The organism is Kitasatospora sp. NPDC023385, assembly GCF_055664045.1.
In genome coordinates this window covers 1-54,455 of the sequence record NZ_JBVOOL010000026.1, presented here as the reverse complement: position 1 = coordinate 54,455, position 54,455 = coordinate 1, and the positions used below count along the sequence as shown (strand labels likewise).

The 54,455-nt window shown below is 72.9% G+C and carries 55 protein-coding genes and 3 pseudogenes (1 of these 58 running past the window's edge); 25 read left to right on the top strand and 33 right to left on the bottom strand.

Going from position 1 to position 54,455, the window contains the following annotated elements:
* Positions 1-357, top strand: partial view of an LCP family protein gene (locus tag AC0B61_RS30125; RefSeq protein ID WP_471744535.1) — the 3' portion only. The gene continues 1,248 nt to the left of window position 1, outside the view; the window shows 357 of its 1,605 coding nt (coding positions 1,249-1,605); its start codon lies off the left edge, out of view; it ends in the stop codon at positions 355-357.
* Here the strand turns inward: AC0B61_RS30125 and AC0B61_RS30120 are convergent, their stop codons facing one another.
* The 5 genes from AC0B61_RS30120 to ssuE all read right to left on the bottom strand — a co-directional run bounded on the left by AC0B61_RS30120 (position 358) and on the right by ssuE (position 6,097).
* Entirely contained in the window at positions 358-963 is a 606-nt protein-coding gene (locus AC0B61_RS30120) for an acyltransferase (protein WP_471744533.1), read from the bottom strand. It lies immediately after the preceding gene.
* A gap of 114 nt (positions 964-1,077) precedes the next feature.
* Positions 1,078-2,118 (bottom strand): glycosyltransferase family 2 protein, encoded by a 1,041-nt coding sequence (locus AC0B61_RS30115; RefSeq protein ID WP_471744531.1) that lies wholly within the window; start codon positions 2,116-2,118, stop codon positions 1,078-1,080.
* 160 nt (positions 2,119-2,278) lie between these two features.
* Complete coding sequence (locus tag AC0B61_RS30110; RefSeq protein ID WP_471744529.1) at positions 2,279-4,300, bottom strand: hypothetical protein; 2,022 nt, start codon at positions 4,298-4,300, stop codon at positions 2,279-2,281.
* Positions 4,301-4,485: 185 nt separating this feature from the next.
* The gene (locus AC0B61_RS30105; RefSeq protein WP_471744527.1) at positions 4,486-5,271 is read right to left on the bottom strand and encodes an ABC transporter ATP-binding protein; all 786 of its coding nucleotides are present in this window, start codon (positions 5,269-5,271) and stop codon (positions 4,486-4,488) included.
* A 271-nt stretch (positions 5,272-5,542) separates the two neighbouring features.
* Positions 5,543-6,097: an NADPH-dependent FMN reductase gene (gene ssuE, locus AC0B61_RS30100; protein WP_471744525.1), complete on the bottom strand. Its 555-nt coding sequence runs from the start codon at positions 6,095-6,097 to the stop codon at positions 5,543-5,545.
* A gap of 380 nt (positions 6,098-6,477) precedes the next feature.
* Here ssuE and AC0B61_RS30095 point away from each other — a divergent pair, with 380 nt between their 5' ends.
* Positions 6,478-7,818, top strand: coding sequence for an LCP family protein (locus tag AC0B61_RS30095; protein ID WP_471744523.1), 1,341 nt, complete (start codon positions 6,478-6,480; stop codon positions 7,816-7,818).
* Between the two features lie 53 nt (positions 7,819-7,871).
* Here the strand turns inward: AC0B61_RS30095 and AC0B61_RS30090 are convergent, their stop codons facing one another.
* Complete coding sequence (locus AC0B61_RS30090; RefSeq protein ID WP_471744521.1) at positions 7,872-8,444, bottom strand: hypothetical protein; 573 nt, start codon at positions 8,442-8,444, stop codon at positions 7,872-7,874.
* Positions 8,445-8,726: 282 nt separating this feature from the next.
* Complete coding sequence (locus tag AC0B61_RS30085; protein WP_471744520.1) at positions 8,727-9,221, bottom strand: peptidylprolyl isomerase; 495 nt, start codon at positions 9,219-9,221, stop codon at positions 8,727-8,729.
* 224 nt (positions 9,222-9,445) lie between these two features.
* Between AC0B61_RS30085 and AC0B61_RS30080 the strand changes: the two genes are divergently transcribed.
* Positions 9,446-9,823, top strand: a complete 378-nt coding sequence (locus AC0B61_RS30080; RefSeq protein WP_471744584.1) for a MerR family transcriptional regulator — start codon at positions 9,446-9,448, stop codon at positions 9,821-9,823.
* A 56-nt stretch (positions 9,824-9,879) separates the two neighbouring features.
* Here AC0B61_RS30080 and AC0B61_RS30075 read toward each other — a convergent pair whose 3' ends face one another.
* Positions 9,880-10,533 carry a class I SAM-dependent DNA methyltransferase gene (locus tag AC0B61_RS30075; protein ID WP_471744518.1) on the bottom strand — a complete coding sequence of 218 codons (654 nt, stop codon included), beginning with the start codon at positions 10,531-10,533 and terminating at the stop codon, positions 9,880-9,882.
* An 83-nt stretch (positions 10,534-10,616) separates the two neighbouring features.
* Between AC0B61_RS30075 and AC0B61_RS30070 the strand changes: the two genes are divergently transcribed.
* A complete protein-coding gene (locus AC0B61_RS30070) occupies positions 10,617-11,216 on the top strand; it encodes an NAD(P)H-dependent oxidoreductase (protein WP_471744516.1) in 600 nt (199 codons plus the stop codon).
* A gap of 58 nt (positions 11,217-11,274) precedes the next feature.
* Here the strand turns inward: AC0B61_RS30070 and AC0B61_RS30065 are convergent, their stop codons facing one another.
* Together AC0B61_RS30065 and AC0B61_RS30060 are read right to left on the bottom strand one after the other, a co-directional pair.
* Complete coding sequence (locus AC0B61_RS30065; protein WP_471744514.1) at positions 11,275-11,742, bottom strand: GNAT family N-acetyltransferase; 468 nt, start codon at positions 11,740-11,742, stop codon at positions 11,275-11,277.
* 139 nt (positions 11,743-11,881) lie between these two features.
* Positions 11,882-12,748, bottom strand: a complete 867-nt coding sequence (locus tag AC0B61_RS30060; RefSeq protein ID WP_471744512.1) for an oxidoreductase — start codon at positions 12,746-12,748, stop codon at positions 11,882-11,884.
* Between the two features lie 409 nt (positions 12,749-13,157).
* On the opposite strand from AC0B61_RS30060, the gene AC0B61_RS30055 reads away from it, so the two are divergent.
* The 3 genes from AC0B61_RS30055 (at position 13,158) to AC0B61_RS30045 (ending at position 15,528) form a co-directional block, all read left to right on the top strand.
* The gene (locus AC0B61_RS30055; protein ID WP_471744510.1) at positions 13,158-14,495 is read left to right on the top strand and encodes a UDP-glucose dehydrogenase family protein; all 1,338 of its coding nucleotides are present in this window, start codon (positions 13,158-13,160) and stop codon (positions 14,493-14,495) included.
* Between the two features lie 141 nt (positions 14,496-14,636).
* Positions 14,637-15,071, top strand: a complete 435-nt coding sequence (locus AC0B61_RS30050; RefSeq protein ID WP_471744508.1) for a hypothetical protein — start codon at positions 14,637-14,639, stop codon at positions 15,069-15,071.
* Positions 15,072-15,114: 43 nt separating this feature from the next.
* Complete coding sequence (locus AC0B61_RS30045; protein WP_471744506.1) at positions 15,115-15,528, top strand: CoA-binding protein; 414 nt, start codon at positions 15,115-15,117, stop codon at positions 15,526-15,528.
* A gap of 29 nt (positions 15,529-15,557) precedes the next feature.
* Here AC0B61_RS30045 and AC0B61_RS30040 read toward each other — a convergent pair whose 3' ends face one another.
* The 3 genes from AC0B61_RS30040 to AC0B61_RS30030 are packed head-to-tail and all read right to left on the bottom strand — an operon-like array spanning position 15,558 to position 18,526.
* The gene (locus AC0B61_RS30040; protein ID WP_471744504.1) at positions 15,558-16,772 is read right to left on the bottom strand and encodes a dipeptidase; all 1,215 of its coding nucleotides are present in this window, start codon (positions 16,770-16,772) and stop codon (positions 15,558-15,560) included.
* A 33-nt stretch (positions 16,773-16,805) separates the two neighbouring features.
* Positions 16,806-17,336 (bottom strand): 5-(carboxyamino)imidazole ribonucleotide mutase, encoded by a 531-nt coding sequence (gene purE, locus AC0B61_RS30035; RefSeq protein WP_471744502.1) that lies wholly within the window; start codon positions 17,334-17,336, stop codon positions 16,806-16,808.
* Positions 17,333-18,526 carry a 5-(carboxyamino)imidazole ribonucleotide synthase gene (locus tag AC0B61_RS30030; protein ID WP_471744500.1) on the bottom strand — a complete coding sequence of 398 codons (1,194 nt, stop codon included), beginning with the start codon at positions 18,524-18,526 and terminating at the stop codon, positions 17,333-17,335. The genes purE and AC0B61_RS30030 overlap by 4 nt, the downstream gene beginning before the upstream one ends.
* Positions 18,527-18,784: 258 nt before the next feature.
* Here AC0B61_RS30030 and AC0B61_RS30025 point away from each other — a divergent pair, with 258 nt between their 5' ends.
* Positions 18,785-19,330, top strand: a complete 546-nt coding sequence (locus AC0B61_RS30025; protein ID WP_471744498.1) for a GtrA family protein — start codon at positions 18,785-18,787, stop codon at positions 19,328-19,330.
* A 191-nt stretch (positions 19,331-19,521) separates the two neighbouring features.
* Positions 19,522-19,815: pseudogene (locus AC0B61_RS30020) on the top strand (ester cyclase); the annotation flags it as partial.
* Positions 19,816-19,893: 78 nt separating this feature from the next.
* On the opposite strand, the gene AC0B61_RS30015 reads toward AC0B61_RS30020, so the two are convergent.
* On the bottom strand, positions 19,894-21,141 hold the full coding sequence (locus tag AC0B61_RS30015; RefSeq protein WP_471744496.1) for an ATP-binding protein: 1,248 nt from the start codon (positions 21,139-21,141) through the stop codon (positions 19,894-19,896).
* Between the two features lie 62 nt (positions 21,142-21,203).
* Entirely contained in the window at positions 21,204-21,878 is a 675-nt protein-coding gene (locus AC0B61_RS30010) for a response regulator transcription factor (protein WP_030058577.1), read from the bottom strand.
* Positions 21,879-22,207: 329 nt separating this feature from the next.
* Here AC0B61_RS30010 and AC0B61_RS30005 point away from each other — a divergent pair, with 329 nt between their 5' ends.
* Together AC0B61_RS30005 and AC0B61_RS30000 are read left to right on the top strand one after the other, a co-directional pair.
* Positions 22,208-23,716 (top strand): peptide MFS transporter, encoded by a 1,509-nt coding sequence (locus AC0B61_RS30005; protein ID WP_471744494.1) that lies wholly within the window; start codon positions 22,208-22,210, stop codon positions 23,714-23,716.
* A gap of 114 nt (positions 23,717-23,830) precedes the next feature.
* Entirely contained in the window at positions 23,831-25,912 is a 2,082-nt protein-coding gene (locus AC0B61_RS30000; protein WP_471744492.1) for a prolyl oligopeptidase family serine peptidase, read from the top strand.
* Positions 25,913-26,133: 221 nt separating this feature from the next.
* Here AC0B61_RS30000 and AC0B61_RS29995 read toward each other — a convergent pair whose 3' ends face one another.
* Together AC0B61_RS29995 and AC0B61_RS29990 are read right to left on the bottom strand one after the other, a co-directional pair.
* The gene (locus AC0B61_RS29995; RefSeq protein WP_471744490.1) at positions 26,134-26,790 is read right to left on the bottom strand and encodes a class I SAM-dependent methyltransferase; all 657 of its coding nucleotides are present in this window, start codon (positions 26,788-26,790) and stop codon (positions 26,134-26,136) included.
* On the bottom strand, positions 26,787-27,290 hold the full coding sequence (locus tag AC0B61_RS29990) for a hypothetical protein (protein WP_471744488.1): 504 nt from the start codon (positions 27,288-27,290) through the stop codon (positions 26,787-26,789). The genes AC0B61_RS29995 and AC0B61_RS29990 overlap by 4 nt, the downstream gene beginning before the upstream one ends.
* 142 nt (positions 27,291-27,432) lie before the next feature.
* Between AC0B61_RS29990 and AC0B61_RS29985 the strand changes: the two genes are divergently transcribed.
* On the top strand, positions 27,433-28,647 hold the full coding sequence (locus AC0B61_RS29985; RefSeq protein WP_471744486.1) for a sensor histidine kinase: 1,215 nt from the start codon (positions 27,433-27,435) through the stop codon (positions 28,645-28,647).
* Entirely contained in the window at positions 28,644-29,351 is a 708-nt protein-coding gene (locus tag AC0B61_RS29980) for a response regulator (RefSeq protein ID WP_471744484.1), read from the top strand. The genes AC0B61_RS29985 and AC0B61_RS29980 overlap by 4 nt, the downstream gene beginning before the upstream one ends.
* A gap of 106 nt (positions 29,352-29,457) precedes the next feature.
* Here AC0B61_RS29980 and AC0B61_RS29975 read toward each other — a convergent pair whose 3' ends face one another.
* From AC0B61_RS29975 to AC0B61_RS29965, 3 genes are all read right to left on the bottom strand, one after another.
* Positions 29,458-30,669 (bottom strand): alpha/beta hydrolase family protein, encoded by a 1,212-nt coding sequence (locus AC0B61_RS29975; RefSeq protein WP_471744482.1) that lies wholly within the window; start codon positions 30,667-30,669, stop codon positions 29,458-29,460.
* Between the two features lie 427 nt (positions 30,670-31,096).
* A complete protein-coding gene (locus AC0B61_RS29970) occupies positions 31,097-31,348 on the bottom strand; it encodes a hypothetical protein (protein ID WP_471744480.1) in 252 nt (83 codons plus the stop codon).
* Entirely contained in the window at positions 31,345-31,707 is a 363-nt protein-coding gene (locus AC0B61_RS29965; RefSeq protein WP_471744478.1) for an ATP-binding protein, read from the bottom strand. The genes AC0B61_RS29970 and AC0B61_RS29965 overlap by 4 nt, the downstream gene beginning before the upstream one ends.
* A gap of 285 nt (positions 31,708-31,992) precedes the next feature.
* Between AC0B61_RS29965 and AC0B61_RS29960 the strand changes: the two genes are divergently transcribed.
* Entirely contained in the window at positions 31,993-32,853 is an 861-nt protein-coding gene (locus AC0B61_RS29960) for a helix-turn-helix domain-containing protein (RefSeq protein ID WP_471744476.1), read from the top strand.
* Positions 32,846-33,046, top strand: a complete 201-nt coding sequence (locus AC0B61_RS29955) for a DUF397 domain-containing protein (RefSeq protein WP_471744474.1) — start codon at positions 32,846-32,848, stop codon at positions 33,044-33,046. Before AC0B61_RS29960 ends, AC0B61_RS29955 begins: the two co-directional genes overlap by 8 nt.
* 175 nt (positions 33,047-33,221) lie before the next feature.
* Here the strand turns inward: AC0B61_RS29955 and AC0B61_RS29950 are convergent, their stop codons facing one another.
* A complete protein-coding gene (locus tag AC0B61_RS29950; RefSeq protein WP_471744582.1) occupies positions 33,222-34,550 on the bottom strand; it encodes a helix-turn-helix domain-containing protein in 1,329 nt (442 codons plus the stop codon).
* 146 nt (positions 34,551-34,696) lie between these two features.
* Between AC0B61_RS29950 and AC0B61_RS29945 the strand changes: the two genes are divergently transcribed.
* Positions 34,697-34,885 (top strand): hypothetical protein, encoded by a 189-nt coding sequence (locus AC0B61_RS29945; RefSeq protein WP_471744472.1) that lies wholly within the window; start codon positions 34,697-34,699, stop codon positions 34,883-34,885.
* Positions 34,849-35,103 carry a hypothetical protein gene (locus tag AC0B61_RS29940; protein WP_471744470.1) on the top strand — a complete coding sequence of 85 codons (255 nt, stop codon included), beginning with the start codon at positions 34,849-34,851 and terminating at the stop codon, positions 35,101-35,103. Before AC0B61_RS29945 ends, AC0B61_RS29940 begins: the two co-directional genes overlap by 37 nt.
* Positions 35,104-35,206: 103 nt before the next feature.
* Here the strand turns inward: AC0B61_RS29940 and hutI are convergent, their stop codons facing one another.
* The 6 genes from hutI to AC0B61_RS29910 form a co-directional block, all read right to left on the bottom strand.
* The gene (hutI, locus tag AC0B61_RS29935; RefSeq protein WP_471744468.1) at positions 35,207-36,382 is read right to left on the bottom strand and encodes an imidazolonepropionase; all 1,176 of its coding nucleotides are present in this window, start codon (positions 36,380-36,382) and stop codon (positions 35,207-35,209) included.
* 47 nt (positions 36,383-36,429) lie between these two features.
* Positions 36,430-37,788, bottom strand: coding sequence for a formimidoylglutamate deiminase (locus AC0B61_RS29930; RefSeq protein WP_471744466.1), 1,359 nt, complete (start codon positions 37,786-37,788; stop codon positions 36,430-36,432).
* Between the two features lie 59 nt (positions 37,789-37,847).
* On the bottom strand, positions 37,848-39,029 hold the full coding sequence (locus tag AC0B61_RS29925; protein WP_471744580.1) for an allantoate amidohydrolase: 1,182 nt from the start codon (positions 39,027-39,029) through the stop codon (positions 37,848-37,850).
* A 17-nt stretch (positions 39,030-39,046) separates the two neighbouring features.
* The gene (gene hutU / locus AC0B61_RS29920; RefSeq protein WP_471744579.1) at positions 39,047-40,702 is read right to left on the bottom strand and encodes a urocanate hydratase; all 1,656 of its coding nucleotides are present in this window, start codon (positions 40,700-40,702) and stop codon (positions 39,047-39,049) included.
* Positions 40,703-40,912: 210 nt separating this feature from the next.
* A complete protein-coding gene (locus AC0B61_RS29915; RefSeq protein WP_471744464.1) occupies positions 40,913-41,251 on the bottom strand; it encodes a hypothetical protein in 339 nt (112 codons plus the stop codon).
* A 59-nt stretch (positions 41,252-41,310) separates the two neighbouring features.
* Positions 41,311-42,180 carry a MurR/RpiR family transcriptional regulator gene (locus AC0B61_RS29910; RefSeq protein WP_471744462.1) on the bottom strand — a complete coding sequence of 290 codons (870 nt, stop codon included), beginning with the start codon at positions 42,178-42,180 and terminating at the stop codon, positions 41,311-41,313.
* 259 nt (positions 42,181-42,439) lie between these two features.
* Here AC0B61_RS29910 and AC0B61_RS29905 point away from each other — a divergent pair, with 259 nt between their 5' ends.
* Positions 42,440-42,862: a hypothetical protein gene (locus AC0B61_RS29905; protein ID WP_471744460.1), complete on the top strand. Its 423-nt coding sequence runs from the start codon at positions 42,440-42,442 to the stop codon at positions 42,860-42,862.
* A 67-nt stretch (positions 42,863-42,929) separates the two neighbouring features.
* Here the strand turns inward: AC0B61_RS29905 and hutH are convergent, their stop codons facing one another.
* Together hutH and AC0B61_RS29895 are read right to left on the bottom strand one after the other, a co-directional pair.
* The gene (gene hutH, locus AC0B61_RS29900) at positions 42,930-44,507 is read right to left on the bottom strand and encodes a histidine ammonia-lyase (protein WP_471744458.1); all 1,578 of its coding nucleotides are present in this window, start codon (positions 44,505-44,507) and stop codon (positions 42,930-42,932) included.
* A gap of 163 nt (positions 44,508-44,670) precedes the next feature.
* Positions 44,671-45,054, bottom strand: a pseudogene (locus AC0B61_RS29895) (nucleotide disphospho-sugar-binding domain-containing protein); the annotation flags it as partial.
* Positions 45,055-45,062: 8 nt separating this feature from the next.
* Between AC0B61_RS29895 and AC0B61_RS29890 the strand changes: the two are divergent.
* The gene (locus AC0B61_RS29890; protein WP_471744577.1) at positions 45,063-45,386 is read left to right on the top strand and encodes a TetR-like C-terminal domain-containing protein; all 324 of its coding nucleotides are present in this window, start codon (positions 45,063-45,065) and stop codon (positions 45,384-45,386) included.
* Here the strand turns inward: AC0B61_RS29890 and AC0B61_RS29885 are convergent.
* The 4 genes and pseudogenes from AC0B61_RS29885 to AC0B61_RS29870 form a co-directional block, all read right to left on the bottom strand.
* The gene (locus AC0B61_RS29885) at positions 45,358-45,750 is read right to left on the bottom strand and encodes a hypothetical protein (protein WP_471744456.1); all 393 of its coding nucleotides are present in this window, start codon (positions 45,748-45,750) and stop codon (positions 45,358-45,360) included. The genes AC0B61_RS29890 and AC0B61_RS29885 overlap by 29 nt on opposite strands.
* 783 nt (positions 45,751-46,533) lie before the next feature.
* A pseudogene (locus AC0B61_RS29880) lies at positions 46,534-47,664 on the bottom strand (GGDEF domain-containing protein); the annotation flags it as partial.
* 365 nt (positions 47,665-48,029) lie between these two features.
* On the bottom strand, positions 48,030-49,154 hold the full coding sequence (locus tag AC0B61_RS29875) for an adenylate/guanylate cyclase domain-containing protein (protein ID WP_471744454.1): 1,125 nt from the start codon (positions 49,152-49,154) through the stop codon (positions 48,030-48,032).
* A 173-nt stretch (positions 49,155-49,327) separates the two neighbouring features.
* Complete coding sequence (locus AC0B61_RS29870) at positions 49,328-50,221, bottom strand: biotin--[acetyl-CoA-carboxylase] ligase (RefSeq protein ID WP_471744452.1); 894 nt, start codon at positions 50,219-50,221, stop codon at positions 49,328-49,330.
* A 236-nt stretch (positions 50,222-50,457) separates the two neighbouring features.
* Here AC0B61_RS29870 and AC0B61_RS29865 point away from each other — a divergent pair, with 236 nt between their 5' ends.
* The 6 genes from AC0B61_RS29865 to AC0B61_RS29840 all read left to right on the top strand — a co-directional run.
* Entirely contained in the window at positions 50,458-52,047 is a 1,590-nt protein-coding gene (locus tag AC0B61_RS29865; RefSeq protein ID WP_471744450.1) for an acyl-CoA carboxylase subunit beta, read from the top strand.
* A gap of 30 nt (positions 52,048-52,077) precedes the next feature.
* Positions 52,078-52,299: an acyl-CoA carboxylase subunit epsilon gene (locus AC0B61_RS29860; RefSeq protein ID WP_471744448.1), complete on the top strand. Its 222-nt coding sequence runs from the start codon at positions 52,078-52,080 to the stop codon at positions 52,297-52,299.
* A gap of 158 nt (positions 52,300-52,457) precedes the next feature.
* Positions 52,458-52,598 carry a morphogenic membrane protein MmpB gene (mmpB, locus tag AC0B61_RS29855; RefSeq protein WP_471744447.1) on the top strand — a complete coding sequence of 47 codons (141 nt, stop codon included), beginning with the start codon at positions 52,458-52,460 and terminating at the stop codon, positions 52,596-52,598.
* A 61-nt stretch (positions 52,599-52,659) separates the two neighbouring features.
* Positions 52,660-53,262: a nucleoside triphosphate pyrophosphatase gene (locus AC0B61_RS29850; protein ID WP_471744445.1), complete on the top strand. Its 603-nt coding sequence runs from the start codon at positions 52,660-52,662 to the stop codon at positions 53,260-53,262.
* Between the two features lie 83 nt (positions 53,263-53,345).
* Complete coding sequence (locus AC0B61_RS29845; RefSeq protein ID WP_471744444.1) at positions 53,346-54,080, top strand: hypothetical protein; 735 nt, start codon at positions 53,346-53,348, stop codon at positions 54,078-54,080.
* A gap of 235 nt (positions 54,081-54,315) precedes the next feature.
* A partial coding sequence (locus tag AC0B61_RS29840; RefSeq protein ID WP_380420974.1) for a biotin carboxylase N-terminal domain-containing protein occupies positions 54,316-54,455 on the top strand: 140 nt, incomplete at its 3' end.

Below are 54,455 nucleotides of genomic sequence, written 5' to 3'. Positions count from 1 at the left end.
CAGGTGACGGTGCGCAACGGCAGCGGCAAGCGCGGGCAGTCCGGGCCGACCGTGGACCGGCTCAAGGCGAAGGGCTTCGCCCTGGCCGCGGTCGGCAGCGACGCACCGGTCGCGGCGGCCACCACGGTGTCCTACCCGGCCGGGCAGGAGGCCGCGGCCGGCGCGCTGGCCGCCGCGCTCGCGCTGCCGGGCGACGCCGTCCGGCCGGGCGCGAGGACGGACCCGAAGGGCGGGCTGCTGCTGGTGCTCGGCAAGGACGTCCTGGCCGCGCCCACCACCCCGGCGGCGGCGCCGACCGAGGCGCCCGAGGACCTCCAGCGGGTGCAGGCGGACGACACCGACGTCTGCGCCAAGTAGCTAGCCCAGTACGAGGGTTCCGTCCGTCTCGCGGTACCGCTCGCCGGTCCGGGGGCACCGCCAGTGGCCGCCCCCGGCGGCCTGCAGCGGCTCGCCGGCGCGGCCGACCCAGCCGATCCGGCGGGCCGGGACACCGGCGACCAGGGCGAAGTCCGGGACGTCCCGGTGCACCACGGCGCCGGCCGCGACCAGGGCCCAGCGGCCGACCGTCACCCCGGCGACCAGCACCGCGCGGCCGCCGATCGAGCAGCCATGACGTAGCGTCACACCTTCGGCGTGCCAGTCGAGTCGGCCCTTCGGGCGGCCGTCCGGGGTGACCGCGCGCGGGTAGCGGTCGTTGGTGAGGACGGCGGCCGGGCCGACGAACACCCCGTCCTCGACCACGGCCGGCTCGTACACCAGCGCGTGGTTCTGCAGCTTGACCCCGTCCCCGATCCGCACGCCCGGGCCGACGTAGGCGCCGCGGCCGATCACGCAGTCCGCGCCGACCACCGCGTCCTCGCGGACCTGGGCGAGGTGCCACACCGTCGTCCCGGCGCCGATCACGGCCCGCTCGTCGACGTCCGCACTCGGCTCGATCCGGGCCACACCCTCGACTGTCCCCATGCGCGCCGACGATAGCGGGCGGCGCAGGCGGGCGGGAGCGGGCGAACGGACGACAGCGGGCGGGCGACGGCGGGCGGACGCGTCGGGCCGGCTCCGGGAGCACGGCCCCGCGCGTCAGCCCGTCTTCGAGAGCACGTCCTTCGGGGACGGGCCGATGCTGCCGATCACCCTGCGCGCCAGCGAGCGCGGCGAGGTGAGGAAGCCGAAGCCCCAGCTGAGGTGCATGGTCGCGAACGCCACCGGCAGCATCGCCCGCGCCTTGAACGACAGACCGCGGCCCTCGGCCACGGCGCCGCCGACGATGCCCAGCAGGTAGGCGGCGGGCACGGCGAGGAAGGCCGGGTGGACGGCGGCGCCGAGCACCAGCCCGAGGGTGACCGCCACCAGGGCGGTCGGCGGGGCGAGGTAGCGCAGGTTGACCGAGCCCCGGTGGTAGCGGGTGACCACCCGGCGCCAGCGGCCGTAGTCCTTGTACTGCTTGGCCAGCGCCCGCACCGAGGGCCGGGGCCGGTACGTCACCTTGAGCTGGGGGGTGAACCAGACCAGGCCGCCGTCCTGGCGGATCCGGTAGTTGAGCTCCCAGTCCTGGGCGCGGATGAACTCCTCGTTGTAGCCGCCGAGCTTCTCCAGCACCTCCCGCCGGAACACCCCGAGGTAGACGGTGTCCGCCGGTCCGGCCATGCCGCCGGTGTGGAAGGCCGCGTTGCCGACGCCGATCCTGGAGGTCATCGCGGCGGCGACCGCGTGCTCCCAGTCGGTCTCGCCCTCGGCGTGCATGATGCCGCCGACGTTGGCCGCCTCCATCTCGCCGAGCAGCCGGACCGCGGTCACGATGTAGCCGGGGGTCAGCAGGCCGTGGCCGTCCACGCGCACCACTATCGGGTGGCGGGAGCCCCGGATCGCGGCGTTCAGCCCGGCGGGCGTCCGGCCGGTGGGGTTGCCCACCGTCCGCACCCGCGGGTCCTCGGTCGCCAGCTCGGCCGCGATCTCATCGGTGCGGTCGGTCGACGGGCCGAGGGCGATCACCACCTCCATCGGGCCGGGGTACTCCTGGTCCAGGATGCGGCGGACCGCCGTGCGCAGGTGACGTTCCTCATTGAGCACCGGCATGATCACGGAAACAGCCGGCAGCTCCTCAGCAGCCTTGGTGTTCATCGGGGCCAACCGTACCGGTGCGGACGCGCCTCCGTCTCGTCCCGGTTCGGCCGCCGGAGCGCACCTCGCGGCCCTCCGGTGGCTCTGTGATCAAGAACACCGCCCCGCCCTGGTGGGGCGGGCCCGGCTCGGGTGGATCCGGTGTGGGTCCGGGGCGGATTCAGAGTGCGTAGTGGGCCACCGTGAACACCGCGTAGCCGAGCAGGGCGAGCCGGTTCACCAGGTGCTGCGGGCCGCCCAGCCGGTCCGGCAGGGCACGCGCCGGGCGCAGGTCGGGGCGGTGGGCGGCGGTGGCGACGGTCCGGGCCAGCGCCACCGGGTCGTACCGGTCGCCGAAGCGGCCGGCCAGCCAGACCGCCGGGCGGCTCGCGAAGGAGAACTCCCGGCCGCCGCGCAGCCGGATGGTGAGCAGGTTCCGGTGCACCGCCGCAGCGCTGATCTCCGCCCACCGGTAGCTGCGCAGGCGCAGCGCCGTGGCGACCCGCAGGCCGTCCCGGTCGGCCACCAGCTGCCAGGACAGCGTCTGGGCGCAGGCGAGGATCGCCATCGTGCCGATCCAGAGCGGGCGCAGCAGCCCCTCCCACCAGCCGTCGTCGCCGAGCAGCACGACGGCGCCGGCGACCAGCAGCGCCGCCGCCGGCCCGGCCGCCGCCCGCAGCGGCAGCGGCATCTCCCAGCGGCCGGCGGGCACCGGCTCGGTGTCCGGCCCCGCCTCGGGGGCGGCGGCCAGCGTCTCGGCGGTCAGCGCGGCGACGGCGAGCTCGCGCTCGCGGTAGAGCTCGGCGCGCCGGCCGAGCCGCGGGGCCCGGGCCGCGGGGGCGACCACGGCCGCCACCCAGTACGGATCGCCGTCCAACAGGCCGGGGCGGACGAGGAGTTGGCCGTCCGGGCCGTCGGGGCCGCGGTACAGCACGGCGGGCACGCTGCGGCCGGCGTGCACCAGCCAGGCGGCGGCCTCCGCGGGGGTCGCACGGTCCAGGAGCTCCTCGTCCGCCCCCTCGTCGTCCATGTCGTCCATGTCGTCCACGGCGTCCTCGTCGCACCGGAGCACCGGGTCGGGGTAGTCGACGCGCTCGTCGTCGGTCTCCAGGTGCTCGGGCACCCAGGCCGGCCCGTCCCCGTCGGGGGCGCCGTGGCGGGCCCAGCGGTAGCGCTCGCGCTCGACCAGGCGCCAGAGCCCGGGCCCGTCCGGCGGGCCGTCCAGCGGCTGGACCAGCAGGTCGCCGCGGGCGTCGGCGCGGACCCGGACGGCGAGCGCGGGGGCGTGGCCCTCGAAGGCGGGCCGGGTGCGGCGGACGCCCGCCGCGGCGGCCGAGCCCAGCAGGATCAGGCCGGGCAGGGCGAGCAGGCCGCCGAAGGTCAGCTGGCCGGAGACGTCGTACTCGTCGCCCAGGGCGCGCACGGAGTCGCCGTCGACCAGCAGCGGGACGCGCTCGCCGGGCTGCGGCCGCCGCTGCCACCAGAGGTCCAGGGCGGCGGTGCGCTCGGGGCCGCCGCCGGGCGGCTGGAAGCGGACGGTCAGCGCGCCGCCGCGGTCGGTCGCGCCGGCGGTGCCGGTCACCCGGGTGGCCCGCTCGGCGGCGGACGCGGTCTGGGCCTGCGCCCAGAGCCCGTACAGCGGGAAGGCCGCGGCGACGGTGAGCAGCAGGGCGCCGAGGGCGCGGCGCAGCACGGGCGGGCCGTCGCGAAGGACGGGCGCGGGCGCTCCGGCGGCCGTCCACGGGAAGGGGGCGGGCGGGGCCATCAGCTCGTCCAGTTGCTGGCGGGCCCGGCGGCGGCCGGCCTCGGCGCCCAGCAGCACGGCGGTGAGCAGCAGGTGGAGCAGGACGGCCGACCAGCGGGCGAGCGGGGTGACCAGCCCGTCCGGGAGGTACCAGAGCAGGGCCAGGACCACGGGCGGGACCAGCGCCCGGACCCGCACCCGGGCGGCCAGCAGGACCACCTCGGCCAGCGCCGCCCAGCCGGCCAGCGACGAACCCCAGGTGTCGTGGCAGATGCCCTGCGCGTTGCACCGGCCGGCGGCGGGCTCCACGGCGGTCGCCAGGACCGCGAACGCCACCGGGGCGAGGGCGAGCCAGCGGCTGTCCAGCCGCCAGGCCGTACGGGCGGCGCGCCAGCGGGCGGCGGCCGCGGTGGTGAGGGGCGCGGCGCTGGGCAGGGGCGGGGCGTCCGAGGGGAACATCGGACGATCATCCCAGCCCTCCGTGGGCTGGACGGGGGGCAGGGGAGCCCCGGTCCCGCACGGGGCGCGCGACGCCGTAGGGGGCCGGGTGCGCACAGCACCCCGGCCCCCCTTGCCCCCCGCTCCCCCGATCACCGGCCCGACGCCCCCCGGCGCCGGGTCGGTCCGCGCGGTCGTTCCGTCGCTCAGCTGGTCCGCTTGCCGTCGAAACGGCGCATGCGTTCGAGGACCGAGTCGGCGGTCGGGGCGTGCATCTCGTCGACGATCACGCCGTCGGCGAGGAAGAGCACGCGGTCCGCGTAGCCGGCGGCGACCGGGTCGTGGGTCACCATCACCACCGTCTGGCCCAGTTCGTCCACCGAGCGGCGCAGGAACGTGAGCACCTCGGCGCCGGCCCGGGAGTCCAGGTTCCCGGTGGGCTCGTCACCGAAGATGATCTCGGGGCGGGCGGCCAGCGCCCGGGCCACCGCGACGCGCTGCTGCTGGCCGCCGGAGAGCTGGGCCGGGCGGTGCTTGAGCCGGTCGGCCAGGCCGACGGTCTCCACCACCTGGTCCAGCCAGGCCTGGTCGGGCGTGCGGCCCGCGATGTCCATCGGCAGCGTGATGTTCTCCAGCGCGGTCAGGGTCGGCAGCAGGTTGAACGCCTGGAAGACGAAGCCGATCCGGTCCCGGCGCAGTCTGGTCAGCTGCTTGTCCCTGAGGCCGGTGATCTCGGTGTCGCCGATCCGGATCCGCCCGGCGCTGACCGTGTCGAGCCCGGCCAGGCAGTGCATCAGGGTCGACTTGCCGGAGCCCGAGGGGCCCATGATCGCGGTGAACCGGCCGCGCTGGATGTCGACGTCGACCGCGTCGAGCGCGGTGACCCTGGTCTCGCCCGAGCCGTACGCCTTGGTGACCTGACGGGCCGAAGCCGCGACGGCGGAGGCTCCGCCGGGAAGCTGGGGTTCGTACACGGCTGCGGCCGTCGTCACTGGAGTCTCCTAAGGAAGATGCCCACCCGTCGGCCCCCGGCCTCGCGGGGCCCATCCCGGTGGGCCTGGCCACCGGACCCGACGGAACCGGGGCCGCTTCCTGACGGGTGGGGATGCGTGAACCACGTTAGGAGTGGACGGCGGACGGCTCGTCATCCGCCGGAATGAAGCCGCTCAACCAGGGTTCTACGGGGTGCGACGCGTCTTCCCCTAGGGGTCGGCCGCGGCCCGCCTCGGGGATGTCCGCGCACGGGCCGCGACGCCGATGCCCTCAGCCGGTCAGTGCCGGTGCGGACAGCCGTTCCAGCGCGGTGGCGAAGCCCTCCACGACCGGGGACAGCAGGGTTTCGGTGCCGCTCTCCAGCACGGTCGTGCCGTCCTCCCGGGCGGTCACGTGACGGTCGAGCACGAACCAGCCCTGGGTGATGTGGCCGGCGCCCATCGAGCTGAGCACCGGGCGCAGCGCGTAGTCCACCGCGAGGACGTGCGCGGGCGAGCCGCCGGTGGCCAGCGGCAGGACGACCTTGTCCGCGAGCGCGTACTGCGGGAGCACGTCCAGCAGGGCCTTGAGCAGGCCCGAGTAGGCGGCCTTGTAGACGGGGGTGCCGATGACGACGCCGTCGGCCTGGGCGAACAGCTCGGTGACGGCGACGATCCCCGGGTGGTCGAAGTCGCCCGACAGCAGTGCGTGCGCGGGCAGGCTGCGGGCCTCGAAGGGGACGACGTGGTGGCCGCGCTCCGCCAGCCGCGCGTCGACGTGGCGCAGCAGGCGGGTGGTGCGGGAGGTCGCGGACGGGGAGCCGGAAACGGACAGGACGACGGCCATGGGTTCACCTCTGGCTGGAAGCGGGGCGGCGCTGCACAGCGCGGGGAGCGCTGCGGTGGGGGTTGCCGGGGCCCGGCAGGGGCGCGACGTCCGGGGACGTGCGGGGATCCGACGGGCGCGCGTCAGCCGCGACAGAGCGAACAGGCCACACCACGCCGCAGGTCGACGTGCCGCCGACGCGTGAGTGCCCAACGCTGATCCATGCCTGGAATGCAAACACGCTGTGTTCGAGCCGGTCAAGAAACGTTTCGGCCGCCGGAACGCGGGATGTCCGGACGTTACGGCGGAACGATCCGGTGCGTGCATCAAAACTGCTACAAGAGGCCTGGTGAAGCCCCCGGGGGGAGTCAGCACGACCGGGGTCGGGCATCCTCGACGGCATGAACACGTGGCAGGAAGGCCGCCCGGGGGGCGGCGGGAACCCGTACGGCGGAGGCGGCGGAGGCGGCGCGGCGGGCGAGCCGCCGCTGCCGGCCTCGCTGAACCCGCGTGGGGCCGGGGCGGCCACGCCGCAGCAGCCGGGACAGCCGGGTCCGTCCCGGCTCGGCGGCGTCCCGCAGCAGGGGGCCGGCGCGCCCGGCGTCCGCCCCGGCGGCCCTGGCGGCCCCAGTGGCCCCAGTGGCCCCGCGGGTCCGGGCGGCCCCGGCGGTCCGGGCGGTTCCGGTGGTCCCGGTGGTTCCGGTGGTCCCGGTGGTCTGGGCGACGCCCGGCCGGCCCGCCCGCAGGCCAGGCGCTGGCCCCGGCGGCGGATCGTCAAGTGGTCGGTCTTCGGGCTGCTGATCGCCGTCATGGTGACCGCCGTCTCCACCTGGTTCTGGGCGGACTCCAAGCTCAACCACGAGAACGTGCTCGCCGACTACCCCGGCCGGCCGGCCGCGGGCAAGGGCACCAACTGGCTGATCGTCGGCTCCGACAGCCGCCAGGGCCTCACCGACTCCGAACAGGACGACCTGCACACCGGGCACGACACCGAGGGCAAGCGCAGCGACTCGATGATGATCCTGCACGTCGGGGACAACGGGAACACCCTGATGAGCATCCCGCGCGACTCCTGGGTGCCGATCCCCGAGCACGCCGGCAGCAACGGCAAGCCGGTCAAGGGCACCACCGCGAAGATCAACTCGGCCTTCGGCGCCGGCGGCGGACGCCTGCTCGTCCAGACCGTCGAGCTCAACACCGGCATCCGCATCGACCACTACGCCGAGATCGGCTTCGCCGGCTTCGTCGGCATCGTCGACTCCATCGGCGGCGTCGAGATGAAGATCGACCAGCCCGTCAAGGACAAGGACTCCGGCCTCGACCTCCAGGCCGGCGACCAGACCCTCACCGGCAAGCAGGCCCTGGCGTTCGTCCGCCAGCGCCACCAGATGGCCGACCAGGACCTCGGCCGGATGCGCAACCAGCAGAAGTTCCTCGGCGCCCTCGCCCACCAGGCCGCCTCCCCGGGCAACCTGCTCGACCCGTTCACCTTCTACCCGCTCGTCGACTCCGCGCTCGGCACCCTGATCGTGGACGACGACTGCGGACTGACCGACCTCGGCTCGCTCTTCCTCGCCATGAAGGACGTCAACGGCGGCAGCGGCAAGTCGCTGACCGTGCCGATCGGCAACCCCGACTACCGGACCAAGACCGGCGAATCCGCGGTGCTGTGGGACGGCAACAAGGCCAAGCAGCTCTTCGACGCCTTCAAGAACGACACCGCGGTGCCCGACATCAAGTGACCGGCAGACGCGACTGATCCGCAGACGCGAGCGTCGGGCCGGTCGGTTTCGGGCTACCCCGCGTCGGCCTGGCCGGCGGACGGCAGCAGGCCCGTACCGCACTCCGGGAAGCGGACCAGCCACTCCCCCTCGCCGTCCCCGGCCTCGGTGGCGCCCGAGTAGCCGTAGTGGATCGGCTGCCGGTCGCCGCCCAGCCAGCGGGCGTGCGCCAGCTGCACCGACAGGGCGGCCGGGCGGTGCGGGGCGGCCTGTTCCAACACGAGTTCGTGCTCGGTCTCGCCGGGCAGGAAGGTCACCACGGTCTCCGTGCCCAGGCGGCGGGAGAAGGCGCGGACGCCGTCCCCCCAGGAGGCGGCGACCGTCACGGCGAGCGTGCCGTCCACACTGCCGGTGTCCGGCCGGACGTACTCCTCGTCGCCCACCCAGCGGGCGTGGTGGCGGACCTCCTCCCCGCCCCACCGCTCGTCCCAGCGCACCCAGTAGCCCGCCACCCGCTTGACGGTCATGCCCTCGCGGACGACGCGGACCGCGAACCGCGCCGGGCCGACCGGCTCGCAGGAGTCCAGGGAGACCACCGTCACCTGCTCGTACGTCACCTCGCCGTCGTCGGCACTCTGCTCGATCATCGGTGAACCACCTTGCCGGAAAGTCGAGTCGGACCGCGGCTTCGGCCGCGTCCGTGGAGAGCCTAGGGCGGGGTCGGCGAGGTGCGGGGTGATTGCGCGCTTCCGGTCCGGACGATCGCCCGCCCGGCTACCCTGCCCCTCCCGCGACCAGTCGCCCGGTACGGGTGCCGTCGGGGGCGGTGCCGATGAGCCGGCCGCCGGAAATGCCACCGCCCCGGAGCAGGAAGTCGGCCGGGCCGACTCTCCACTCCGGGGCGGTACGCGTGCCAGGGGCAGCGGCGACTACTCCACCACGCCGGACTTGGCGATGCTGATCTTGGCCGAGGTGCGGCCGCTCTGCGAGCCGAGCGACTCGACCTTCTTCACCACGTCCATGCCCTCGACGACCTCGCCGAAGACGACGTGCTTGCCGTCCAGCCAGTCGGTGACGACCGTGGTGATGAAGAACTGCGAGCCGTTGGTGTTGCGGCCGGCGTTCGCCATCGAGAGCAGACCCGGGCGGTCGTGCTTGAGCTGGAAGTTCTCGTCCGCGAACTTCTCGCCGTAGATGCTCTTGCCGCCGGTGCCGTTGTGGTTGGTGAAGTCACCACCCTGCAGCATGAAGGACGGGATCACGCGGTGGAAGCCGGAGCCCTCGAAGCCGAAGCCGTTCTGGCCGGTGGCCAGCTCGCGGAAGTTGCGGGCGGTCTTCGGGACGACCTCGTCGTACAGCTTGAAGACGATCCGGCCGGCCGGCTCGTCGTTGATCGTGATGTCGAAGAAAACGTTGGAAGCCATGCAGGGATCATGGCATGAGCGGCAGGGCCCCGCGCGTCGCCCCCGGCCGGGCGCGGCCGCGCGTCGCTGTGTTACCCGACCCGTGCATCGCCATGCCGGAACCGTGGAAACTAGCATCGACGGCGGGTTCGAGGCCCGGGCCGCGACGCCGGTCCCGGACCGGGTGGACGGGTGAACGCGTGAACGGGGTAGACGGGGTGGACGGGGTGGACGGGGTGGACCGCATGCGGATCGGCGAACTGGCCCGGCGGACGGGCGTGAGCGAGCGCTCGCTGCGCTACTACGAGCAGCAGGGACTGCTGGTCGCCCGCCGCACCGAGGGCGGCCACCGGGAGTACCCGGAAGCGGCGGTCGACCGCGTCGTGCACATCCAGGAGCTGTTCGCGGCCGGACTGCACAGCCGCACCATCTACAAGATCCTCCCCTGCATGCGGGACTCCGACGGCAGCCCCAGCGAGGTCGCGACCCCCCTGCTGGTCGAGGAACTCACCGCCGAGCGCGAGCGGATCGACCGGATGATCGACGACCTGCTGCGCTCGCGCGAGGTGCTGGACGAGGTGATCGCGACCGCCTCCGGGGAGCCGTCGTCCGAGGCCGCGTAGGGGTACGGGCGCCGGGCCCGGACCGCCGGGGTGCCAGCCTTCCAGCCATCCGGGGCTCAGGCCTTCGGCTTGCGGGCCAGCACGTACGCCTGCGGGGTCTTCTCCTCGCCGTCCGGCTCACGGACCGTACGGCTGGTCACCGGCAGGCCGGCCGCGCGGGCCAACTCCTCGACGCGCTCCGGCCGCAGCCGGCGGAAGTCCAGCGCGACCTGGTGGCCGAACGCCTCCTCCAGGCGCAGGGGCTCGTCGCCGACCTGGAAGGCGAGCAGCAGGTAGCCGCCCGGGGCGAGCACCCGCGCGAACTCGGCGAACACCTCCGGAAGGCGCTCCGCCGGGGTGTGGATGATCGAGTACCAGGCCACCACGCCGGTCAACCCGCCGTCCTGGAACGGGAGGTCGAAGAGCGAGCCGACGCTGAACGGCACCTCCGGGCAGGCCGCCCGAGCCAGCTCGATCATCCGCGGCGAGAGGTCGATCCCGCACACGTCCAGCCCGAGCCGGTGCAGGTGTCCGGTCACCCGGCCGGGGCCGCAGCCGAGTTCGGCCGTTCTGGCGTCCGCGCGCTCGGCCCGGACCAGGTCGGCGAAGAGCGCCAGGATCGCCCGGTCCGTCGGCATGGTGTCCATCGCGTCCCGGAAGCGGTCGCTGTACTCGGTGGCGATGGTGTCGTAGAACGCCCTGGTGGTGGTGAGGAATTCCGGCTCGGTCATGGTCCGGCACCCTACCCGGGCCCCGGCCCGGCCTCCCCGGGTCGTAGCATCGCCAACGCCAACCAGCCGAAGGGGAACGGACCATGAGCGGCACGATCGGGGTCTACCTGGCGCATCCGCGACCGGGCAGCTTCAACCACGCGCTGTACGAAGCCGTGGTGGACGAACTGCGGGGGCGCGGCTGCGAGGTACGGGCGCACGACCTCTACGCGGAGGGCTTCAGTCCGCTGCTGACCGCCGGGGAAACCGGCACGGTGGCCGCGGCAGGCCAGTCCGCCGACCCCCAACTCGCCCTGCACCGCGCCGAGGTGGCCACCCTGGACGGGCTCGTGCTGATCCACCCCAACTGGTGGGGCATGCCGCCCGCCGTCCTGGCCGGCTGGGTGCAGCGGGTGCTGGTCCCCGGCGTCGCGTACAAGCTGGGTACGGCCGACGGCGAACCGGCCGGGCTGCTCCGGGCCGGGCGGGCCCTGGTGCTGAACACCTCGGACACCCCCGAGGCCCGGGAGCGCGAGGAGTTCCAGGACCCGCTGGAGCGGATCTGGGCGGCCTGCGTGCTGCCGTACGTCGGCGTCACCGACGTACGGCGGACGGTGTTCCGCACGGTCACCGACGCCTCCGCCGCCGAGCGCGCCGAGTGGCTGCGCCAGGCGCGGGAGCAGGCGGCGGCGCTGATCGGCTGACCGCCCGGGCTCCGGCCTCCGGGACGCCAGGGCTCCAGGGCTCCACGGATTGCCGGGTCTACAGCTCCAGCTCCGCCACGGTCTGGTCGCCGCTCAGCTCGCCGGTCGGGCGGAAGCCCAGGCGTGCGTAGAACTCCGCCGGGCCGTCCGGGCCGGGGACGTAGGTGACCGTGGCGCGGGTGCCGCCCCGGCGGCGGATCTCCGCGCAGACCTGCTCGACGGCGAAGCGGCCGTAGCCCCCGCCCTGGCGCCCGGCGTCGATCAGCAGGCGCCAGAGGCCGGAGCGGGGCCGGTCGTCGGGCCGCTCCGGGCGGAAGCGGATGTCGAAGAAGGCCATCACGAAGCCGACCGGCCGCTCGCCGTCCAGAATCAGTCGGGGCCAGGCCGTCTCCCCGTGCGCGTAGGCCTCGGCCAGCGACTTCACCACCGGCGCGACCAGGCCCTCCTGGTCGGGACGCACCCGCAGGGCGAGGGCGGCGTCGAGGTTCTCGGGGGTGATGGCGGCCAGGCTGAGCTCGGAGGACATGGCGGGCAGCCTACGGAGCGCCGCTGCCCGCCGTCGTCCGGTTTTCCCGGGCCGGGGCCACCCTCAGGCCCGGGGCCGTCCTGAGACCAGGGGACGGCCCCAGGCCCAGGACGCTCTCAGGCCCCGGGGCGGCCTGCCGTCAGGCCCCGGCCGGGAAGTCGGTGCCGCGGCCGACCGCCGCCCAGGTCTCCGCCTCCTGCCGCGCACCGTCGAGGGTGGCCAGGACGGCGTCCACGGCGTCGCTGCCGAGCGCGAGCCGCAGCGGGGTCCGCTCGGCGTCCAGGGCGGCGAGGATCGCCGCTGCTGCCCTCGCCGGGTCGCCGGGCTGCTTGCCGTCGCTGTCCGGCAGGCCGGTGCGGACCGGGCCGACCACCGGCTCGTACGCGTCGATCGGGGTGGCGTGGGCGAGCGCGCCGCCGCCCGCGAAGCCGGTCCGGAACGCGCCCGGTTCGACGATCAGCACCTTGATCCCGAACCCGGCGACCTCCTGGGCCAGCGCCTCGGACAGCCCCTCCAGCGCGAACTTGGTGGCCGAGTAGGCGCCCACGCCGGGGAAGGTGAACCGGCCGCCCATGCTGCTCATCTGCACCACCGCACCCGAGCCCTGCGCCCGCATGTGCGGCAGCACGGCCCGGACGAGGGCGGCCGGACCGAAGAAGTGCAGGTCCATCAGGTCCCGCAACTCGCCGTCGGTGTACTCCTCGACGGCGCCGACCAGGCCGCGGCCGGCGTTGTTCACCAGGACGTCGATCCGCCCGTGCCGCTGCACGGTCTCGGCGACCACGGCGGCCGCCCGCTCCTGGTCGGTCACGTCCAGCCCGACCGGGAACAGCCGCCCGGGGTGCGCGGCGGCCGACTCCGCCAGCGTCTCGGGGCGCCGGGCGGCCGCGACGACGGTGTCGCCGGCGGCCAGGGCGGCCTCGGCGATCGCCTGGCCGAAGCCGGAGTTGGCGCCGGTGATCAGCCAGACCTTGCCGGCGGGGTGCTGCTCGGGTGTGCTGCCCATGATCCGTGATCTCCCGTGATCGTCTTGCTGCGCGGGGAAGTTGACGATCATTTATGTCATCGGACGGGCGGATCCGTCCAGGATGTTTCGGTGCCGGACGACGAACGGCCCCCGGCGCGGGGGTCGCGGCCGGGGGCCGGGTGCGGTCCAACGTCTTCATCGCCGTCGCGAAACCCGTATCCTCCGCACCGATCATCCGGTCGGACCGAACCGGCCGGCCCGAACCGTTCCGATCGATCCGGTCCGTTTGATGCCGGACCCGCGGTTAACTACCGTTCAGTAGAAATCCTGGGTCGCCCACCTGCGAGTGCCCAGCGGGCCGGGCGCGCGGGTGATCCCTGCACGCCGGCGCGGGGCGGATAGCATCGGGGACGTCCGTACCGGTCGAGTCCGCATCCAGGGAGCACCCGTGACCCTCCGCATCTCCGTGATCGGCACCGGTTACCTCGGCGCCACACATGCCGCGGCGATGGCCGAATTCGGCTTCGAGGTGCTGGGCCTGGACATCGACCCCGACAAGATCGCCATGCTCACCGCCGGCCGCGTCCCGATGTACGAGCCGGGGCTGTCCGAGCTGCTGCTCAAGCACGTGGCCGGGCACGAGGGCTCCACCGGGCGGCTGCGCTTCACCACCTCCGTCCAGGAGGCCGCCGAGTTCGGCGACGTGCACTTCGTCTGTGTCAACACTCCGCAGCGCAAGGGCGAGTTCGCCGCCGACATGTCGTACGTCGACACCGCGATCGACGACCTCGCGCCGTACCTGACCCGGCCTGTCCTGGTGGTCGGCAAGTCCACCGTCCCGGTCGGCTCGGCGGGGCGGCTGGCCGAGCGGCTGGCCGCGCTGGCGCCGGTCGGCGCGGGCGCCGAGCTCGCCTGGAACCCGGAGTTCCTGCGCGAGGGCTTCGCCGTCCAGGACACCCTGCGGCCGGACCGGATCGTGGTCGGCACGCAGAGCGAGCGGTCCGAGCGGCTGTTGCGCGAGGTGTACGCCGAGCCGATCGCGGCCGGGGTGCCGTTCATGGTCACCGACTACGCGACCGCCGAACTGGTCAAGGCGGCCGCCAACTCCTTCCTCGCCACGAAGATCTCGTTCATCAACGCGATGGCCGAGGTCTGCGAGGCGGCCGGCGCGGACGTCACCCAGCTCAGCAAGGCGCTGGCCTACGACGAGCGGATCGGCGGCAGGTTCCTCAACTCCGGGCTCGGCTTCGGCGGCGGCTGCCTGCCCAAGGACATCCGCGCGTTCATGGCCCGGGCCGGCGAACTCGGCGCCGACCAGGCACTGACCTTCCTGCGCGAGGTCGACTCGATCAACATGCGCCGCCGCTCCCGGATGGTGGAGCTGGCCCGCGAGCAGTGCGACGGCGGCTTCCTGGGCCGCCGGGTCGCCGTCCTGGGCGCCGCGTTCAAGCCCAACTCGGACGACATCCGGGACTCCCCCGCCCTCAACGTCGCCGCGCAGATCCAGCTGCAGGGCGCCCAGGTGACCGTCTACGACCCGAAGGCCGTGGACAACGCCCGCAAGATGTTCCCCTCGCTCACCTACGCCGGCTCCGCCCTGGAGGCCGCCGAGGGCGCCCACGTCGTCCTCCACCTCACCGAGTGGGCCGAGTTCCGCGAGCTGGACCCGGCCGAACTCGGCGCCGTGGTCGCCGAACGCCGCCTCCTCGACGGCCGCAACGTCCTGGACGCCGACGCCTGGCGCGCCGCCGGCTGGACCTACCGGGCCCTCGGCCGCCCCAGCTGACCTCCCCCCTCTTCACGCACCGCCCCCAGGACTCCCCTGGGGGCGTACGGTTTTCCGGGGCGGGGCGACAGTATTTGAACACGTTCAGACCCCGTGCGAGGATCGGGCCTCGCGACGCTCGCGGAGACCGGGGGATTCGTCATGCGCAAACGGTTCACGTGGCTGATCGGCACCGCGGCGGCCGCCGCCGTCCTCTCGCCCCTCGCCTACGCGGGCTGGGCGCTGAGCACCTGGGACGGCAGCCCCTCCGGCGTCGGCTGCTCGGAGGTGATGGCGTTCGCGGGCGGGTCACTGCCAGCGCAGGCCACCGAGCCCGCCTGCCGGGACAACGGCGGCTGGCAGGACCGCGGCTACACGGCCGAGTTCACGATGCCCCGGGCCGAACTTGCCCAGCGCCTGGCCGCCGCCTTCCCCCGGGTACGGCTGGACCGCGATGGGGCCGACGGCCTGGACTTCGGCAACGGACACGAGACGAACGCGGCGCGCCCGGGCGGACAGGCCACGGTCCTCCACCTGAGGGCCACCTACACCGGCGACAGGACGGCCCGGGTCGCCCTCGAAGCCTCCGACGTCTGATCCCGCCCGGAATCCCGGGGCCGTACGCGTCGTTGGTACCGGCATGACGAGCTACGGCGACGACGCGACGGTCCGCGAGATCCTCACCGCCACCGGGGACACCTGGGCGGTGGTCGGCCTGTCCACCAACACCGCCAGGGCCGCCTACGGCGTGGCCCGGGTCCTGCAGCGCTACGGCAAGCGCGTCGTCCCCGTGCACCCGAAGGCCGAGACGGTCCTGGGCGAGCAGGGCTACGCCTCGCTCGCCGAAGTCCCGTTCCCGGTCGATGTGGTGGATGTGTTCGTGAACAGTGCGCTCGCCGGGGAGGTGGCGGACCAGGCGGTGGCGATCGGGGCGAAGGCGGTCTGGTTCCAGCTCGGCGTGGTGGACGAGGCCGCGTACCAGCGGACCCGGGAGGCCGGGCTGGCCATGGTGATGAACAGGTGCCCGGCCATCGAGATCCCGCTGCTGGCGTAGGGCCCCCGGAGTTCCCGCCGTTCAGAGGCTCACGAGTTGCCGCCGTCCAGCTGGGCGATGGTGGCGATGGACGGGCGGCGGCCGGCGCGCAGCGTGGCGGCCGCCGATTCGGCGTCGCGCAGGACGCGGACGGCGTTGTGCCAGGTGAGCTTGGCCAGGTCGGTCTCGGACCAGTGGCGCCGCAGGAGTTCGGCGACCAGGTTGGGGTAGCCGGCCACCGAGTCGAGGCCGTCGGGCAGGAAGGCGGTGCCGTCGAAGTCGCCGCCGATGCCGATGTGGTCGACGCCGGCGACTTCGCGCATGTGGTCGAGGTGGTCGGCGACGGTGGCCGGGGTGGCGATCGGGCGCGGGTGGGCGGCTTCGAAGGCGCGCTGGCGTTCCATGGCCGGCGGGGTGGTGTCGAGCGGGTGGAAGCCGTGGGCGCGCATGTTCTCGTCGGCGGCCAGCGTCCAGTCGATGGCGGCAGGCAGGATGAACTTGGGGACGAAGGTGGCCATCGCCACGCCGCCGTTGGCGGGCAGTTGGGCGAGCACGTCGTCCGGGATGTTGCGCGGGTGGTCGCAGACGGCGCGGGCGGAGGAGTGCGAGAAGATGACCGGCGCCTCGGTGACCCGCAGGGCGTCCCGCATGGTGTCGGCGGAGACGTGCGAGAGGTCGACCAGCATGCCGAGCCGGTTCATCTCGCGGACGACCTCCTCGCCGAACCGGGTCAGCCCGCCGGCGGCCGGTTCGTCGGTCGCGGAGTCGGCCCACGGCACGTTGTCGTTGTGGGTGAGCGTCAGGTACCGCACGCCGAGTTCGTACAGGGCCCGCAGGGTGGCCAGCGAGCAGTCGATGGAGTGGCCGCCCTCGGCGCCCATCAGGGAGGCGATCCGGCCCTCCGCGCGGGCGGCCTCGATGTCCGCGGCGGTACGGGCCAGGCGGAGCCGGTCGGGGTAGCGCTCGACCAGGGCGTGGACGAAGTCGATCTGTTCCAGGGTGGCGCTGACCGCGTGGTCGCCGGCCAGGGAGGAGGGGACGTAGACCGACCAGAACTGCGCACCGACCCCGCCTTCCGCGAGCCGGGCGAGGTCGGTGTGCAGGCGGTCGCTCTGGTCGGCGGCGAGGTCGAGCGCGCCGAGGTCGTACCCGGCCTGCTCGCGCATCGCCCAGGGCAGGTCGTTGTGCCCGTCCACCACGGGGGTGGTACGCAGCAGGGCGCGGGCGCGGTCCAGCGGGGTGGGGGAGTCCGTCCGAGAAGTCATACGGGCTGTTCTACCCCACCCCCACCAACGGGGTTACTTGCCGAAGCCGAAGGAGGAGGAACCGGCCACCTTGGCCCGGAGCTTCTTGCCCTTCTCGGTGGCCTGGTTGTTCAGTTCGGCCTGGAAGTCGGCCATCTTCTCGGTGAGTTCGGGGTCGAACGCGGCGAGGATCCGGACGGCGAGCAGGCCGGCGTTGCGCGCGCCGGCCACCGAGACGGTCGCGACCGGTACGCCGGCCGGCATCTGGACGATCGACAGCAGGCTGTCCATGCCGTCGAGGTAGCGCAGCGGCACTGGCACGCCGATCACCGGCAGCGGGGTGACCGAGGCGAGCATGCCGGGCAGGTGGGCGGCGCCGCCGGCGCCCGCGATGATCGCCTTCAGTCCGCGCCGGTGGGCGTTCTCGCCGTACGCGACCATCTCGCGCGGCATCCGGTGGGCGGAGACGACGTCCACCTCGTACGGGATCTCGAACTCGTCGAGGGCCTGGGCGGCGGCCTCCATCACGGGCCAGTCGGAGTCCGACCCCATGACGATGCCGACGACGGGAGCAGCGGAGCTCATTCGGTGATCGTTCCTCGCAGGTAGGCGGCCGCGTGGCGGGCGCGCTCGCGGACGTCTTCGAGGTCGTCCCCGAAGACGTTGACGTGGCCGACCTTGCGGCCGGGCTTCACGTCCTTCCCGTACATGTGGATCCGCAGCCCGGGGTCGCGGGCCATGCAGTGCAGGAAGGCGTGGTACATGTCCGGGTAGTCGCCGCCGAGGACGTTGACCATGACGGTCCACCTGGCGCGCGGCCGGGGGTCGCCGAGCGGGAGGTCGAGGACGGCCCGCAGGTGGTTCTCGAACTGGGAGGTGACCGCGCCGTCCTGGGTCCAGTGGCCGGAGTTGTGCGGGCGCATGGCGAGTTCGTTGACCAGGATGCGGCCGTCGCGGGTCTGGAACAGCTCGACGGCGAGGTGGCCGGTGATGCCGAGGTCGCCGGCGATCCGCAGGGCGAGCTGCTGGGCTTCGTCGGAGAGGGCCGGGTCGAGGTCGGGCGCGGGGGCGGTGACCTCGGCGCAGACGCCGTTCTCCTGGACGCTCTCCACCACCGGGTAGGCGACGGCCTGGCCGCTGGGCGAGCGGACGACGTTGGCGGCGAGTTCGCGGACGAAGTCGACCTTCTCCTCGGCCAGCACGGGGACGCCCGCGAGGAACGGGGCCTGTGCCTCCTCCTCGTCGTGGACGACCCAGACGCCCTTGCCGTCGTAGCCGCCGCGGACGGTCTTGAGGACGACGGGATAGCCGCCCGCCCGTCGCCCACCCCCGCCCTCGGCCGACAGGGCTTCGCCCTGGCCCCCCTCGAGCTCATACGCGAAGGCGGTCACGTCGGCCGGGTCGGCGACGATCCGGTGCCGGGGGCAGGGCACGCCGATGGAGTCCAGCTTGGCCCGCATCACGCCCTTGTCCTGGGCGTTGACGAGCGCGTCGGGGCCGGGGCGGACGGCGATGCCGTCGGCCTCCAGGGCGCGCAGGTGCTCGGTGGGGACGTGCTCGTGGTCGAAGGTGACGACGTCGCAGCCCGCGGCGAAGCGGCGCAGGGTGTCGAGGTCGCGGTAGTCGCCGAGGACGACGTCGGAGACCACCTGTGCGGCGGAGTCCTGGGGCGTGTCGGCGAGGAGTTTGAACCTGACCCCGAGCGGGATTCCCGCCTGGTGTGCCATGCGGGCCAGCTGCCCGCCACCGATCATGCCCACCACTGGAAAATTCACATTGCCCGGGGAAGTCACCTGGCCAGGATATCCGGGCCGGTGGGGGCGGTGGAGCCGCCGGTGGCCGCTCGGGATCGGACGCGCGTAGACATTAACCCAGGATTCAAGCGGCTCGGCCGTTCGATGGAAGCGGGTAGCCTGGACGGCCAGGTCCTGGTCTACGCGGTCTGATCATGTGCGTGCACGCAGGGCTCAAGGGGCGGCCGCACCGCCGCGCCCAGCCCTTTCGTCCCGTAGGCACAATGGAGGCAGTCCGGTATGGCGACGACCGCAGCGTCGAAGTCCCGAGTCGCGCAGAAACTGCGCGGACTCACGGGTGAAGTCGTGAAGTTCGGCATCGTCGGCCTGAGCGGCGTGGTGGTCAACTTCGCCGTCTTCTGGGTCTGCATCAACGGCCTGCACCTGGCCTCGCTGCGCTCCAACATCGCCGCGACGCTGATCGCCATCGCGACCAACTACCTGGGCTACCGCTACTGGCTGTACCGGGACCGCGACGCCGCCTCCCGCAAGCGGGAGATCACGCTCTTCCTGGTCTACAGCGGCATCGGCATGCTGATCGAGACCGGCGTGCTCGGCTTCTCGGTGTACGTGCTGAAGCTGGACTCGCACTACGAGCAGCTGGGCGCCAAGGTGATCGGCCTCGCCGTGGCCACCGTGTTCCGCTTCGTCTCGTACCGCACCTGGGTGTTCAAGTCCGCACCGGAGCCGGTCGAGCTGCCCGCGCAGCAGGCGGCGGGCACCGGCGACCGCCAGGAGCCGGGCGCCCAGGCCGGCCTGGTGCCGGTCGCCGAGCGGGTCCGCTAGGCCAGGACCGGACAGGCCGGCCCCCACGCACCGGACGGCCCCCTACCGAACGGCCCCGGCGCGTCGGACGGCGCGGTTTCCCGGGCTTGCCGCGTCCGCCGCCACCGGAGGACAGTGGTTACCGAGGGCGGGTTACCGAGGGCGGGCACGGCTGCGAACGATCACTGCCGAGGGGGTCCAGGAGGCTCGCCATGGCGTTCGTCCAGATCATCGACTGCAGGACCGACCGGCTCGACGACCTCAACCGGCTGATGGACGCCTGGGTCGAGGCGACCCGGGGCAGGCGTACGGCCTCCCACGCCCTGGTCGGCACCGACCGTTCCGATCCCAGGCACGTGGTGGAGGTCGTGGAGTTCCCCTCCTACGAGGAGGCGATGCGCAACTCCGAACTGCCCGAGACCGACCGGATCTTCCGCGAGATGGTGGCGCTCTGCGACGCGCCGCCGACCTTCACCGACCTCGACGTGATCCGCGACATGCAGCTCGTCTAGCGGCCGGAGCCGGAGCCGGGGCCAGGGCCAGGGCCGGGGCCGGGGCGGTCGGTTTCCGAGGGTCCTCGGTCCTCAGTCCTCGTGGCTGCGCCCGAGGAAGAGGGCGAACACCGCCGGCTTCAGCGAGAGCAGTTCGAGCCGCCCGCCGTCCGCCTCCGCGAGGTCGCGGGCGACGGCGAGGCCGATGCCGGTGGAGTTGCGGCCGCTGACCGCGCGTTCGAAGACCCGGTTGCCGAGGTCCGTCGGCACGCCGGCGCCCTGGTCCTGCACCTCGACCACCACCGACGTACCGGACGGCCGGATCCGCAGCGTGATCGTCCCGGCGCCGTGCATCAGGGAGTTCTCGATCAGGGTGGCCAGCACCTGGGCGACCGTCCCCGGGGTGCCGACCGCCGTGATCCCGCGCAAGCCCTCCAGGGACAGCACCCGGCCCTTCTCGCGCAGTGTCGGCCCCCACTCCTCCACCTGCTGCTTGATCACCTCGTCGAGGTCGAAGGCGACGGCGGTGGGGCTGCGCGGGTCGCGCTGGGTGGTGAGCAGCCGCTGGACGACGTCGGTGAGCCGCTCGACCTGCTGGAGGGCGATGGTGGCCTCCTCCTTGACCGTCTCCGGGTCCTCGGCGAGGGCGGTGATCTCCTCCAGCCGCATGGAGAGCGCGGTGAGCGGGGTGCGCAGCTGGTGCGAGGCGTCGGCGGCGAGCCGGCGCTCGGCGGTGAGCATCCGGGCGATCCGTTCGGCACTGGTGTCCAGCACCTCGGCGACCCGGTCGAGTTCGGGCACCCCGTAGCGGCGGTCGCGCGGGCGGGGGTCTCCGGAGCCGAGCCGTTCGGCGGTCTCGGCGAGGTCGGTGAGCGGCCGGGCGAGCCGTTTGGCCTGCCAGACGGCGAGGGCGACGGCGGCCTGGACGGCGAGCAGGGCGACGACGCCGAGCAGCAGCAGGTTGTTGGCGATCTCGTGGTCGACGTCCGCGCGGGACTGTTCGACGGTGACGGTCTCGCCGCTGTTGCCGCGTTCGACGGCCTTCAGCAGGTGGTTGCCGGCCGGGCGCTCGCCGGCCGAGACGACCTGCTGGCCGGGGACCTGCACCTCGACGTAGCTGCCCTCGGTGACCTGGCTCTCGAAGGCCCGCGCCTCGGTGACCGACTCGCCGGCCGCGATCCGGCTCTCGACCAGGGCGAGCACCCGGACGGCGGCCGCGTCCACCCGGTCCTGGGCCGAGTTGACGATGGTGCGCTTCTCGACCAGGGCGAGCGGCACGCAGAACACCACGACCACCACCAGGACGACGCCCAGCAGCGAGTTGATCATCCGGCGTTTCACGCTGCCGCTCCCCGAGGTGTTCCGCTTAGCCGGCCGTGGCCGGTCCCGATCTCCGTGCGGGGCTAATTCTTCTCGAACCGGAATCCCACCCCGCGCACGGTGGCGATGTAGCGCGGGTTGGCCGCGTCGTCGCCGAGCTTCTTGCGGAGCCAGGAGATGTGCATGTCCAGGGTCTTGGTGGAGGTCCACCAGGTGGTGTCCCAGACCTGCCGCATGATCTCCTCGCGGGTGACCACCCGGCCGGCGTCGCGGACGAGGACGCGCAGCAGCTCGAACTCCTTGGCGGAGAGGGTGAGCTCCTCGTCGCCGAGCCAGGCGCGGTGGGACTCGATGTCGATCTTCACGCCGTGCGCGCCGGTGGTGAGCTGGTCGACGTTGCCGCGCCGGAGCAGGGCCCGGACGCGGGCGAGCAGTTCGGCGAGGCGGAAGGGCTTGGTGACGTAGTCGTCGGCGCCGGCGTCGAGGCCGACCACCGTGTCCACCTCGTCGGCGCGGGCGGTGAGCACCAGGACGGGGCAGCTCTTGCCGTCGGCGCGCAGGCGGCGGCAGACCTCCAGGCCGTCCATCTCGGGCAGTCCGAGGTCGAGGACGACGAGGTCGACCTCCTCGGTGAGGCCGGCGGCCAGTGCGGTCGGACCGTCCTCGCGGACGAGCACCTCATAGCCCTCGCGTCGCAGGGCCCGGGCGAGGGGTTCGGAGATCGCCGGATCGTCCTCGGCAAGCAGCACACAGGTCATGTGGTGATGGTAGTCCGCCGGGATAAGCCCGTACGCCCTGTGAGGTAGTTCACAGACTGTGATCGTTATACAGGCATCCGGCTGGACTCAACACGGCGTTGCAGGCCGCCCGTTCAGCGAAGAATCCCCCCGTGGATCTTGAATACGAAGGAAGACCGAGCGATCTGCCATGGATTAATCGATAAGATCTGTTGATCTCTTTGCCATTCCCATACCTGATTCGTGGCTTTTGTCATCTGATAGATCCAAATACCGCCACGTAGAGTGGTTTCGTCCACGTCCGCCGCCACCCCCCTAGGCGAACGCTGTCAGGCAAGGAACCACTACTCATGGCGTCTACGACCCTGGACGCCGACGTCACGTCGGCCTCTCCCAGCGGCAAGACCTTCCTCGGCCACCCCCGAGGACTCGCCACTCTCTTCATGAGCGAGATGTGGGAGCGCTTCAGCTACTACGGCATGCGTGCCCTGCTGGTGCTCTACATGACCGCCTCCGTCACCGACGGCGGCCTCGGCATGAAGATGGCCGTCGCCTCCGCCGTGTACAGCGTCTACACGGCCATGGTGTACCTGCTGGCCCTCCCGGGCGGCTGGATCGCCGACCGCTTCCTCGGCGCCCGCAAGACCGTCGCACTCGGTGGCGCGATCATCATGATCGGCCACTTCCTGCTGGCCGTCCCGGTCAGCGCCTCGTTCTTCGTCGGCCTGGTCTTCATCGCGGTCGGCTCGGGTCTGCTCAAGGCCAACATCTCCACGATGGTCGGCCACCTCTACGACGGCCCGAACGACCCCCGCCGCGACGGCGGGTTCACGATCTTCTACATGGGCATCAACCTCGGCGCCTTCGTCGCCCCGCTGGTCGTCGGCACCGTCGGCCAGCAGGTCGACTGGCACCTGGGCTTCGCCCTGGCCGGCATCGGCATGGCCCTCGGCCTGCTCCAGTTCCTGCTGGGCACCCGCCACCTGAGCCCGAAGAGCAGCGTCGTCACCTCGCCGATCAGCCCGGCCGAGAAGCGCGCGATCTTCACCAAGGCCGGCATCTGGCTGGCGGTCGCCGCCGCGTTCTACGCGATCGTCGGCTTCACCGGCCACTTCACCATCAACTGGGCGATCTGGCCGCTGTCCATCGCCGGCCTGGCGATCCCGGTCTTCGTCTTCGCCAAGGTGAAGCGCGACAAGGACCTCGACACCGCCGAGCAGTCCAGGATGAGCGGCTACATCTGGTTCTTCGTCGCCGCCGCCGTGTTCTGGATGATCTACGACCAGTCCGGCTCGACGCTGAACGTCTTCGCCAACGACCACACGGCCTCGACGCTGCTCGGGTTCGACTTCCCGTCGAGCTGGTTCCAGTCGCTCAACCCGCTGTACATCATGGCGCTGGCCCCGGTCTTCGCCTGGATCTGGGTCGCGCTGGCCCGCCGGTCGAAGAACCCCAGCACCACCATGAAGTTCGCCTTCGGTCTGCTGATGATCGGCGCGTCCTTCTTCGTCATGATGCTGGCGATGGCCGCCGCCTCCGGCGGCGCCAAGGTCACCCCGCTGTGGCTGGCCGTGGTCTACCTCGTCCAGACGGTCGGCGAGCTCACCCTCTCCCCCGTCGGCCTGTCCGTCACCACCAAGCTGGCGCCCGCCAAGTACGCCAGCCAGATGATGGGCGTCTGGTTCCTCGCCGTCACCGCGGGTGACTGCGTCGCCGCGATCTTCCAGCTGGTGCTGGGCGACAACGTGGTCGGAGGCACCGCGTACTTCGCGGTCCAGGGCGCCATGGCGATCCTCGCCGGCATCGCGCTGGCGATGTACCGCAAGAAGGTCGTCAAGCTCATGGGCGACGTGCACTGACGCACCGACCCCCCGACGCGCTCACGCGCTGACGATCGGCTCACTGCTCCGGGGCCGCCGTGGATTCCTGAGATCCACGGCGGCCCCGGCCGTTTTCTGCCTACGGTGCCGGGCATGACCGACTCCCTGCCACGCCGGCTCGCCCGCACCCGACGGTTCACCCTCGGCGCCCCCGGCCGGCCACAGCCGTCCGCCGACGGCACCACCGTCCTGTTCCTGCGCAGCCGGGGCGGCACCGACCCGGTGGACTGCCTCTGGGCGCTGGACACCGCCACCGGCGACGAGCGGCTGATCGCCGACCCGGCCGCCCTGGGCGCCGCCACCGGTATCACCGCGTTCAGCACCGACGCCGACGGGCACCGCGCGGCCTTCGCGCTGGACGGCACGCTGTGGCTCGCCGACACCGCCGCGGGCACCGTCCGCGCCGTCCCGACCACCGGTGCGCCGGAGGACCCCCGACTCGACCCGACCGGCCGCCGGATCGCCTACGTCACGGCCGGCGGCCTGCGGGTGGTCTCCGTCGACGGCACCGACGACCGGGCGCTCGCCGAACCCGAGGCCGCGGACGTCACCTACGGGCTCGCCGAGTACGTCGCCGCCGAGGAGATGTACCGCACCCGCGGCCACTGGTGGTCCCCCGACGGCAGCGCGCTGCTCGTCGCCCGGGTCGACCAGCGTCCGGTCACGACGGTGTTCCTCGCCGACCCCGCCGACCCCCACCGACCGCCGCGCGCGATCCGCTACCCGCTGGCCGGCACCGCCAACGCCGACGTCTCGCTGTGGCTGCTCGGCCTGGACGGCCTGGACGGCTTGGACGGCCTGGACGGCGGCCGTACCGAGGTCCGCTGGGACCGTGCCGCCTTCGAGTACCTCACCGCCGCCGGGTGGGACGGCCACGGCCCGTACGCCGCCGTGCAGAGCCGCGACCAGCGCACCGTCCGCACCCTGGCGATCGAGCCGGACGGCACCACCCGCGCGCTCGACGAGCAGCGCGACGAGCACTGGGTCGAACTCGTCCCCGGCCTGCCGGTCCGCACCGCCGGGGGCGCGCTGGTCGGCTCCGCCGACCTCGGCGACACCCGACACCTGACCGTCGACGGCAAGCCCGTCACCCCGGCCGGACTGCACCTGCGCGAGGTGCACGGCACGGACGGCGAACAGGTGCTGTTCACCGCCTCCGACGAGCCCACCGAGACCCACCTCTGGACGTACGCACCGGACGTCGGCCTACGGAAGCTGAGCAGCGGCCCGGGCCTGCACACCGGCATGCGGCGCGGCGGCACGCTGGTGCTCACCAGCCGCTGCGAGGGCTTCCCGTCCGGCCGCACCACGGTCCTGCGCGAGGGCCGCCCGGCGCTCCCGCTCGCCTCGTACGCGCTGCCGCCGGCCCTCGACGCGCGTCCGGAGCTGCTCCGGCTCGGCCCGCGCGATCTGCGCGCCAACCTCTTCCTGCCCACCGGTCACCGCCCGGCGGACGGCCCGCTGCCCGTCCTGCTCGACCCGTACGCCGGGCCCGCCATGCAGAAGGCCACCACCGGTGGCGTCTGGCACGAGCAGGTGTCCCAGTGGTTCGCCGACCAGGGCTTCGCGGTGCTGGTGGTGGACGGCCGCGGCACCCCCGGGCGCGCGCCCCGCTGGGAGAAGAGCGTGTACGGCGACAAGGCGGGGCCCGCGCTGGAGGACCAGATCGAGGGCCTGCACGAGACCGCCCGGCAGCGGCCCGGACTGCTCGACCTCGCCCGGGTGGGCATCCGCGGCTGGTCGTACGGCGGCTACCTCGCCGCCCTCGCGGTGCTGCGCCGCCCGGACGTCTTCCACGCCGCCTCGGCCGGGGCCGCCCCCACCGACCACCGGCTCTACAACACCCACTGGCAGGAACGCTTCCTCGGCCACCCCGACGACCACCCCGAGCACTACGACGACGGCTCGCTCATCGCGGAGGCGGCGAAGCTGAGCCGACCACTGCTGCTCATCCAGGGCCTGGCCGACGACAACGTCTTCCCCGTCCACACCCTGCGACTCTCCAACGCCCTACTCGCCGCCGGCCGCCCGCACGAGGTACTGCCACTGCGGGCCACCGGGCACCGACCGACCGACGAGGCGGTGGTGGAGCACCTGCTGTGGCACGAACTCGGCTTCCTGCGGCGCTCGTTGGGCGGGAGTGATCAGCGCACTGCCCATCTGGTCGGCACATAGAAAACACTTGAACGCGCAGGAAGTCGGCCGGCCCGACTTCCTGCGCCAAGTAGCGGAACCGGTCTGCCTTTCGACGTAACCGCTGCCCGCCGGGAGACCGGCTCACCCACCCACGCCGGACCCACGCCGACGGTCAGCACGGAGCTCAACTGACTGACCATCGGCTATTGCCTGCGGCTTCGGGTCCGAAGCGCATTCGGGAGGACCGGTGCAGGCAGCCGTCAGCGGCCCCCTGACCCGCCCGGTCGGCATGGCACCAGCTGGGCGTAGTAGGAGAACGGCGGGCCGATCAGCCGGGTCACGTGGAGCCCTACCGCATTGGCATGGCGAGCCAGGGTGGCGCGCCGCACCTGGTGGCGGTCGAAGAACTCGCCCACCACGATCCTCCCAGTCGGCTTGACCACCCGCTTCAGCTCCGTCAGCGTCACCTCCGGCTGCGGGATCTCGCCCAGGGCCGTCACCAGGTAGGCGGCGTCGAACACGGAGTCCTCGAACGGCAGGTGGTGGGCGTCCGCCTGGGTCGGCGCGATGTTGGTGAGGCCGCGCTGTGCGGCCCGGGTCATCACGTGGTCGAGCATCTCCTGCTGGATATCGACGATGTCCAGTCGACCGTCAGGGCCCAGTTGCGGGGCGGTCCGCAGAGCCTGCAGGCCCGTACCCGGTCCGACCTCCAGGACCCGCTCGCCATGGCGCAACTCCAGCATCGAATCGAGCCGCCCCTGGCTGAGCAGCGGCAAGGGCAGATCGAGCAGCCGGCGCTGCGCGTACGGATAGGGGGCGGAGTCCAGCATCCACCAGGACAAGGCCGCGGTGCCGGCCGCCGCCGCGGTCAACCCCCAACGCGCTCCGGGCCGACCGAGCGCAGGACGAAGATTCATGATCGAGGGTCCTCTGTCTTCCAGTGATCGACGGTTGGTGTCGGAACGCGGAGCGGTCGCCAGGCGAGGACCGCACAGACCACCGCAAGCGGCAGTTCGCCGAAGCACGCCATGGCCAGCGCCACGGCGAAATCGCGGCCAGACCCCGCTGTCATCAGGTCGAGCCAGGAGTCGACCAGCAACAGCGTCGACGTGGCCGCGGCAGACAGGACCCGTCGGAGATCGCCACGAGCCGCCAGGACCCCGGTGGCGATGAAGCCGAGCGCCTCCATGACGTCCAACCCGGCCCAGGCGGCCGACCAGTGCGCAGCAGTCGCCATGGACGGCAGGGCGGTGCAGAGCACGAACGCCCAGGCGAGTACGGCGACTCCGCAGCCGATGAGCGCCAACTCGGGCCACCGGCAAGGAAAACGGCGCCGATGCTGCGCGGGCTGCCGGTCCGGGCCGTCATCGTGTTTCCTCTTCGCCTCGCGAACGTCGGTCATCGGCGCATTCGTCATGTTCTCGAACCTACGAACAGGGCGTGATCCGTCGCGTCGGCCGGCGGATGTCACGGTTCCCCAGGCCCTCGGCCCGGGGGTGTACCCCGCGTACATCCCCGGGGCGACGCGCGGAGCCGACGCCGCTGAATACGATCTCCGCATGGAAGAGCTTCTCCGGCGTCTCTCGACCTCGAAGCGCGTGACCTGGCTGACGTCACCGGCCGTGGTGCCGGCCACCACCTGCTTCTACGCGGTGATGCTCGGCTGGTCGATCGCTCAGGTTCCGCACCACGTCGGCCTGTTCCGGTTTCCCGACCTCGGGCCCTTCCAGATCCAGCTGATGGGTCTGTGCGTCGTGCTCGCCCTTCCGGTTCTGCTGGTGCGCCGTCTGCCGGCGGCGGTCTTCGTGGTGATCCTGGGCGAATCGGTCCTCGGCGACTTCTTCGGCGTGCGGCCCTGGATCGTGTTCGTCCTGCTCGTCGCCTTGGGTGGGTACCTCGCCGTCCGGCGGCCGAAGGCTGCCGTCGCCGTCGGCTCCGTCGCGGGCGTCGCGGCCGTGTTCGTCTACGACATCCACGCCCCCGGGCAGTCCGTCGGCGACGCGGCCCAGTGGGCCGGGGGGCTCGCGTTCTGGTTCGCGGTCGCGTGGGTCTTCGCGGGGGCGTATCGCAAACGCCGTGAATACCTCGAAGCCCTGCACGAGCAGAGGGCGGCCCGCGCCGTCGTGACCGAGCGGCTGCGGATCGCCCGCGAACTGCACGACAGTGTCGCGCACAGCATCGGGATCATCACGGTGCTGTCGGGAGCGGCGGCGCGGGTCGTGGACACCAAGCCCGAGCAGGCGCGGCAGGCGCTGACCGGCATCGAGACCACCAGCCGGGAGACGCTGCTCGGGCTGCAGCGCATGCTCGGGGCGCTCCGCCGCGCCGAGCCGGACGACGCCATGCCGGCGGCCGCTCCGCTGGCGCCGGCCGGCAGCCTGGCCGATATCCCGCGGCTCGCCGAACGCACGGCCGACGCCGGGGTGCGGGTCCACGTGGCCTGGCAGGGCGAGCGGCGTCCACTGCCGCCTGAGATCGAGCTGTCGGCGTTCCGGATCGTCCAGGAGTCGGTGACCAACGTGGTGCGGCATTCCGGTGCGCGGACGTGCCGGGTCGCGGTGGGTTACGAGCCGGAAGGAGTGACGATCGAGGTGGTGGACGACGGGGACGACGGTCCCGGCGGGCCCGGCCGTCCGAGGCCCTCGGCGGCGGCCGGCGGGAGCGGCTTCGGCCTGCTCGGCATGCGCGAGCGGGTGTCGCTGCTGTCCGGCCAGTTCAGCGCGGGCCGGCGTCCGGAGGGCGGGTTCCGGGTGACGGCGAGGCTCCCGGCATGAGCGTGCGGGTGCTGCTGGTCGACGACCAGCCGCTGATGCTGGTCGGACTCGGGATCCTGATCGGCAGCACCGACGGCCTGGAGGTGGTCGGCGAGGCCGGCGACGGCCGCGAGGCGGTGCGCCTGGTGCGTGAACTGCGGCCGGACGTCGTGGTGATGGACATCCGGATGCCGGGCATGGACGGGATCGAGGCGACCCGGCAGGCGACCGCCGAACCGGACCCGCCCAAGGTGCTGGTGCTGACGACCTTCGACGACGACGAGTACGTCTACGGCGCTCTGCGCGCCGGCGCCAGCGGCTTCCTGCTCAAGAGCATGGCCCTGGACGCCATCCTGGACGCGATCCGCGTGGTGGCGGCCGGCGAGGCGTTGCTCGCGCCGAGCGTGACCCGACGGCTGATCGCGGACTTCGCCGGAACGTCCGGCCCCGCGGCCGCCGGAACGTCCACCCCCGCGGCCCCCGCACCGGACGCCGAGCCCGCCGCGGACTCGAGTCCCATCGCGGGGATCACCGACCGGGAGCGCGAGGTACTGGCACTGGTCGGACAGGGACTGTCGAACGCTGAGATAGCGGAGCGGCTGGTGATCAGCGCGGCGACCGCGAAGACCCATGTCGCGCGTCTGTTCGCCAAGCTCGAGGCCCGGGACCGCGTCCACCTGGCGATCATCGCCTTCGACACCGGACTCGTGCCGCGTAGACGGTAGGGCAGGCCGGCCCACGACGAACACGACGCCAAGCCCTACCGCCGGACCTACGACGGCAGCCCACTCGAAGCCGCTTGAACCCCCGAAGGGTCAACGCGGCGCTGCACTAGTGCTGGAAGAGTACTTCCGGATTGTTCGGCGAGGGGCCGTCCAGCAGCGGACTGTGGATCCCCTTCAGCGTCTGGTTGAAGAACGCCGTCACGTACTCACGGGTGATCACGATTCCACGTTCGGGGTCGAGGGGCGGCGTCGGGAACCCGGCCTCCTCCTCGAGCAGGTCCACGTCGGTGAAGCTGGGGTGGTTGGCGCCGGTGACCGCCAGCCACTTCTTGTAGCCGCCGAGGGCGGCCCAGGACGGCCCCCAGTTGTCGCCACCACCGCCGGCCGAGTGGTAGGCGTCCGCACCCAGCATGAGGAACGGCCGGTTGATCCGGCCGGGCATCGGGGCCGGGAAGAAGGTGCCGTCCATGTTCACGCCGGCCCGTACTCGCGGGTCGGCGATCATCGTGGTGGCGGCCGCCGCTCCGCCGATGGAGTGCCCGGCCATGCCGATCTCGTGCTTGTCGATGAGGTGTGCCAGGCGCCACGCGGCATTGCCATGCGTCAACTGGTCGATCACGAAGGACACGTCCAGCGCGCGGCCGGCGGTGACCGTGTCCATGTCGAGGTTCGGGTCATCGCAGATCGCGCACGGCGGCGTCTGGCCGTTCGCCAGCGTCTCGCCGCTGTCCTCGTGGGTGTGGCCGACGAGCGCGACGACGTAGCCGTGACTGGCCAGGTCGGTCGCGAGCGAGGTGAGCACCATGCGCGGGTCGCCGAACCCGGGTGAGAGGACCACCAGCGGATACTTGCCGCGTTGCGGCCGCGCGCGGTCGAAGGCGTGAGTGGTGATGCTGGAAAGGTTCTGCGGGGTGATGCCGGAGCTCGCCGGTATCTTCCCGCGCTCGATGTGTCCGGCTGCCTCGGCGAGGGTCATGTAAGGGGCCGGCGTCCCGGTCCCGGGAACGGCCGGGTAGACCATCGTGACGGTCAGTTGGCGGGGGCCGGAGGACGGCACCCACGGGTCGGGACGGCTCGCGTCGGTGAGGTGGATGACGTCCTCGCCGGCGGCGTAGGGGCCGGTCGGCGCGGGGAGCGTGCCTTGGAAGGACGGCGCGGGCGCGGTGGCCGTGGTCGTGGCCGGTGCGGCGGCGAACGCGTGCGTGGCCACCGGTGTGGCCGACGGTGTGGCCGTGGCGGCGAACCCGGCGCCGGTTCCGGTGACGAGGGCGGCGAGCGCCAGCGCCGCGACGGCGCTGATACGGCGATTGCATTTCATGGGATCGACGCTAGGTTCCGCGGCTCCGTATCGAATCGGCCCGTGGATGTAAGCATTCTGGTGTCGTTCGTAGGCCCCGGGAGGTACCGGAGTAATCCGCCGGGAGTATGCCACGCGGTGCGGGGTTCCCCTCGCCGGCATCGTCGAGCGCCACCTTCGTCTTGGCAACCCGCTCAAAGCCGCATGAACCCCGAAGGATCAAGGCGGCACTGCTAGTTGACCTCGCCCGACGGAATCAGCCCAGACCGCCTACCGCGCGATGTCGGTCAGTCCGCCGGCCTCGTACGGCCGCCCGCGCGGCCCTCGCCCTGGGCGGGTGAGGGCCTTCGCGTGTTCCAGTGCCGCTGGTCGCGATCCTTCGGGCGGGGCGCGTGGAGGGGCATCTTGAGGGTCGGGATGGCGCCGAGGGCCACAGGGGCGAAGAACCTCACCGGTGCCACGCCTCGTCCCGCTCCAGGTCGCGGAGCAGGTGGAAGAGGTTGAGCAGAGTGCTGACCGGCGCGTTCCCGAAGTCGACCAGGATGCGGCCGTCGAGGGTGGTCTCGCCGGCCGAGGCGGAGCCCCAGAGCAGCCCGTACGGCATGCCGATCCGGTGCAATTCACCGAGGAGGGAGGTGATGTGGGGCGCGGTGTAGTCGGACATCCGGGGGTCGTCCGGCGCGACGGGGTCGCGGGTCACGCGAGGGAGTCCAGCTCGTACCAGGTGGTCTTGCCGCGCTTCTGGGGGTCGACGCCCCAGCGGTGGGTGAGGCCCTCCACCAGCTGGAGGCCCCGCCCGGTCTCGGCAAGGCCGGCGGACGTTCGCGGCTGGGGAAGCGCGTCGCTCTCGTCGGAGACGGTGACCCGGAGCGTGCGGTCGAGGACGGAGAACCAGACGATCGGTGCGGGGGTGTCGCCGTGCCGCCAGGCGTTGACGATGAGCTCGCAGAGGGCGAGTTCGGCGTTGAAGATGGTGTCGGCGTCCCAGCCGCTGCGGGTCATGGCGTCCCGCAGGGCCAGCTTGGAGAGGGTGAGCGAGGGGGTGTTACGGATGCACACGGGAACCTCCGTGAGGCTGTGGTGTGGGATGAGGTGATGACGGTCGTCACCGTGAACCAGGCCGGGGCCAGCGGCTGCTCTTCGGCACGCGGGCAGCAGGCGCCTACTGCCCTGGACGCACGAGTTACTGACGATCCGTCGGATCGAGCTGATACGACGGTAGCGCATCCGCTCTTTAATTAAAGCCGAACGAGAGAAGGTTCCTCCGCACGAGGGAACGAGCCCGGATAGCTCCTTCGGTGGCTGGCGCGGCACACTGGCCTCTGCACCAGCAGAGAGGACGCCATGGCACTTCGGATCCCCACCCTTCGTCAGCGACGGCTCGGTGCAGAACTGCGAAGGATGAGAGAGCAGGCCGGCTTCGGCGGCAGCCACCTCGCCAGGCTGCTCGGGGTGACTCCCGCCCTGGTGAGTCAGATGGAGGTCGGAAAGTCGGCCGTCAGTGTGGCTCGCCTGCACGAGATCGCGGAAGCCTGCATGTGCGCCAATGCCCCGCTGGTCGAAGCGCTCGCCGACATGGCCAGGGAGCGGGACTCGGCCTGGTGGGATGAGTATCGAACAGCGCTCGCGGCCGCCCCAATCGATGTCGCGGAGATCGAAGGACGCGCGAAGAGCCTCACGAGCTTCACCATCGGCATCATCCCGGGCCTGCTCCAGACGAACACGTATGCAACTGCGGTGGTCGCGACAGGGTTCACATCTCTTCCCGATCGAGAGGTCGATCGCAGAGTGAAGTTCCGACTGCGGAGGCAGCAGATCATCCGGTCCGGTGAAACGCCGTACACGGCGCTCGTTCATGAAGCGGCGTTGCACATCCAGTACGGCGGGCCGGCAGTGCTCAAGGAACAGCTGGATTCCCTCGTCCGGGATTCCGAACTCCCGAACGTCTCACTGCGAGTCGTGCCCTTCACGACAGCCAACTTCCCCGGCCCCAGTGAGAACCTGCTCTACGCGGAGGGACCGGTGCCAGAACTGGACACAGTGCAGTCCGACTCGTCTCATGGATCCCACATCTTCGATTCGCCTGCCCAGCTGGCGGGCTACCGCGCAATCTTGGAGCGCATCAAGGCCGTCGCGCTCCCCGAGAACGAGTCCCGAGATCACATTCGCTCGATCATGAAGGAAATGAACGGCAGATATGAATAGCACCGACTGGCAGAAGTCCAGCTTCAGTGAGGCGAACAACAACTGCGTTGAGGTGCGCGCTCTTGATGGGCTGGTCGAAGTGCGCGAGTCCGATGAGGGTGAGGTCATCGTCCGAACCACCCGCCTCAACCTCGCAGACTTCCTCCAGGGCGCCAAGGCCGGCGAGTTCGACCACCTCACCACCACTCCCTGAGCTAATCGTTCCGGCGGCCTCTTGCTCCCCGCAAGAGGCCGCCGCTGGGTAGCCCCTGGTGCTGCCAGGGACTCGCATACCCCCATGCAGGAGTCTCGGCCGGCGTTCCGCCCGCCGGGTCCTGCACATCCCCGAGCGCCACAGCAGTGTCTTCCTCGCAAGGGTCCGCCGCCCCCTATGAGACACCCGTGCGTGCGGCAAGCTCCCGCACGCCGACCACGGTGACCGGCGCGTACAGCAGATCCGCTGTGAGTGCCCGCAGAGCCGGCCGACGCACCTCCTCCGGGGCGACCTGCTCGGTGAACCGCAGCGCGGCGAACGTCTTGCGGTGGTCGCCGAGGTGATGCCACATGCGCGCGCAGTCTGTGCCATACCGGGCCCGGCGCTCGGCGGTCGGCAGCTGTCCCGGCGCGATCCGCGCCGCGTACGGCACCCCCTCATCGGGGGTTCCCAGCGCCGTGTGTACGCCAATCCAGTAGAGGTCCAACTGCGCGCTGGTGGCGTCGACGGTGAACAGCGGGGTGCTCGGCCGAAACCTGGCGCTGGTCACCCGGCCGACCGCCTCCGCCGCGCCCGACATGAGGTCGAGGGCGTCGCCTCGGTGCTGCCGGCAGGCAGCCGTGTAGGCGGACGTCATCAGCAGAGTCGCCGCCACAGCCCAGGACACGTCGCTTCGGTCCTGGGAGAGCGAGTCAGCGGTGCGACGCAGGAGATCGACGGCGGCGGCCGGGCGTCCTGAACGCCGCATCGTGATCGCCAGAACCCGAGCTGCCTCCCCGTGCACCACCGGATCGCCGCTGGCCTGAGCCGCAGCCAGAGCCCGGTCTGCTGCCGGCCACGCGACGTCGGAGTGAGCCTTCAACGCGAGCTCCGTCGCCAGCACCCAGGCCCGGGCCACACACCCATGGGCCTCCTCGCGGGACCGGCCGGACAGTGCCTCGCGGGTCGCCTGCGCCGAGCCCAACAAGCCGGGCAGGAAGTCGCCGAGGTGTCGGTAGCGGGCCGCCGTGAACTGCGCGCGTGCCGAGATCAGCGACGCCTCGAGCTGCTGCAACGACGTGGGTTCAGAGGGTTCGGGCTTATACAGGGCCCCAACGATCCGGGCTGATGCATCCGGGCGCGCGGCAGCGACGGAGGCGGATGGAAGCATTGACGCCCCAGCTGCCGCCATGCCAGCCACGAGCAGCTGCCTGCGGAGCATGGCGTCCTCCTGATCCTGAGTCACATCCGCTGCCAGCGTAGCCGGTCGGCCCAGGCCAATGGCGTCAAGCGGGAGGTCTAAGACCTGGGCGATCTGCATCAGCGCCTGCTCGGTTGGCCGGAGCGTGCCCGCCTCAACCCGGCTGATCGCCGACGCCGAGTAGCCGCACGCGCGGCCCAGCCGGGCCTGAGTCATCCGCCGTGCACACCGAGCGGCCCTGATGAGCGCCCCAAGCTGACGTTGACGTGACACGGTGTCGCCCTTCGACTGCGTGGAGTGGCAACCGTATCGACAGGAGGACATCTCCAGGCAGGGCACGCACGGGGTGTGCGGGGCGCGCACACGGCGTGCGGGAGCCCCCTGACGGCATCCACATCTGGACCGCAGCCGGGTTCCCTGGTGATGCCCGGCCGGCGCATCTCTGCCACTCCATCCCGAGGGGAGACGCCATGAGTACCATCCTGCTCGACGAGCCCGTCACCGAGATCGAGCCCACCACCACCTCGACGCCCAGTACGCTGCTGGAGCGGGTCGACGAGCCGAGCGCCCGCACCTGCCCGGTCTGCGGATCGGGCGCCACCTACCAGACCATGGACGGCCGATGGGGCTGCACCACGTGCGGCTCCACCTGGGCCTGACCCCCGGGGAGGACGCGATGGCGGACTGCACGCAGTGCTCCGCTCCTGCGGTGATCGACGATCTCGACGTGCAGCCGCCACAGCCCTGGTGCCTCGGATGTGCGACCGCCCTCGTGCGGGCCGGCGATCCGGTGGTCAACTACCGCTCACTCGACGGCGGGGACGAGTACCAGCGCATCCTGGCCGGTGGCAGCACCCAGGTCCTGCCCTTCGGCTGACCGGCACGCCGAAGCGGCCCGCTCCCCGTGTGCAGGGAGCGGGCCGCTCTCGCGAAGCCCCCGCGCCCGCCACCCCGGGGGCGCGGGGGGCACAGTCCGGGGCTCAGACCTCCCGAACGCCCGCCCGCCAGACGGCCGCCGTCAGCGGCACGCCCGGGCGGTACGCCAGGTGCACGTGCGAGGGCGCGTCCAGCAGCAGCAGGTCCGCCCGCGCCCCCACTGCGACCGTCCCCACGTCACTGCGCCGCAGTGCGCGGGCGCCGCCCGCCGTCGCGGCCCAGACCGCTTCGTCCGGCGTCATGCCCATCTCCCGCACCGCCACTGCGATGCAGAACGCCATCGAACTCGTAAAGCTCGAGCCCGGGTTGCAGTCCGTCGAGAGCGCCACCACCGCGCCCGCGTCCAGCAGCCGGCGCCCGCTCGGGTACTCCGCCCGCGTCGAGAACTCTGCCCCCGGCAGCAGGGTCGCGACCGTCGCCGAACCCGCCAGCGCCGCCACGTCCTCGTCCGTCAGGTGGGTGCAGTGGTCCGCCGAGGCGGCCCCCAGCTCCACCGCGAGCTGCACGCCCGGCCCGTACGTCAGCTGGTTGGCGTGCACCCGGGGCGTGAGGCCGCGCTCGATCCCCGCCGTCAGGACGGCCCGCGCCTGGTCGCCGTCGAAGGCGCCCTTCTCGCAGAACACATCCACCCAACGGGCATGCGGCGCACAGGCGTCCAGCATCTCGCCGGTGACCAGGTCCACATACCCCGCCGGGTCCTCTGCGTACTCGGGAGCGACCACGTGCGCGCCCAGGTAGGTGGTCTCCGGGGTGTGCCGCGAGGCGATCCGCAGGGCCCGGGCCTCGTCCTCGACCGTCAGCCCGTAGCCGGACTTGCACTCGACGGTGGTGGTGCCCTGACGCAGCGCCTCCCGAACGAACCGGGCCACGTTCGCGTCCAGTTCGGCGTCACTCGCCGCCCTCGTGGCCGCCACCGTCGTACGGATGCCGCCCGCCGTGTACGACTGCCCGGACATCCGGGCGTTGAACTCGGCGGTGCGGTCGCCCGCGAACACCAGGTGGGCGTGCGAGTCGACGAAGCCGGGCAGCAGCGCCCGGCCCTCGGCGTCGAAGCGCTCGTCCGCGGCCGGGGCCTGCGCCGCCGGGCCGACCCAGGCGACGGTGTCACCCTCGACCACCACGGCCGCGTCGGTCAGCAGGCCGAGCGGCCCGACGCCCTGCCCGGGGTCGTTGGTGACCAGGCTGCCGATGCCCGTGATCACAGTGGTCCTGGTGCTCAAGACAACGCCTTCCGAATGGAGTTGGACAAGGGGGCCGAACAGGGGAGTCAGCAGTCCAGCGTGCCGATGGCGGCGCGCAACGCCCCCGGCACGTCGGCCACCAGCTGGTGCACGCCGTCCCGGACGACGTGCCGCCCGCCGACCACCAGGTGCCGTACGTCCGCCGCCGAGGCCGCGAAGACGGCGATCTCGGCGCCGAGCCGAGGCGGCGGGCCCGCCGTACGGACGGTGTCCAGCGCGACCGCCGTGAAGTCGGCGAGCGCCCCGGGCTCGATCCGACCGGCCTCCGGCCAGCCGAGCGAGGCGTGCCCGTCCTCGGTGCCGGCCCGCAGCAACGCGTTCGCCGTCCAGTGGCCGCGGGTGCGGGTGCGCAGCCTCTCGTCCAGCTCCAGCGCCCGGGCCTCCTCGAACGGGTCGATCACCGCGTGGCTGTCGCTGCCCAGGGTGATCGGGCTGCCCGCCGAGGCGAGCCGGCGGGCCGGGCCGATGCCGTCCGCGAGGTCCCGTTCGGTGGTGGGGCACATGCAGACGGTGGTGGAGGAGTCGGTGAGGAGCTTGACGTCCTCGTCGGTGAGGTGGGTGGCGTGCACGGCCGAGGTGCGCGGGCCGAGCGCGCCGTGGTCGGCGAGCAGCCGGGTGGGGGTGACGCCGTGCGCGGCGAGGCAGGCGTCGTTCTCGGCGGTCTGCTCGGACAGGTGGACGTGCAGCGGAGCCTCGCGCGTCGCCGCCCACTGCGCGACGGTGCCCAGCTGCTCGGCCGGGACGGCCCGGACGGAGTGGATGGCGGCGCCGATCCGGGCGTGTTCGCGCGGCTTGAGCGCGTCGGCCCGGACCGCCCACGCCTCGGCGTCGCCGTCGCTGAACCGCAGCTGCGGGTGGGTCGGCTCGGCGCCGAAGCCGGCCGACAGGTAGCAGGTGTCCAGCAGGGTGATCCGGATGCCGGCCCGGGCGGCGGCCTCGATCAGCGCCCCGCCCATCGCGTTCGGGTCGGTGTAGCGGGCGCCGCCGGGCGCGTGGTGCAGGTAGTGGAACTCGCCGACGGCGCTGATCCCGGCCAGCGCCATCTCGGCGTAGACGGCGGTGGCGAGCTCCAGGTAGCTGTCCGGGTCGAGCGCGCCGGCGAACCGGTACATGGTGTCGCGCCAGGTCCAGAAGGTGCCGGAGCCGACCTGCACGTGCCCGCGCAGCGCCCGGTGGAAGGCGTGCGAGTGGGCGTTCGCCTGGCCGGGCAGCACCAGTCCGTCGAGGCGGACGGCGCCGGGCGGGCAGGGCCCGCTGTCCGGCGTCACCGCGGTGATCACGCCGCCGGGGCCGGTGGCGATCAGCACGTCCCGCTCGACCACCGGCCCGTTGGGGTGCGGCAGCCACGCGTACTGCGCCCAGTAGCTCACGGCACTCGCGGTCACTCCTGTAGCGGTGGTCGCTGCGGTCGCCGCAGTCGGTGCGGGCACTGCGGTCGCTGCGGTCACTGGCACGCCAGGTCCTCCAGTACGTCGGCGAGGGCGCTGACCCCGGCCAGGCAGTCGGCCTCCTCGGCGTGTTCGGCCGGGGAGTGCGAGACGCCGCTGGGGTTGCGCACGAACAGCATGGCGGTCGGGATCGCGGACGCCAGGATCCCGGCGTCGTGTCCCGCGCCGGTGGGCAGCACCGGGGCGTCCAGCCGCTTGGCGAGCCGGTCGCGCAGCGGCCCGTCGAACTCCACCACCGGGGTGTACGACTCGCGGGTCAACTCGACCCGGACGCCGTCGCGCTCGCCGCGCTCGGCGGCGGCCCGCTCGATCTCGGCGACCAGCGCGGTGAGCGTGCGCTCGTCGGCGGCCCGGGAGTCCAGCCAGCCGCGCACCAGCGAGGCGATCGCGTTGGTGCCGTTGGGCTCGACCGCGACCTTGCCGAAGGTGGCCAGGGCGCCCGCCAGTCTGGCCTTCTTGCGGGCGGCGAGCACGGTGTTGGCGTAGGTCAGCATCGGGTCGCGGCGGTCCTCGACCCGGGTGGTGCCGGCGTGGTTGGCCTCGCCGTGGAAGTCGAAGCGCCAGCGGCCGTGCGGCCAGATCGCGCCGGCCACGCCGACCGGCTGGTCCTCGGCGAGGTAGCGGCCCTGCTCGACGTGGAGTTCGACGAAGGCGCCGATCCGGGCCAGCCGGTCGTCGTCCGCGCCGATCGCGCCCGGGTCGTAGCCGGCCTTCTCCATCGCGTCGGGCAGCCGGACGCCGTCGGCGTCGCGCAGGTCGTACGCGGCCTCGCGGGAGAGCACTCCGGCGGTCAGCCGGGAGCCGATGCAGGCCACGCCGAACCGGGCGCCCTCCTCGTCGCCGAAGTTGACGATCGCCAGCGGGCGGGTGAACTCGGTGCCGCGGGCGCGGAGTTCGTCCAGTGCGGCGAAGGAGGAGACGACGCCGAGCGGGCCGTCGAAGGCGCCGCCGTCCGGGACGGAGTCCAGGTGCGAGCCGGTGACGACGGCCCCGCCGGCCTGCGGGTCGCCCAGCCAGGCCCACTGGTTGCCGTTGCGGTCCAGCTCGTACGCCAGTCCGCGGCCGCGGGCCTGCTGCTCGAACCAGGCGCGGCACTCGGCGTCGGCGGAGTTCCAGGCGAAGCGGCGGTAGCCGCCGGAGGAGGCGGAGCGGCCCACGGGGAGCAGCTCCGCCCACATCTCCTCGAACGACGAGGTCACAGCTCACCCATGGGGACGCGGACCCCGCGCTCGGCGGCGACCTCGGTGGCCCGGTCGTACCCGGCGTCCACGTGCCGGATGACGCCCATGCCCGGGTCGTTGGTGAGCACCCGGCGGATCTTCTCCCCGGCCAGCGCGGTGCCGTCGGCGACGGTGACCTGGCCGGCGTGGATCGAGCGGCCGATGCCGACGCCGCCGCCGTGGTGGATGGAGACCCAGGAGGCGCCGGAGGCCACGTTGACCATGGCGTTGAGCAGCGGCCAGTCGGCGATCGCGTCGGAGCCGTCCAGCATCGCCTCGGTCTCCCGGTACGGGGAGGCGACGGAGCCGCAGTCCAGGTGGTCGCGGCCGATGACGATCGGCGCGGACAGTTCGCCCGAGGCGACCATGTCGTTGAAGCGCTCGCCGGCCTTGTCGCGCTCGCCGTAGCCGAGCCAGCAGATGCGCGCGGGCAGGCCCTGGAAGTGCACCTTCTCCTGGGCGAGCTTGATCCAGCGGGCCAGCGACTCGTTCTCCGGGAAGAGGTCGAGGACGGCCTTGTCGGTCTTGTGGATGTCCTGCGGGTCGCCGGACAGGGCCGCCCAGCGGAACGGGCCCTTGCCCTCGCAGAACAGCGGGCGGATGTAGGCGGGGACGAAGCCGGGGAAGGCGAAGGCGCGGTCGTAGCCGGCCAGCTGGGCCTCGCCGCGGATCGAGTTGCCGTAGTCGAAGACCTCGGCGCCGCGGTCCAGGAAGCCGACCATCGCCTCGACGTGCCGGGCCATCGACTCGCGGGCCCGGTCGGTGAACTCGGCGGGCTTGGCGGCGGCGTAGTCCGCCATGTCGTCGAAGGCGACGCCGACCGGCAGGTAGCTGAGCGGGTCGTGGGCGCTGGTCTGGTCGGTGACGATGTCGATCGGCGCGTCCATCGCGAGCAGCTGCGGGACCAGCTCGGCGGCGTTGCCCAGCACGCCGATGGACAGCGGCTGCCGCTTGTCGCGGGCGGCGGTGGCGAGCTCCAGCGCGTGGGAGAGGTCCTTGGCCTCGACGTCCAGGTAGCGGTGCTCGATCCGGCGGGAGATGCGGGACGGGTCGCAGTCGATGCAGATCGCCACGCCGCCGTTCATGGTGACGGCCAGCGGCTGGGCGCCGCCCATGCCGCCGAGGCCGGCGGTGAGGGTGATGGTGCCTTCCAGCGTGCCGTTGAACCGCTTGTTGGCGACGGCGGCGAAGGTCTCGTAGGTGCCCTGGAGGATGCCCTGGGTGCCGATGTAGATCCAGGAGCCGGCGGTCATCTGGCCGTACATGGTGAGCCCGAGGCTCTCCAGGCGGCGGAACTCCTCCCAGTTGGCCCAGTCGCCGACCAGGTTGGAGTTGGCGATCAGCACCCGCGGCGCCCACTCGTGGGTCTGCATGACGCCGACCGGGCGGCCGGACTGGACCAGCATGGTCTCGTCCTGCTTGAGGCCCTGCAGCGTCCGCACCATGGCGTCGAAGGAGCGCCAGTCCCGCGCGGCCTTGCCGGTGCCGCCGTACACGACGAGCTTCGACGGGTGCTCGGCCACCTCGGGGTCGAGGTTGTTCATCAGCATCCGCAGGGCGGCCTCCTGCTGCCACCCCTGCGTCGTCAGCCCCGTCCCGCGCGCCGCCCTGACCTCACGCGGCCCGCTCACCTGCTGCTGCACCATAGTCCCGGCTCCCTGCGGATGGATTCATTCAAGCTCTGTTCGGCTGAATATATCCAAACATTCAGCCCACGACCAGACCCCGGAGCCATCCGATCAACACCCGGGCCGGCACACCCTCCCGGCGTGTGCTGAGCCCGGAAACACCAGCCACTCGGCCCACCGGAGGGCGCGACCGGTACGCACCGCGCGGCTGAATCAGGCCGCCGCGCCGCCGTCCCAGTCGATGCCGATCTCGGCGAGCCAGCGGCGGTCGTCGGCGTCGGGGGTGGGCGGGGACGGCGGGCGGGGGACGTTCTGGACCGGGCCGAGGCCGTACTTCTCGGCGGCCGTGGCCGCGCCGGGGCCGGCGTCGGGGCCGGCGTCGGGTTCGATGACGCCGACGTGGACGGCGGACTCGTCGCCCGGATCGAGGACGGTCAGTTCGGGTTCGGGCAGGCGCCGCAGGGTGACGCGGCGTCCGCAGGCGGGGCAGGACCATTCGTCGGCACCCGAGGACAGGCGGGCGACGAACTTCATCTCGTGGATCACGCGCATGGGCGGCACCCCCTGCTGTAGGGGATGCCCGGGTTTGTGACGGCTACTCCCCGCCGGGTCTACTCCAGGAACAGGCCACGCGCCGTCGCGGACTGCTCGATCGCCTCCAACCGGGCTTCCGCGCCCGGGAGTTCGTCGCACATGGCCTGCAGCAGCACCCGGCCGAGCATCATCGGCGCGCACGCGGTGTCGAAGACCAGCCCGGTGCCGACGGCGGCCGGCAGCATCAGGTCGGACAGCTTGGCGACCGGCGCGAAGGCGCTGTCGGCCACCGTCAGCACCGTCAGCCCGCATTCGCGGGCCACCGCCAGGGCGTCCATCAGTTCCCGCGGGTAGCGCGGCAGGGCGAAGCAGAGCAGCGCGGTCGCGCCCGCCGCGGCGGCCTGTTCGAGCCGGTCGGCGAGCATGCTGCCGCCCTCGTCCAGCAGCCGGATGTCGGGGTGCACCTTGGCCGCGAAGTAGGCGAAGCCGCGCGCCTGCGCCGAGGCGGCCCGCAGGCCGAGCACGGGCAGCGGGCGGGAGGCGGCGAGCAGCCGGGCGGCCCGGAGGACGGGCTCCGGGTCGGCGAGGAGTTCGGCGAGGTGGCGCAGGTGCTCGATCTCGGCGAGCACGGCCTGCTGGTGTTCGTTGCGCACCGCGTCGTCCGGGCTCTCCGGCGCGGCCGGCTCTCCGCCGCCGAGTTCGCGGAGCTGCTTGCGCAGCGCCGGGTAGCCGTCGTACCCGAGCGCGACCGCGAAGCGGGTGACGGACGGCTGGCTGACGCCCGCGAGTTCGGCGACCTCCACGCTGGACAGGAAGGGCGCCTCGGTGGCGTGCCGCACGAGGGAGTGCGCGATCCGGCGCTGGGTCGGCGTCAGCCGGTGCCCTTCGAACAGCTGGAGCAGTCGGGCGGAGGGGCCGACGCTGCCGGTCTCGTCGATGGCGGTCATCAGCGGTACCTCCGGATGCGAGCGGGTCGGACGACGACTGTGCAGCAGCGCGCCGCGCCTGGCAAAGACGTCTCGTACGGCGGGACGCCTCATGAGACGTCCCGAGAAGCGGACAGAGCGGGGCGGCCCCGGGCGGTACCGGCGCGCTACGGCCAACGGCTGCCGCGGCTCGGGGTAACCCTGATTTGTCCCTGAGCCCGCCCGGATTCCCCCGCGAACGGATGGACCGGGGCGCCGCGGCGGGGTCACGCTGTTCCCCATGGACACTCGCCAGGACGAACTGCGGCGCGACCTCGACGCCACCCTGCAGGCTCGCAAGGAGCTCGGCAAGGAGTACGAGGACGAGCTCGTCGACTCCTTCATGACGCGCCTCGACGCCCGTCTGGACGCCCGGGTCGAGCGCTCCGTCTCCGAGCGGATGGACGGCTACGACCGTCACCCGCACCACGACCGCGACCGGCGCCCGCGCCGCTCCGGTTGGGGCAAGCGTTCCGGCACCGGGCTCGCGGTGGTCTCGATGGCCTTCGGCATCCCGTTGACGGCGATCGCCGGCCAACCGGGGAGCGGCGGCTTCGCCGGCCTGCTGGTGTGCTGGACGGGCATCGTCGGGGTCAACCTCGCCGCCGCGTTCGGCGACCGCCGCAACCGCGAGGACCGCCGGCCGCGGAGCGACTGGGACTGACGTCCCGGCCGCCCCGCGCCGAGCGGGCACCCTCCAGGCGCCGACCGGCCGCCGACCGGTGCGCAGGTCAGGCCAGCGGACCGGTGACCCGCTCGACGGCCCGCACCAGCTCCCCGGAGGCGACCAGCGCCGCCGCCGCCTCCAGGTCCGGCGAGAGGAAGCGGTCGCGGCCGGCGCCGCCGACCCCCGCCTCCCGGGCGACGGCCAGCGCGGCCGCCGTGGCGGGGGCGATCCGGCCGACCCCGTCGGCCTGCTGACGGATCTCCAGCGCGCGGGCGGCGGCGGTGAGTTCGACGGCCAGGATCCGGCCGAGGTTCTCGACGGCCTGGCGCAGCTTGCGCGCGGCCGACCAGCCCATCGACACGTGGTCCTCCTGCATCGCGGAGGACGGGATCGAGTCGACCGAGGCCGGGACGGCGAGCCGCTTGTTCTCGCTGACCAGCGCCGCCTGGGTGTACTGGGCGATCATCAGGCCGGAGTCCACGCCGGGGTCGTCGGCCAGGAAAGCCGGCAGGCCGTGCGAGCGGGCCTTGTCCAGCAGGCGGTCCGTGCGGCGCTCGGAGATCGAGCCGAGGTCGGCGGCGGCGATGGCGAGGAAGTCCAGCACGTACCCGACCGGGGCGCCGTGGAAGTTGCCGTTGGACTCCACCCGGCCGTCCGGGAGCACCACCGGGTTGTCCACCGAGGCGGCCAGCTCGCGGGAGGCGACCAGCTGGGCGTGGGTCAGGGTGTCCCGGCCGGCGCCGGCCACCTGCGGGGCGCAGCGGATCGAGTAGGCGTCCTGGACCCGCGGCGCGTCGTCCTGGTGGTGGCCGGTGAGGCCGGAGTCCTTGAGGACGGCCAGCATGTTGGCGGCGCTCAGCGCCTGGCCCGGGTGCGGGCGGATCGGGGCGTGCAGTTCGGGGGCGAGCACCTTGTCGGTGCCGAGCAGGGCTTCCAGGCTCATCGCGGCGGTGATGTCGGCGGTGGTGTACAGCCGCTGCAGGTCGGCGATGGCCATCACCAGCATGCCGAGCATGCCGTCGGTGCCGTTGATGAGGGCGAGGCCCTCCTTCTCCAGCAGCTCGACCGGTTCGATCCCGGCGGCGGCGAGCAGTTCGCCGGCGGGCTTCTCCACCCCGTCGGGGCCGGTGGCGGTGCCCTCGCCCATCAGCACCAGTGCGCAGTGCGACAGCGGGGCGAGGTCGCCGGAGCAGCCGAGCGAGCCGAACTCCCGGACGACCGGGGTGATGCCCGCGTTGAGCAGGGCGGCCATGGTCTGCGCGACCAGGGGGCGGACCCCGGTGCGGCCGGAGGCGAGGGTCTTCATCCGCAGGAACACCAGGGCGCGGACGACCTCGCGCTCGACGGCCGGGCCCATGCCGGCGGCGTGCGAGCGCACCAGCGACCGCTGCAGCTGGGCGCGCAGCTCGGGGCTGATGTGGCGCACGGCGAGGGCGCCGAAGCCGGTCGACACGCCGTAGACGGGACGCGGCTCGGCCGCGAGGGCGTCGATCCGCGCACGGGCGGCCGCCATCTCGGCCAGCGCGTCGGGACCGATCTCGACCCGGGCGTTGCCCCGGGCGACGGCGAGGACGTCTTCGGCGCTGACGTCGGCCTTGCCGACGAGGACCAGCGGAGCGTCGGGGGCCACAGCACTGTGCATATCCATATACACCATCACATCAGGTGAATGAAGATATGACAACAGCTGTTCGTCATCCGGATTCTCCGCCGTCCGGATCCACGCCGCACGCCACGGCCCCCACCCTCGCCCTCGCCCGACCATCCCCCGCCCCGACCCCCGCCCTCCCGGCACCCCCATCCCGCTACGACTTGAGCTCCGCCTCGATCAGGTCGGCCGCCCGGGCAGTGCCGCCCTCGGCGCGTCCGGCGGCGGACAGCTCGCGCAGCCGCTCGGTTACCGCCGGATCGCCGACCAGTTCCAGCAGCGCCGCGCGCAGCGCCTCCGGGGTCGCGTCGTCGGTGTCCAGCCGGCGCGCGACGCCGAGCCCGACCAGCGCGTCCGCGTTGGCGAACTGGTCGGTGGCCTGCGGCACCGCGACCATCGGCACGGCGTGGAACAGGCCCTCGCTGGAGCCGCCCATCCCCGCGTGGGTGACGAAGGCGTCCGCCCGGGCGAGCACGGACAGCTGCGGCACCCAGCGGTGCACCTCGACGCTGTCCGGCACCTCGCCGATCGCGGCCAGGTCGGTGTCCTCTGTCCGACCCGGACACCGACCGCACCTACCGCGCGCTCATCGCCGAGATCCTCAACGACCCGGCGCTGCACACCGAGTACCGCACCCGCCTGCTGGACCCGCTGCTGGAGGTCACCCGCGACCGCTTGCGCCGGGCCCGCGACGCCGGCCAGCTCGCCCCCGACGCCGATCTCGACCTGGCCGTCGAAGTCTTCTACGGCCCGATCTTCTACCGCTGGCAGTACCGGCTCGGCCCGCTCACCCACGACCACGCGGACCGCCTGGTCGACGCCGCACTGCGGGCCCTCAACCCGCCTACGGCTGAGGGCGGTTGCGGCGCCTGAGCCAGCGGACGGCCAGGACCGTGGCCAGCAGGACGATCAGCAGGGCCACGGCGAACCACGTGAAGACGCCGCCGAACACCCGGCGCACGAAGCCGCGCTCCGCCTTCTTCCTCAGCTTCGACTTCGCCTTCGCCTTCGCCGCCTTCGACTTGGCCTTCAGCTCGACGACCTGGGTGATGCGGTGCGTCCGCACGCCGCCCCGTGCCTGCGGCGCCCGCACCGCCCCCACCACCGGCACCGCCGACGCCGGAACAGCTGCCGACGGCGGAACAGCCGCCGACGCCGGACCGGCCGCCACCACCCCGCCTCCGAGCACCAGCGCCAGCACCCCGGCGACCGCCGCGCCCACCAACCGTCCGCCCATGACCGGGCCCCCGTTCCCGCTCGACCAGCCACCCACCTTCGCACCACCCCACCCGCCCACGGCACCCCCCGGACCCCGACCGCGACCCACCCGCGACACGCCGGTCACCGAACCGGCACACAGCGAGGCGCACCAGGAAGCAAGCGCGGCAAGCGGAAGCACACGAAGGCAGGCAGAGGCGAGCCCCCCTCACACCGCCGGCGGCGAGGCCGCGCCCGCCAGAGCGACGGCGACCAGGGCGCGCATCGCGCTGGCGGCCTGGCCGAGGGGCAGGGTGGCGTCGTCGGCGAAGAGTTCGACGAGCCAGCCGCCGGCCGGGTTCTGGCCGCCGGCGGCAACCATGCCGCGGTAGCCGGAGACGACGAGCATGGCCTCCTCCGCCGGGTCGTTGCCGGCGGCGCCGGCCCGGAGGGCGAAGGCGCCGCCGCGGACGGCGCGGCGGGTCATCGGGTAGTGGCGCAGGTCGAAGACGGCGTCGGGGGCCTCGATCTGGGCGCGCTGGGTCTCGGCGCGGCTGCTGCTGGGGCCGCTGGTCATCCGGTAGACGGCGTGCTGGGCGGTGCGCATGAGGTGGGTGCCGGGCGGGACGTACGAGATCCACCAGCCGACGGCGTCGAGCAGCCGGGCGGAGGCCTCGGCGACGACGACCAGTTTGCCGAGGGTGTCGGCCGGGTGGACGGCCCGGGCGGCGGAGGCCTGGTCGAGGGCGGTGAGGACGGCGGTGAGCAGCTGGCCCGGGTCGGCGCTGTGGGCGGCGCCGCGGAACCGGCGGCGGTCGCCGTTTCCGGCCCGGCCGCCGGGCCCGCGCCGGCTGTCCGCCCGGTGGTGCGGGTCGGCGGCGTCGGCGAGCAGCACGGTGGGGTCGGGCGAGAAGCCGGGGCCGTGGCTGCGCCCGGCGACGACGGGGTGGGCGGCCCGGGCCGCCTTGGCGCGGTACTGGGCGGCGTCGGCGAGCCGGAAGAGCCGGTCGGGGGTGGTGACGGGCCCGATCGAGTCCCCGGTGGAGGCGACTCCGCAGGCCACGCCCTCGCCTTCGGACAGGGCGAGCGCCCGGGCGCACAGCTCTTCGGCGGCTGCGACCACCTCGTCGGCCTTCTGCCCTTCGACCAGCAGGCAGAACTCGTCGCCGCCGAGCCGGGCGGCGAGGCTGCCGGGGAGCTTGGCGGCGGCCAGCGAGAGCTGGTGGGCGAACCGTTCCAGCAGCCGGTCGCCCATCTCGTGGCCGAGCTGGTCGTTGACCCGTTTCAGCCCGTTGACGTCGCAGACGACCAGCGAGACCACGGTGTTGTCCCGGTTGTGGGCCTCCAGTGCGCTCTCCAGCCGGGCGTCGACGGCGCGCCGGTTGGCGAGGCCGGTGAGCGGGTCGGAGAAGGCGAGCTTGCGCAGGTCGGCGAGACGCTCGGTCTGGGCGAGTCCGGCCGAGATCTGGGCGGCGAGCAGGGTGGCGTAGTCGGCGTCGGCGTCGGTGAACTCGGGCATCCCGGCCGACCGGGCGAGGTAGAGCTCGCCCCAGGCCTGCCCGTGCAGCACGATCGGCGCGACCACGCAGCAGGCCCGCCCGCGCCGGCGCAGCGCGGCGGCGCGCTCCTGGCAGTACGCGCCGGCGGTGGGGTGGGTGTGGCCGGCGTGCGGCTCGCTGCCCTCGGCGCTCTGCAGCCAGGCGCGCGGCAGCCGCCCGGTGCTCCAGCGCTCCTCCAGGTAGGTGACGATCTCGGGGAAGTCGGCGACGGGGTACGACTCGTCCTCGGGCAGTTCCTCCTCGCCGGGGGCGAGGTCGCCGTGGTTGACCAGGACCCGCAGCCGGCCGGACTCGCGGTCCCAGACGGAGACGGCGGCCATGGTGGCGCCGAGTGCTTCGGTGGCGCGGGCGGCGGCGGCCCGGACGGCCTCCAGGGGGGTGAGCGCGCCGGCCATGTCCTGGGCCAGCTCGACCACGGACTGCAGTCTCAGGTCGGGCAGCGGGTCGTGGTGCCGCGGGCCTCCGCCGCGGTCGCAGCCGCGGTCCGTCATGATCGCCTCACTGCTCACCGGCTCGCCTCGCTCCCTGTGCTCGGTCCTGCCGGACCCCCGTCGGCCGGCCGCACCCGGTCGGCCGCTTGCACCAAGACTATGGCGATTTCGTCCGGTTATGCCCCGTTTACTCGGACGGACCCGCGTCAGACCGTACGGGTTTCAACCGTTCGGCACCCGGAGGACACCACCGGGGCGTGCCCGCTCCCGACTACCCGGCCCGGAGCGTGCCCGCTCCCGTTTACCCGGCCCGCAGCGGTCCACTCCCGCTACTCCGCCGTCGGCCTCCGCGTGAGCAGCCACGGCTCGACCAGCCCGAGCCCGCGCACCGGCCGGCGCCACATCGGCTGCAGGTGGAACCGGGCCCCGGCCTCCGGCCCCGGCACCGGCAGCCCGGAGGCGGGCATCCCGGCGGCGGCCGACAGCGCCTCGGCCAGGCCCGGCCCCTCGGAGTCGGCCGGGGCGACACTGCCGTTCTGCTCCAGCGCGGCGGCGAACTCGCCGTCGATCAGCACCGCGTCCTTGGGCGCGATGGAGGTGAGCCGGCTGGCCAGGTTGACGGTGGTGCCGAAGACGTCGCCCATCCGCGAGGTGACCGTGCCGAAGGCCATGCCGACCCGCACCGGCGGGATGGCGTCGTCCCCGGCCAGCGCCTCGACCAGGCCGAGCGCGATCTCGGCGGCGGTCGCCGGGTCCTCGGAGACGTAGAGGATCTCGTCGCCGAGGGTCTTGATCACCCGGCCGCCCTGGCCGACGATCAGGTCGGAGCAGGTGTTCTCGAAGGTCTCGACCAGCTCGCCGAGCTCCTCCTCCTCCAGCCGCCGGGACAGCCGGGTGAAGCCGACCAGGTCGGCGAAGCCGACGGCGAGCCGCCCGCTGGTGATCTCGTTGTCCTCGGCGGCCTGCACCACCCGGCCGGTGACGGCGGCCAGCTGCCGCCGCCAGACGTACACCAGGAACTGCTCCAGCTCCGGCAGCAGCAGCTCGACCAGCGGGTACGCGACGTCGGCGCGGGTCAGCCCGGGCTCGACGGACTGGGTGAGGTTCTCCAGGAAGGTGTCCATCTGCCAGCCGGCCAGCCGGGCCGTGGTCTGGCCGGTGGAGCGGGCCACCTGGATCGCCATCGACTCGCTGAGCAGTCCGGACTCCACCAGGCCGGCCAGGCGCCGCAGCGCGATCACGTCACCGTCGGTGAGGGCCCGGGACTGGCCGATGTCGGGGAAGCCCATGGCCCGCCAGAAGCGGGTGGCCAGTTCCATCGGGACGTCGGCCGCGCGCGCGGCCTGGTACGGGGTGTAGCGGCGTGGCGCGTCCAGGATCAGGCGTTCCAGTTCGAGCGCGACCGTCGGGTCGTTGGTGCCCGGCGTCACGCCGCTGCTGCCGTCCTCTGCCACCGGTCCGTCCCCGTGCGGTCGCCGCACTCGCCTCGTGTCCTACCTGTCCGGGCACGCCGTCCGCCACCCGTCCGGGCAGTGGCGCGCCTCACACCGCTGCCAGGTGGAATGTTCGCACGGAATCGCCGGATCCGGGGCATCAGCCCGAGTCAAGGAGAGGTGAAGAGTGCCGTTCAGCGGGGTTCGGGGCGCACGTGGACGACGTCGCCAGCGCCGACCGCCCGGCGTGCGCCGTCGGGCGTACGAACCACCAGCCGCCCGTCGCCGTCCACCGCCACCGCCTCGCCGGCCAGCTCGCGGTCGCCCGGCAGGTGGACCTTCACCTGGCGGCCGAGCGTGGTGCAGCGGTCCACGTAGGCGCGCAGCAGGTCGCTCGCGTGCGGGTCGCCGGCGGCGGCCGTCCACTCGCGGTACAGCTCGGCGAGCTCGCGCAGCAGGGCCCGCAGCAGGGTGCCCCGGTCGGTGGTGGCGGCGCCGGCCAGCTCGAGCGAGGCCGCGGTGGGGACGGGCAGCTCCTCGGCGCGCAGCGACACGTTGAGGCCGAGGCCGACGACCACCGCGCCGCCGGCCAGTTCGGTGAGGATGCCGCCCACCTTGCGCTCCGCGCCGTCGATCTCCACCTGGAGGTCGTTGGGCCACTTGAGGCCGACCTCGACCTCGGCGACCCGGCCCAGGGTGCTGGCCGCGGCCACCCCGACCAGGATCGGCAGCCAGCCGTAGCGCTCGACCGGCACCTCCTCGGGGCGCAGCAGGACGGACAGGAACAGCCCCGAGCGGGCCGGGGCGGTCCACTGCCGGTCCAGCCGGCCGCGGGCGGCGCTCTGCGCCTCGGCGACCAGCACCGCGCCCTGCCCGGCGCCCGCCTTGGCGCGGGCGGCGAGGTCGCTGTTGGTGGAGCCGGTCTCGGCGACGACGTCCAGGGAGGTCCAGAGGCCGCCCGGGAGGAGCAGGTCGCGGCGCAGCGCCTCCTCGTCCAGCGGCGGACGGGCCAGGTCGGTCCAGGGCGACGGTCCGCTGTGGCCGAAGCCGCGGAGTCCGCTGCGGCGGGGGTTGTCTGGTGCGCTCATGGGCAAACCCTAGAGCCGGCCGCACCGGGGCGCAGGCCGCCCCATCGTCTCGCAGAACGCGCGTCAGCAAAACTGTGGCGATGGCCATAACGCCAGGACATGACGGACGGCCCCCCGCGCTGGCTACGCTACCCAGCGGCAGTTCGTCGCGCCGCCCTGCCCTCATGCGCGGGCCCCACCACCCGGCCCGCGCGCACTCGAACAGGTCGCGGCCCAGGATCAGGGAGAGCCACCGGATGACCGAGGCGCCGTACGACCCCCACACCACCGCGGGCAAGCTCGCCGACCTGCGGCGCAGGCTGGGCGAGGCGGTGCACTCCGGCTCCGCCAAGGCGGTGGAGAAGCAGCACGCCAAGGGCAAGCTGACCGCCCGCGAGCGCGTCGTGGAGCTGCTGGACGAGGACTCCTTCGTGGAGTTCGACGAGTTCGCCCGGCACCGTTCGATCAACTTCGGCCAGGAGAAGAACCGCCCGTACGGCGACGGCGTGGTGACCGGCTACGGCACCGTCGACGGCCGTCAGGTCGCCGTCTTCGCCCAGGACTTCACCGTCTTCGGCGGCTCCCTGGGCGAGGTCTTCGGCGAGAAGATCGTCAAGGTGATGGACTTCGCGCTGAAGACCGGCTGCCCCGTCATCGGCATCAACGACTCCGGCGGCGCCCGGATCCAGGAGGGCGTCGTCTCGCTCGGCCTGTACGGCGAGATCTTCCGCCGCAACGTGCACGCGTCGGGCGTCATCCCGCAGATCTCGCTGATCATGGGCCCGTGCGCGGGCGGCGCGGTGTACTCCCCCGCGATCACCGACTTCGTGGTGATGGCCGATCAGACCTCGCACATGTTCATCACCGGCCCGGACGTCATCAAGACCGTCACCGGCGAGGACGTCGGCATGGAGGAGCTGGGCGGCGCGCGCACCCACAACACCAAGTCCGGCAACGCGCACTACCTGGCCTCGGACGAGAAGGAGGCGGTCGAGTACGTCAAGAGCCTGCTCTCGTACCTGCCGTCCAACAACCTGAGCGACCCGCCGTCCTACCCGGAGCAGGCCGACCTCGCGGTCACCGACGAGGACCTCGAACTCGACGCGATCGTGCCGGACTCGGCGAACCAGCCGTACGACATGCACAAGGTGATCGAACGCATCGTCGACGACGGCGAGTTCCTGGAGACGCAGCCGCTGTACGCGGGCAACATCATCACCGGCTTCGGCCGGGTCGAGGGCCAGTCCGTCGGCATCGTCGGCAACCAGCCGATGGACCTGGCCGGCTGCCTGGACATCAACGCCAGCGAGAAGGCCGCCCGCTTCATCCGGACCTGCGACTCCTTCAACATCCCGGTGCTGACCTTCGTGGACGTGCCCGGCTTCCTGCCCGGCACTGAGCAGGAGTGGGACGGCATCATCCGCCGCGGCGCCAAGCTGATCTACGCCTACGCCGAGGCCACCGTCCCGCTGATCACCGTGATCACCCGCAAGGCCTTCGGCGGCGCGTACGACGTCATGGGCTCCAAGCACCTGGGCGCCGACCTCAACCTGGCCTGGCCGACGGCGCAGATCGCCGTGATGGGCGCGCAGGGCGCGGTCAACATCCTGCACCGCCGGGAGATCGCCGAGGCAGAGGCGGCCGGCCAGGCCGACGCCAGGCGCGCCGAGCTGATCGCCTCGTACGAGGACACCCTGCTGAACCCGTACCTGGCGGCCGAGCGCGGCTACGTCGACGCGGTCATCGCACCGAGCGAGACCCGCCGGCACATCGTCCGGGGCCTGCGGGCGCTGCGCGGCAAGCGCGAGGTGCTGCCGCCGAAGAAGCACGGCAACATCCCCCTGTAGGCCCCCATCCCTGTCGGGAGAGAACCAGCCATGTCCCCGATCCACGTGCTGCACGGGCAGCCGACCCCCGAGGAGCTGGCCACCGTCCTGGCGGTGGTCCAAGCCCGGGCCGCCGCCGCACGGACCGCCGCCGAGGCGGCGCGCCGGGCCGGCGCCGGCCCGGCCTCCCCCTGGACCGACCGCTCCCTCCTGCTCCGCCCCGCCGTCCGCCCGGGCGTCAACGCCTGGCGGACGTCGGGCTGGGCGCGCTGAGGCAGCCGGCGCGGGACGTCGGCCCGTCCGACGTGCCGCGCCGTCGCCGTTCTGCGCCGTCCGACGTCCCGCGCCGTCGCCGTTCTGCGCCCGGATTGCCCGAAACCTGAGTACGGATACTCAGGCGGCCGGGCCCCGGCGCGGCGCACTCTGGACGGGTGCTCTGGTCAGACCCCCGCGACGAGCCCTCGCCCGAGGCCCGTCGGATGCAGGAGCGGATGCAGCGGGCCGGCAAGGTGCTCGCCGCCCTGGTGCTGGTGGGCGCCGTCCTGGTGATGGTCTCCCTGTCGTTCACCTGAGCCGTTCACCCGAACGGCGGACACCGGGACGCGGACCGTGGCACCCCCTACCCTGGTGGCCATGACCGACCAGCGCACCCTCGTCCTCGCCTCCGCCTCCCCCGCCCGCCTCGGGCTGCTGCGCCAGGCGGGGCTCGACCCGCGCGTGGTGGTCAGCGGCGTCGACGAGGACGCGATCAGCGCCGCCACCCCCGCCGAACTCGCCCTCGTCCTGGCCGAGGCCAAGGCCAAGGCCGTCGCCGCCGGACTGACCGGCGGCGAGCTGGTGATCGGCTGCGACTCCGTCCTGGAACTGGACGGGCAGGCCCTCGGCAAGCCCGCCGACGCCACCGAGGCACTCGCCCGCTGGCAGTCGATGCGCGGCCGCGCGGGCGTGCTGCGCACCGGCCACTGCGTGATCGACACCGCGACCGGCCGGCAGTCCTCGGCCACCGCCTCCACCACCGTCCGCTTCGGCACCCCGGACGACGAGGAGATCGCCGCCTACGTGGCCTCCGGCGAACCGCTGCACGTGGCCGGGGCGTTCACCCTGGACGGCCGCTCGGCCCCGTTCGTCGACGGCATCGACGGCGACCCGGGCAACGTCATCGGCCTGTCCCTGCCGCTGCTGCGCCGGCTGCTCGCGGACCTGGACCTGCGGATCACCGACCTGTGGACCGCCTGACCTGCCGCACCCCGAAGCCGTACCGCTCGGCGAAGCCGTGCCCCTAAGCTGAGCGGCGTTTCGAACGGGGAGGGGACTCGGCGATGACGGACAGCGTGCTCAACGTGGTGCTCGGTCTGGTGGCCAGCGCCATCAGCGCCGCCCTGGGGTGGCTCGCCCAGGCCCTGCGGCGGCGCCGCAAGGTCGAACGTGTGCGGGCCTTCCTGGGGCTGCCGGCCGGCAGCGAGTGCCTGATCGTGGTGCCCCGCAGCATCGGGACGGGCTCGCACGCGACCACCGTGACCCGCCGGGACGCCTACGCCCTGATGTGGCTGGCGGGGCTGGTCGAGGAGTGCGGCGCCCGGGCCGAACTGGTCGCCCACGACGCCGCGCACCGCGGCCTGGGCGTCAAGACCGAACTGTGCCTGGGCGGTCCGGTCAGCAACGAGCGGATGGCCGCCCACCTGGCCTGGGGCCTGCCGGGGGTGCTCGTCACCTCCGGCCCCGGCCCGGGCAGCAACGTGATCGTGGTGGGCGACCGCGACTTCCACGCCGACCAGGAGCAGGCGCACACCCTGCTGGCCCGGATCGCCACCCCGGAGGGCGGCCATCCGGTGTTCCTGATCTGCGGCCAGACCGGGGTAGCCAACCAGGCCGGGGTGCGCTACCTGGTCTCCCACCACCGCGAACTCGCCCGCCGGCACGGCCGGAACGGCACGTTCGCGCTCGTGCTGCGGGTGGTCAACCCGGCCGCGTACGGGCCGGACATGGTGGAAGTCGCCGCCGACGTGACCGCCGAGGCCGTGCGGCGTCCTGCCCCCGCCTCGACGGCCGCTTGAGCGGGCTGCGGGAAGGTGTGTCCCATGACACCGTCCCGCCACGCCGCCGCCCGGTCACCCACCGTGGACCGCGCCCGCCGCACCGCACGGGCGGCGACCTGCGGAGTCGTCAACGGGCCGTGATCGGGCCCGGATTTCCCATCACCGAGCGTGTGGGATAGTTCACAACCTGGGGCTACTCGCCGGTACCGCCCAGGAATCCCTAAACTCAACGAGGTTCAAGAAGGGAGCCACAGTGCGCAAGGTGCTCATCGCCAACCGCGGGGAAATCGCTGTCCGCGTCGCCCGGGCCTGCTCGGACGCCGGTATTGCCAGCGTCGCCGTCTACGCCGAGCCGGACCGGGATGCGCTGCACGTCCGCGCGGCCGACGAGGC

Excerpts from the sequence above, each read along its gene's own strand:
- AC0B61_RS30040 (WP_471744504.1), bottom strand. The coding sequence starts at position 16,772 with ATGACTTCTCGGACGGACTCCCCCACCCCGCTGGACCGCGCCCGCGCC.
- AC0B61_RS29980 (WP_471744484.1), top strand. The coding sequence starts at position 28,644 with ATGAGCGTGCGGGTGCTGCTGGTCGACGACCAGCCGCTGATGCTGGTC.
- AC0B61_RS29885 (WP_471744456.1), bottom strand. The coding sequence starts at position 45,750 with ATGGGCGGACGGTTGGTGGGCGCGGCGGTCGCCGGGGTGCTGGCGCTG.
- AC0B61_RS29860 (WP_471744448.1), top strand. The coding sequence starts at position 52,078 with ATGTCCCCGATCCACGTGCTGCACGGGCAGCCGACCCCCGAGGAGCTG.
- AC0B61_RS29905 (WP_471744460.1), top strand. The coding sequence starts at position 42,440 with ATGGACACTCGCCAGGACGAACTGCGGCGCGACCTCGACGCCACCCTG.
- AC0B61_RS30045 (WP_471744506.1), top strand. The coding sequence starts at position 15,115 with ATGACGAGCTACGGCGACGACGCGACGGTCCGCGAGATCCTCACCGCC.
- AC0B61_RS29940 (WP_471744470.1), top strand. The coding sequence starts at position 34,849 with ATGGGGCTGCACCACGTGCGGCTCCACCTGGGCCTGACCCCCGGGGAG.
- AC0B61_RS29910 (WP_471744462.1), bottom strand. The coding sequence starts at position 42,180 with ATGACCGCCATCGACGAGACCGGCAGCGTCGGCCCCTCCGCCCGACTG.
- AC0B61_RS29870 (WP_471744452.1), bottom strand. The coding sequence starts at position 50,221 with ATGAGCGCACCAGACAACCCCCGCCGCAGCGGACTCCGCGGCTTCGGC.
- AC0B61_RS29990 (WP_471744488.1), bottom strand. The coding sequence starts at position 27,290 with ATGACGAATGCGCCGATGACCGACGTTCGCGAGGCGAAGAGGAAACAC.
- AC0B61_RS29985 (WP_471744486.1), top strand. The coding sequence starts at position 27,433 with ATGGAAGAGCTTCTCCGGCGTCTCTCGACCTCGAAGCGCGTGACCTGG.
- AC0B61_RS29850 (WP_471744445.1), top strand. The coding sequence starts at position 52,660 with ATGACCGACCAGCGCACCCTCGTCCTCGCCTCCGCCTCCCCCGCCCGC.
- AC0B61_RS29995 (WP_471744490.1), bottom strand. The coding sequence starts at position 26,790 with ATGAATCTTCGTCCTGCGCTCGGTCGGCCCGGAGCGCGTTGGGGGTTG.
- AC0B61_RS30085 (WP_471744520.1), bottom strand. The coding sequence starts at position 9,221 with ATGGCTTCCAACGTTTTCTTCGACATCACGATCAACGACGAGCCGGCC.
- AC0B61_RS30110 (WP_471744529.1), bottom strand. The coding sequence starts at position 4,300 with ATGTTCCCCTCGGACGCCCCGCCCCTGCCCAGCGCCGCGCCCCTCACC.
- AC0B61_RS29955 (WP_471744474.1), top strand. The coding sequence starts at position 32,846 with ATGAATAGCACCGACTGGCAGAAGTCCAGCTTCAGTGAGGCGAACAAC.
- AC0B61_RS30065 (WP_471744514.1), bottom strand. The coding sequence starts at position 11,742 with ATGTCCTCCGAGCTCAGCCTGGCCGCCATCACCCCCGAGAACCTCGAC.
- purE (WP_471744502.1), bottom strand. The coding sequence starts at position 17,336 with ATGAGCTCCGCTGCTCCCGTCGTCGGCATCGTCATGGGGTCGGACTCC.
- AC0B61_RS29945 (WP_471744472.1), top strand. The coding sequence starts at position 34,697 with ATGAGTACCATCCTGCTCGACGAGCCCGTCACCGAGATCGAGCCCACC.
- ssuE (WP_471744525.1), bottom strand. The coding sequence starts at position 6,097 with ATGGCCGTCGTCCTGTCCGTTTCCGGCTCCCCGTCCGCGACCTCCCGC.
- AC0B61_RS30010 (WP_030058577.1), bottom strand. The coding sequence starts at position 21,878 with ATGACCTGTGTGCTGCTTGCCGAGGACGATCCGGCGATCTCCGAACCC.
- AC0B61_RS29865 (WP_471744450.1), top strand. The coding sequence starts at position 50,458 with ATGACCGAGGCGCCGTACGACCCCCACACCACCGCGGGCAAGCTCGCC.
- AC0B61_RS30005 (WP_471744494.1), top strand. The coding sequence starts at position 22,208 with ATGGCGTCTACGACCCTGGACGCCGACGTCACGTCGGCCTCTCCCAGC.
- AC0B61_RS29925 (WP_471744580.1), bottom strand. The coding sequence starts at position 39,029 with ATGTGGGCGGAGCTGCTCCCCGTGGGCCGCTCCGCCTCCTCCGGCGGC.
- AC0B61_RS30120 (WP_471744533.1), bottom strand. The coding sequence starts at position 963 with ATGGGGACAGTCGAGGGTGTGGCCCGGATCGAGCCGAGTGCGGACGTC.
- AC0B61_RS30025 (WP_471744498.1), top strand. The coding sequence starts at position 18,785 with ATGGCGACGACCGCAGCGTCGAAGTCCCGAGTCGCGCAGAAACTGCGC.
- AC0B61_RS30075 (WP_471744518.1), bottom strand. The coding sequence starts at position 10,533 with ATGACCGAGCCGGAATTCCTCACCACCACCAGGGCGTTCTACGACACC.
- AC0B61_RS30080 (WP_471744584.1), top strand. The coding sequence starts at position 9,446 with ATGCGGATCGGCGAACTGGCCCGGCGGACGGGCGTGAGCGAGCGCTCG.
- hutH (WP_471744458.1), bottom strand. The coding sequence starts at position 44,507 with ATGCACAGTGCTGTGGCCCCCGACGCTCCGCTGGTCCTCGTCGGCAAG.
- AC0B61_RS29975 (WP_471744482.1), bottom strand. The coding sequence starts at position 30,669 with ATGAAATGCAATCGCCGTATCAGCGCCGTCGCGGCGCTGGCGCTCGCC.
- AC0B61_RS30060 (WP_471744512.1), bottom strand. The coding sequence starts at position 12,748 with ATGGGCAGCACACCCGAGCAGCACCCCGCCGGCAAGGTCTGGCTGATC.
- AC0B61_RS30115 (WP_471744531.1), bottom strand. The coding sequence starts at position 2,118 with ATGAACACCAAGGCTGCTGAGGAGCTGCCGGCTGTTTCCGTGATCATG.
- AC0B61_RS29845 (WP_471744444.1), top strand. The coding sequence starts at position 53,346 with ATGACGGACAGCGTGCTCAACGTGGTGCTCGGTCTGGTGGCCAGCGCC.
- AC0B61_RS30095 (WP_471744523.1), top strand. The coding sequence starts at position 6,478 with ATGAACACGTGGCAGGAAGGCCGCCCGGGGGGCGGCGGGAACCCGTAC.
- AC0B61_RS29950 (WP_471744582.1), bottom strand. The coding sequence starts at position 34,550 with ATGTCCTCCTGTCGATACGGTTGCCACTCCACGCAGTCGAAGGGCGAC.
- AC0B61_RS30070 (WP_471744516.1), top strand. The coding sequence starts at position 10,617 with ATGAGCGGCACGATCGGGGTCTACCTGGCGCATCCGCGACCGGGCAGC.
- AC0B61_RS30090 (WP_471744521.1), bottom strand. The coding sequence starts at position 8,444 with ATGATCGAGCAGAGTGCCGACGACGGCGAGGTGACGTACGAGCAGGTG.
- AC0B61_RS29915 (WP_471744464.1), bottom strand. The coding sequence starts at position 41,251 with ATGCGCGTGATCCACGAGATGAAGTTCGTCGCCCGCCTGTCCTCGGGT.
- AC0B61_RS29960 (WP_471744476.1), top strand. The coding sequence starts at position 31,993 with ATGGCACTTCGGATCCCCACCCTTCGTCAGCGACGGCTCGGTGCAGAA.
- AC0B61_RS30000 (WP_471744492.1), top strand. The coding sequence starts at position 23,831 with ATGACCGACTCCCTGCCACGCCGGCTCGCCCGCACCCGACGGTTCACC.
- AC0B61_RS30050 (WP_471744508.1), top strand. The coding sequence starts at position 14,637 with ATGCGCAAACGGTTCACGTGGCTGATCGGCACCGCGGCGGCCGCCGCC.